This is a genomic window from Jiulongibacter sediminis (genome assembly GCF_001306455.1).
In the GTDB taxonomy this organism is placed as follows: Bacteria; Bacteroidota; Bacteroidia; order Cytophagales; family Spirosomataceae; genus Jiulongibacter; species Jiulongibacter sediminis.
This window is the reverse complement of sequence record NZ_LGTQ01000015.1, coordinates 1-57,671: the sequence shown is the minus strand read 5'-3', so window position 1 is coordinate 57,671 and position 57,671 is coordinate 1. Positions and strand designations below refer to the sequence as shown.

Below are 57,671 nucleotides of genomic sequence, written 5' to 3'. Positions count from 1 at the left end.
CAAATGATGTAGCAAAGGTAGTTTTTTTAGACGGATGAGGTCGGCCAAGCTGTAGTTTTAAATCTCAAATGAGCGAAATCCCAAAAATCAAAGGCCGCGGTGCACAATTCAATTCTTTGAACAAATTCAGAGAGCTGAGTATTGAGTATGACGAAGAATTCGCCTTTGGTGAAGAAGAAAATTTCAGATCTTCAAAAACCAAATATCTGGTAGAACACCCTAAAAAAGTGGTCAATACCATTACAAGTCCTGATCTGCGAAACGGAAAATCCGTCAACCCGTATCAGGGCTGCGAACATGGTTGTATTTACTGCTACGCCCGAAACACGCATGAGTATTTTGGCTACTCGGCTGGTCTGGAGTTTGAGCAGAATATCATCGTGAAAAAGAACGCCCCTGAGCTTCTGGAAAAGGAGTTTAATAGGAAGAATTGGAAGTCAACACCTATTCTTTTTTCGGGTAACACAGATTGCTATCAGCCAGCCGAAAAGAAGTTTGAGCTCACGCGAAGAATGCTTGAAATTTGTCTGAAGTACCAGAACCCGGTTGCTATTATTACAAAGAATGCTCTGGTTTTGAGGGATATTGACCTTTTACAAAGACTCTCAGAGAAACGATTGATTAAGGTTATTATCTCAATTACCAGCCTGAAGGAAGAGCTTCGCCGAAATCTGGAGCCCAGAACGGTTTCCGGTCAAAAGCGTTTGCAGATTTTACAAAAATTGAGCTCAGCAGGCATACCCAGCGGGGTCAATATTGCACCCATTATTCCCGGGTTAAATGATAACGAAATTCCGGCGATAGCAAAAGCCTCAGCTGAAAGCGGTGCCGGATGGATCGCCTACACCGTAGTTCGTCTGAACGGAAGCATAGGGCAGCTTTTTGAAGACTGGATTTTCAAGGCCTACCCTCATAAAGCCGAAAAAGTGCTTAATCAAATTAAAGAAATGCATGGGGGGAAGTTGAATGACAGCGACTTCGGAAGAAGAATGCGGGGTGAAGGCAAGTTTGCCCAGCACATCAAACAGCTTTTTGCCATCTCAAACGCCCGTTATTTCAAAGATAAAGAAGTACACGATTTTGATTTCAACGCTTTTCAAAAACCGGGGCAACTAAAATTGTTTTGAAGACAAAAGAAGAACTAGGCAGCCTTTTCTATCTACATACCCTTTTTTAGAGTGGTTTCTTCAACCTCGCCTCAAGAATAAATCAGGCACCCTACAGTTGAAAAATCCTTACAGGTCTCACTCTTATATGCCATAATCAAATCATTTATCGATTATCTCAATGTCTTTGGCACAAGAGCATAAAGAAGATGGAAACAACAGAGGAAGAACTTAAAAATCACCCTGTAGGGTGATTGACAGCAAGTGCTCTATTGATGAACTTTGAAAATAATTCGCAAAAATTATGACAAACATCTCTGCACCAAAGATTCTGAGAACCGGCAGCCATGAAAATATCTATTTGCTCGTGGCTTCATCCAATTATTCATTTCTAAACTTTAGTGAAGGCAAAAGGCAGCTTTCAGGTCTTCCCCGAGCTTTTTTGAGCACTTTGTTAATGAAGGCTTCCTAAGGATTACCGGTTTTATTTGATCAATAAATCCTAATAGGGGCGGGACTGAGATCGTAAGCTTTATTTCATACCGAAAAACAAAAAGTTAATCAGAATTTCCAGACATATGACCCTTCAGGTCGTGAAACACAATATTTCAAAACATCACTTTAGTTTATGAAGAGAAGATACTTCCACAAAAGCATTCAATTTTTTACTTTTTGCCTCTTTGTAAACTCCATGGCATACGGGGGTCAGTATGTGGTTGGAAATTCGGCAGATAGCGGAGCAGGTAGCCTCAGAGAGGCCATAAGTGCTGCTTCTGCAGGAGATACCATCAGGTTTGATACATCCACAGATGGAGCACCGATCATGCTTTCGTCAACCATCTCATTTTCAAAAACACTCACTTTTATAGGAAACGGGAAGGATCTGACTATTATCGATGGAAGCGGCTTTGACCTTAATTTATTTAGTGTTTCTGCCCGTTGTAACTTTTATAATCTTACCATGCAAAACGGTGGAAAACCGCTTGGTAACTCTCCTACAAACTGGGGTGGGGCTATTTTTTATGAATTCAGTTCTGATACCTTATTGATCGAAAACTGCAGATTTAAAAACAATTTGGCCTATCTGGGTGGAGCCATCCGGATTCAGGAGGGTGAAATGGTGTTAATGGGTTGTGAGTTTAACGGAAACCAAAGCATCAAATTCGGAGGAGCCATCAACGCCCGAAGTTCTTCGGGTAATAATGCCCTGTTGGTCAACTGTCTGTTCTATGATAATCATACCAATGAAGCAGGAGGAGCTATTTATGCTGAATCGAATAATCATTGGAAAATCATCAACAGTACTTTTGCCGGAAACAGCTCTGATACCAATGGTGGAGGTTTCAGGAATGCGGGAACTTCCAGCTTTTATTTATACAATTCTGTTTTCTTCAATAATACAGCCGTTAGCGGTGGTCCTGATATTCAATCTTCAACACCAACAGCTGCTTCGAATAATATCTTAAATGATTACTCAGGCTCAGGTTTCAGCTCTGGCTTTAACGGAAATCTTCAGGGAAACCCCGGGTTTGTGGATGCTGCTTCTGATGACTACCGACTGAATATAAACTCATTGGCAAAAGACGCCGGTAACCAGACCTTTCTACCTGCGGGTACTTTGAATGACTTGTTAGGCTCTGGTAGAATAGCCGGGTCAGAAACAGACATGGGGGCTTTTGAATTTCAGCCAATGCTTTATACCAAAACCAATGCCAATGGAAACAAAAATGGAAGCTCCTGGACTCACGCTTACACTGATCTGCAAAAAGCTCTGGCCGCAGCCACACAGGGAACCGTTATCTGGGTTTCAGCCGGCACCTACAAGCCTACCCCCGGAACAGACCGCGGCATTTCTTTTGAAATACCAGACAGCGTGAAAGTCTATGGTGGCTTTAATGGCGGGGAAGCCTCAAACTTTAATCTGGATAACCGGAATATCTCATTTTATAAGACTATTCTAAGCGGGGATATTGGCCAGACAGCTGATAGTTTAGACAACAGTTATAATGTGATTTATACCAAAAATGTATCTGCCTTTACAGAAGTCAATGGCTTTTCTATAATGCATGGCTATGGCACTATCAATGGGGGGAGGTCAGAAAGAGGGGGCGGATGGTATAATACAGCCACTACAGGGAATGAGTCTTCACCTACTGTTACCCAGTGCAAATTCTTAAACAATACTGCGAGATGGGGTGGTGCTTTTTATTGCGATGCTGATGAATCAGGTGCTGTGGCAAAACCTCAGATTTCGTTTTGTACGTTTAGCTTCAATACCGCCCTCCGTGACGGTGGAGCCATTTATGAAAATGGTAATTACGGAGTTTGCAGCCCTTCCATTTCAAACAGCATTTTTTCAAATAACACGGCTTCCGACTTTGGCGATGGAATTTTTATGTTTGGAGATTTTGGCGACATTTCAGCCTCCATTATCAACTGTTTATTTGACTCAAACGGGGAAGAACACATAGGATATGATGACGGGAACACTGATACCCAACCACATTTTATTAACTGTACCTTTTACGGGGCCACCTCCCGTGTTATAAATATCCAATACTTTGATTCCGGGCAAACGCCCATAGATTTTACAAATTGCCTTTTTGAGAATAATAATGTGGACATTGTGGGCACCTCAAATGGATCACATGCAGAATATAGTGCTAATTCCAATGTCAATATCCAGTACAGTATAGTAGAAGAAGCCAGCTTTGCCCCGCTGAATAATAACATTAATGCCGACCCACTTTTCAAAAATGGGGCGGGAGGTGATTTCCGGTTAAAATTTGGTTCACCTGCGATTAATTCAGGAAATAACGGGGTGGTGCCTCAAGAAATAAATACTGATCTGGCAGGCAAGGCCAGATTCAATGCCGACATAGTGGATAGAGGAGCCTACGAGTTTGCTTCACGGCTTTACGTAAATAAAACGGCCGGGGGTAATAATAACGGAGTAAACTGGATGGATGCCTTTACCAGTTTAACCAATGCTCTTGAAAACAGTCAAAAAGGAACAGAAGTATGGGTGGCGGCAAGTACCTATTCGCCGGAGAATTCTGCTTCAGCGGCATTTACTTTACCTGACAGTGTAAAAATTTATGGTGGCTTTGCCGGGTCTGAGAGTAATCTTGCCGAACGTGACTGGTTACAGCATAAAACTATTCTGGACGGGCAAGGCACGCGACATAATGTGGTCAGGGCTAAGAATGTAACATCAGAAACTCTTCTTGATGGGTTTCTGATTCAGGGAGGGAATGCAATTGCCTCTTTTCCGAATTCTCAAAAATATGGGGGAGGCTTACTCATACATGCGGATAATTCACAGGTCTCCTCTCCTACAATCAGAAACTGTACGTTCCGAAGTAATTATTCTTCCAATTCTGGCGGAGCCATTGCCGGATTCGGCGAATCCGGAGGTACCACAGGTGGAATTTTTGAGAATTGTGTAATTGATTTCAATACAACAGGGGGCTCAGGAGGTGGCCTTTATTTTAATAACCTTACTGAAAGTACACCAGTTTCCCTAACCAATTGTATTATCACCGGAAATGCCGGAGTAGGATTCGGATCAAGAGGTGGAGGAATCCACTTAGGGGCTGATAGTGGGAATCTGGATATTTCAATTATCAATTGCTCTATTATTGGGAATGAAGCCCGTTACGGTGGAGGAATTTACCTCAGCTCATCCGCCACTTCACTGACCACCCAAGTTTTAAATACTGTAATATGGAATAATAACGGCTGGTCAAATTCCGGAACTTTGTATAAGAACTCTGTTGAATCTGATACCGGTAATGATATTACTCCTTCTTTCTCTCTAGTTGAATATAGTTCTGTCACCGGTAGCGGAAATTTAGATGCCTCGCTCAATCCTTTGGTCATTACGTCTTTTGGCTATGCCGATGCACCAATTGAGGGCAATGACGTTAGGCTTACTAAGTGTTCTCCTCTGATTAATTCAGGAACTGGTACCGGTGCTCCCGCAGCGGATATTTTCGGAAATAGCCGTTCAGGTAACCCTGATATCGGGGCTGTTGAATTTCAGGGTGATCCTGGAAGCCATATTATTTATGTCAATGATGATGCTGCGGAAGGTGGAGACGGTTCTTCCTGGGCAAAAGCCTTTAAGAAAATTCAGGAGGCTCAGCAGCTTTTAAGTGTCTGCTCTTATGAAGACTCTGTCTGGGTGGCGGCAGGGTATTATTATCCCATTGATACCTTAAACAGGAATGTTTCTTTTCTTTTGGCAGATAGTACGAAGCTTTTTGGTGGCTTTGCTGGTACTGAGAATCCTTTGACCTTTGACCTGGCTAACAGGGATTTTGAGGCTAATGAATCCATTTTATCCGGGAATATCGGCAACCCTTCAGATAGCCTTGATAACTCATTTCATGTGGTGCGAACTATTGGTGCGGGTAGCCAAACTACAGTGGATGGTTTTGTGATAGAGCATGGTCATGCCACTGGAGAGCCTTTTACAGATCAACTGGACGGAGCCGGCTGGCATAATGAGGGCCAGAGCACTGTAGAGTCGAGCCCGGTAATCAGAAATACGGTATTCAGGTTAAACTATGCCCGTAATGGAGCCGGATTATACAATAATAGTAACAGCGGAGCAGCTTCACCTTTCATCAGTGCCTGCAGGTTTTATTTAAATACGGCGAGTTTTAATGGGGCTGGAATTTCCAGTTCAAGTTTTAATAATGGTTATGCCAGTGATCCGCTGGTAGAAAACAGTATTTTCTCCGGAAATGTGGCAAACAGGGCAGCAGGGATTTATTTTAATGGATATGATGAAGCCAACCCTTCGTACGCGAGGGTGACGAACTGCCTCTTCACAGGTAACGTAACCGCTCAGGATGGTACCGCCATTTACATGAATGGTAAGGTAGAAGCTACTATTATAAACAGTACGTTTTCAGGGAATTACTCCTCAGATTTCGGTTCAGCCATTTCCATTAATTCAATTGGATACAATCTCACTCCGGTCATTTTGAACTCTATTTTTTGGAATAATCTGGCAAACGGAACCAGAGGAAATGATATTTTACTCAATGATCCTGAAATTACGTTGTACACTTCGCACTCAATGCTTGATGCCCAAACCAGTACTGCCAATGGCAATGTACCTTCTGTAGATCCGGAGTTTGTCAAGGGTTTGGAACCCTCAGCTTCGCCTTCTACAGCTGGAGATTTCAGACTCAATAACTGTTCACCACTTGCCGATAAAGGCCTGAATGACTCTGTAAGTGTATCCACTGATCTCGCTGGTATACCCCGTATTTTCAATGACACCGGCTTGCCCACGGCCATAGTAGATTTAGGGGCTTATGAACATCAGGGTTTCGGTGCTGAGGTTGCATTGAGCGTAACTGATGATATTGGTGCCGATTCAAAAAACTACGCTTTGGAAACCATCAACGCCAACAGCACTGTGGCTTCACCGTCAAATGTTCTTTTCAGAGCCGGAAACTCCATTTCGTTAGCTCCCGGTTTTGAAGCTGAAAACAGTTCTGTATTTAAGGCCGAAATAGGGGCTGGATGTCCATAAAAATCATTCTTCAGTATAATTTTCATCTTTTGGTTTAATACTATCTTATTGGTTTATATTAATCAATGCGTTAAAGTTGTTTCAGGATAATCAGACATCTCTTTTCCAAAGTATTCTTATCTTGATGCAATTACAAATGAATCTTGGTCTTGAAACGGACATTGACTATCGCCTGCCTGCTGGCTCTGAAAAGTATTTTTGCTTTTGCTCAGGAAAAAAAAGGCACTCTTTATGACTTACCCGAAAATCAGAACATTCATGAATTACCATTAGATACCTTTTTAGTAAAGGTCTCTGATGCCATTAATGAAATGAAGGGTAAGACGGATAGCATGATCAGAGAAGATCTCGGTACTCTATTGAACAAAGTACAAAAAGGGGCTGACCCTTTGACACTGGCCAAGACCTATCAGGAATTTGCCAATTGGCATTTCTTAAGTGTTTACTCTGAGAATAACGACTCCATCTATCATTATGATGAGCTGGCACTTCAGTATCTGAAACAAACCGACGAAAAAGAGCTAATGGCCAAAGCCTATAAAACTGTCGGGTTTGACCTTTCTTTAATGCAACGATTTTCAGACGCCGAGGAGGCTTATTTTGAAGGCCTTTCCATAGCCGAGGAATTTGGTTTTGAAAAGCTCAAATTTTCCATTTACGCCAGCCTGAGTAATTTATATAGCAGTACCAAAGATTTTGAATCTGCTCTGAAGTATGGTGAAATGGTGGTGGATCAATACTCTAAAGACCAGAATACTCATCCGCTGATCAGGGCCCTTATTTCACTGAACGACCTTCACGTGAAAATGGGAGAACCTGAGAAGGCTCTAACGTTGATTTCCCGAGCTTTGGAATTGGTAAAAGAGCTGCCTGAGCGGTACCAGAATTCTGAAAAATATAATGTGTTGGCCTGGCGGGGCAAAACACTACGGGCTTTGAAAAGATATGATGAAGCCCTCGCCGATTTTCAATTCTCCTGGAATGGCATGAAAGAGATTTATGGAGAAGAAAGGGTAGACGGCTGGAAAGGTGACATTGGCAGTATCTACTTTCTAAAAAAGGAATATGCAAAGGCCATTCCCTTTCTAAAAGGTTATGTTGAGCATCTGAAAGGCAAAAAAGTCTACAATGCAGAGGAGCTAAAGAATCATTATCATTGGCTGGCGGAGTCATACTTGAAAACAAATCAGCCTGTTTTAGCCTACCAATACCTGAGTGAAGGAAATGAAATTGCTCTCAATGCTCTTGATCAGGAAGTTCAGGCCTTAAAAAATGAACTTCGGGTCAAATACGAAACTGAACAAAAAGACAAGACCATTGCCAGCCAGTCTGACCAGATCGCTCAACAAAAAAGAATACAGCTACTTGGTTTTTTAATTGGGGTTTTGCTACTAATCCTTGCCACAGTTTTATATCTGGCCTTCTCGAAAAACAGAAAAAAGAACCGGCAGCTGGAGGAGTTAAATGCAGACCTGGAAACCTCCAATGCCCAATTGGATAAACGAAACAAGGAGAATGAACTTCTTCTAAAGGAAATCCATCACAGGGTTAAAAATAACCTTGAGATCGTTTCCAGTTTACTTGAGCTACAGTCTTCTCATATTGATGACCCTTCGGTTCAAGAGGCGGTTAGTTCTAGCAAAAGCAGAGTTTATTCCATGGGGATTATTCATCAGAAACTTTATCAAAGAGACCAGCTTACTTCAGTAGAGATGAGAGATTACCTGATAAACCTTTCAGAGAATATTAGTAATTCATTCTCTCCCGATGGTAAGATTAAAATAGAATGCAATATGCCCGAACTGGTTTTAGACGTTGACACAGCGATGTCAGTAGGTCTGATTGCCAATGAGGTACTGACCAATGCCTTTAAATATGCATTTAAAGGAAAGAGTGACGGTAAAATTGAAATCAATATGAAACCTGAGGGGCCAGATAAAGGGAATATTGAGCTTCAAATAAAAGATAACGGGGTAGGTAGAGATAAAGATAAGCCCTCAAAAGGTACTGGCTTTGGAACAATGTTGATGGAACTACTGACCAAACAATTAGGTGGCACACTTACCTATAATGTGGATAATGGTACGATGGTTTCTCTTATTTTTAGTAGCAAACGCGATTTCTGATGACAAAACCCATTACCATTCTTGTAGTAGAAGATGAAATGATCATTGGGGCCAAAATTTCACTCCTTTTAACTAAGCTTGGCTACGAGGTGACGGGCATAGTGCCCAAAGGTGAGGAAGCGATTTTGTATATTCAGCAAAACGCACCCGACATCGTCCTGCTTGATATTCATTTAAGGGGCCAGATGGATGGTATTGATACAGCCAGAGAAATTCTCAAAGAAGGTCACAAAACCGTTTTGATCTACCTGACGGCCAATACGGATGAGGAAACCTTCAACAGAGCCAAACAAACACGCCCTTTTGCCTTTCTTTCAAAACCCATTCAACCTCAGGAACTTCAGCGAACCATCGAGCTCACCGTAGAACGCATATTGGTCCAGAGGGAGGTAAACCTTCAGGAAGACAAACCTTTGCCACAGGAAACTAATGAGGAATTAATGCTTCTTCAGGACAGGATTTTTGTTAGTTCGAAAAACAAACTTGTGAAAATTTTTATCAATGACATTTTGTATTTGGTGGCCGAAAGAAGCTATTGCCAAATCTTCACAAAAGATCAGCAGTTTATTTTGTCTGTTCCATTGAAGAGTGTTGAACATAAACTTCAAACTGCTCAATTTCTCAGAGTCCACAGATCATACCTCGTTAACATCAAGGCCATTGATGAAATCAGTCAAAATTATGTTTTCATTAATAAAAAGGCGATTCCGATGGTTGAGACGGCCAAAGAGGAACTCTTTAAACGCTTAAATAAAGTCTGATCATTTTTCGGGAAAAAAGAAGGGGCTTTCGGAAACTCAAATCTTGCATTCGGTAATTCGGCATTGATCCAGACGGGCTAAGGAGACTATCTTAACATCGTTTCTTTACCCCGATATAGCCATGAAAACCGAAATTCATTTAGGTGCAGGCACCACCAGACAAAGTCAGGAAATACTTCAACTCAAAGCCTCTGATAATTACACCTATATCTACTTTACCAATGGTGAGGAATTACTATCATCCACTAATTTGGGAAAACTGGAAAAGAGATTGAGTAAAGAAGACTTTTTCAGAGTTAACAGGTCTACCATCATAAATCGTCACTACCTGCACCTATTTGAGTTTGGAAACCTCAACCCAAAAGAAAGTAATGTAAGAGAGATTCACATACCAAGGAGAAAGAAGGCTGAGTTTTTAGCTCATTTCCCCAAATTCAAGGCTCTTTTTACACTGGTTTTTCTAATTCTTGCTCATAGCTCCTTTGGTCAATGGACGGCCAATACCGTGGGAGGAAGCTCAGGAGATTATGGAGTAAATGGACAGATAAAAGTAACCAGCACTGCCGGGAGTGTTGGTGGTGATAATAATTATCAGGGCCTGATTGTAAATAATGGTAATTTTTATGATGCCCCGACTTTCATCAATCAGGCATTTGACAATATTCCTACAGCTAAGTTGTTTAAGGCCAAGGCGGGGGTTCCCTTTACCATAACAATGGATGTCATTCATAAATATTTTCCTGATGGTTTCTTTGGACAAAATTGGTCAACAACCCATCAGGTTTTCCTTGATTATTTCCCCGGAGACTGCTGGGGGTGCCAACCTAGTGACTGGTATAATGGCACTATTCGAAGTCTGACTGGCAAAAACGAAACCCCTTGGTTATTCGATGAAGACATTCCTATGACCAAAAACGCACAATATGTAGATACTTTCGAAGTACCTGAATACTGGAAATCCAGAAAAAGCACCTTCAGCCAAACCTACACCTTTCCTGTCGGCAGAACCAGGGCTTGGATCGTAATTGGTTTCCGCGAGAAAAGTTATACAGTTTATAATCAAAACACTTACACAAATTTGATTATTCTTCCCATTGTGGTAGAAGGTCCTACAGTAGCTCAGGTAGACTCGGTTGGCGTAACTACCCAGCCCCAAATCCCCACTATGGTTATCCATAATCCTCCGGGGGATAATAGTTCTACCACCATAACCAATACAGGAACACAATGCAGGAGTTTTGAGGAAAAGCTTTCCGTTAGCGAGTCTAAAGAATTTGCCGGAGCATACAAATTAGGCTATAAAGGCTCAGTAGGTTTTATTGTCGCTTTAGAGTTGGAGACCTATGTCGAATTCTCAGCCAGCGGCACAGAGGGCAGCTTTGAGACTAAATATAATTCAAAAGAACACTGTGTTACCGTTAGTGAGAGTTTGACCGCTTTAAGCAATGGGAAAGGGGCCCAAAACAATGACCTTTTTGTTGGCTATGGCATTGATTTGGCCTACGGCTTTTCACGACGAGTCAATATTGAGAACGGACAGGTAAGTGTAGATACAGGCATAGTATATAGGCCGTTAATAGAAACGTACAAAGATTTCTTTCTTACAAAACAAGGTATTTTAGATGATATAGCCTCGAAACAAATCATTGTGGATGACTCCTTGAACTATACAGTTCCGCAAAGGGCAAATGCCCAATATCAAATCAATGTTTGGCAACAGGTTTTGGATAAAAACGATGCAAATATTGCTGCCGCGGCTCTGCAAACAGGAACACCGATAAATTTTAGTGGAGGATCCAGTCAAAGCTATAATACCTCAGTAGCATACAACAGCTCTCAAAGTATCGAAGTGGAGCATTACGTTGACACTCAATTTGGGATTGAAACAGGCGTCTATTTTGGAGGTTCTGGTTTTAAGTTGGGAGCTAAGTTCACGACAAACAAAAGTTTTGGTCAAACACAAACAAAAACCGGCGGCCAGGTTAGCGATGTCTCGGTAACAAGGTATGATGATGATTCAGGAGACTTTTTTGATGTCAGGATAGTAGAAGATCCTGTTTATGGAACGCCAATTTTTATTGTCGATTCTGCAAACTCGAGAACCTCCTGTCCATATGAAGGTGGCATTCAAAGAGATAAACCGAAATTAGAAATTAACGGGAGTGCATCACCCAATATAACGGTATCCAATGTTTCATTAGGCAATGCAGGCAACTTTAAAGTCAAAGTTTGTAATAACTCCGCTGAGACCAGAGATTACGGTTTTGGCTTTGTCAATGAATCTATTGGTAGTGATGTATTTATCTCAAGTACCGCTGGTACAGGCTCTTCACCTGTGGGAGAGTCTATCACAAAACTTGGTACGATAACGAGTATTCCTGCAGGTGGCTGTAAAACCACAATTTATGATGTCAATGTGGCACGACGGTTTGCCAACAGCCCTATGTCTTATCCAAACATGGAGTTTGTGACTTTTGCTGAATGCGAACCGGATATTAAGTCAAGTATTTTTGCTACCGTAAACTTTGCGACACCACCTCCGCCCACCAATGTTTCTGCGAGTACTAAAGAAATCTGTGCCGGTAACAGTATTCAATTAAGTGGAAATTGCCCGGTAGGTGTTCCTACCTGGTATAACGACCCCACAGGCGGCTTGGAGTTAGGCACAGGGTCAAGCCTAACAGTAAGCCCAACGTCTAATACCAGCTATTACCTGGGCTGTGTAGCGAACTTATATAATCGGGACAGAGTTGGGGTAGGCGAAATTTTTGTGACCACGCCCTTTCCTACTTTAAATCTAACTTCTGACTTAAGTTTTAACGCTTTGCAAATTGCAAACACAACCCTTACAGCAACGAACAAAATAAACGACCCGGCCAGAGTAAAATACAAGGCCGGTAATTCATTGACGTTCAACCCGGGCTTTGAAGCCAAAGGAGGAAGTATCTTCGAAGCAGAAATTGGCGGCTGCCCTAATTAAAAAGAACGAACTTTTACCACTCAATAAATTAATTTGGCTATGACATAGATTTAAAGTAGATTGATGTTACTAATCTGGCTATAAGTCACTTCTACGCAGTAACATCATTTTCAATAGTTGCTAAATCTGGTTTTCGAAATAATCTTTCGAAAAATATTTTTCAATATTCTCTACTACCACATAAGCTGACATTCTTGTTCTGACAAATAGTTTGAATGTCAGATTCAATTATTCTAAAGCCGTGCTTCAGTGAAAACTAAGACAATTAATAACCCAAAAACCGTGCGGAGTCAGCACTCAAAAAACAGACAAAAATCATGAAAAAAATAATAGCAATTCTATTGATGTTCTCTTCTGCAATGGTCTTCGGCCAGAAAAAAGAAAATGGGAAAATTTACATTGAACACCCGGCAATTAACGTTGTGGCAGACTTTACAAAAGCAATGGTGAATGGTGACACTACAGCCATGAAAAGCCTAATGACTGATGACTTCAGGGCCTTCAATGCAGTGACAGCCTCACCTTACACCAAAGGCACAGATAAAGCAGCGTATTTACGAAATGCCATGTTCTGGAAAGAAAACCTCGACTATTACTCCATAGAAACCATGAGGGGTTCTTATCCAGATGCCTTTGAATATGCTAAAGACCCCAGTGATAATAATGCAGTTACTGTAGAAAGCTGGGACATTTTAAAAGGTGTTCATAAAAAGACCGGTGTTAAAGCCGATATGTTATTGCATCGTTCTTTCACACTAACCAAAGGAAACAAAATAAGGAGAGTGATGAATTATATGAATCCTGAATTTGGGAGCGATGTACGGGCAGCTTTCTCAACCAGAAAGAATGGGACTATTTATAATGAACATGAACACATCAATACCCTCCGGCTGATAATGGCTGCTTTTGAGCATAATGACCTTGATAAATATTACTCCTTCTTTCATCCCAAAGCTTCATTTAATGACATCAATAACCCTGACTTTAAGGTGTATACGATGGAACAAAACAGAGAAAAATTAGAGGGGCTTTTTGAAGGCTATGAGGTTCACGGAATGGAGCAGGTGGGCTATCCGGATTATATGCATTATGAAATGGGAGATTCCGGAGTTTTGTATTCCTGGTGGAATTTACATGTGACCAGAAAGTCTGACAAAAAAGACATAAAGGTGCCCATGCATTTTCAACATAATGTAGATGATGAGGGTAAAATAGTCAATATCATAGCCTACTATAACGGAACGCTATTCAATTAATAAGTTTTTAAATAAACAGGCTCTGATTTTATCAGAGCCTGTTTCGTTTTTAAGGGACTTCTTTTTCTAAGTTATATCTGATTTGTAAATGCTTTGTGACCTAGCTTTCTTTGTTTTATCCCAAAATCAAAATCAACAAAACCTTCGTTTGGCAAAACGAATCGGTAGTCAATAAGTTCATAATGAGATATTCTTGCTTTTTTTAAAATCAGGACACTTTTGTACCATTTAGATTACAAATTTAAGTACATGAAAACCAATAGAATTGAGTCAATAGACTTGCTGAAGGGTTTAATAATGGTAATTATGGCTTTAGACCATACCCGTGATTATTTTCACCAGTCATCCAATATTTTAAGCCTCACTGACCCTTCTCATCCAAACTTACCGCTATATCTCACAAGATGGATTACCCATTTCTGTGCTCCCACTTTCTGTTTTTTAGCGGGCACTTCGGCCTTTTTTGTGGGTAAAAGAAAAAAGAAATGGACTCTCAGCTCTTTTTTGTTTAAAAGAGGCCTGTGGCTCGTCTTTCTTGAGATTACTGTCATAGGATTTGCCTGGACATTTGACATACATTATTCTCATATCTTCTTAATGGTAATTTGGTCTTTAGGAATGAGTATGATTGCCCTAGCCGGTATAATACACCTTCCAAGGCGGGCAATCTTAATTGTATCGCTCGTTCTTATAGGAGGTCATAACCTGCTTGATCAAATTCACTTTGAAGGCAATTTTCTTTGGGCGGCACTCCATGAGTTTAGTACTTTTTCAATTGGAACAAACAGGCAGATTACGGTGATTTATCCTATTTTGCCCTGGATAGGAGTCATGGCTCTAGGATATTATTTTGGGCAGTTTTACAACAAAGATTGGACGGCTCCTCAAAGAAAAAGGCTTTTCAACCGCATTGGTCTAGCGGCACTTATTGCGTTCATTATTATTCGTTTCTTAAACATTTATGGCGAGGTTCTGCCATGGGAGATTTACGAAACAAAAATGCAAACTGTTATGTCTTTCTTTAATTTAACTAAATATCCGCCCTCTCTTCTTTTTTTGTTAGCTACTCTTGGTGTAAGTATCCTTTTCCTGGCTAATTCAGAAAACTGGAAAGGAAGGTTATCGAATTTCTTCTCTGTTTTCGGCCGGGTACCATTCTTTTATTATGTGGTTCATATTTATTTGATCAGAATTTTGGCATCTATAGCTGCTGAACTCACTGGCTTTGGATGGGAGATGATGATTCAAAATACAATTGAGATACAACTCGGTAATTACGGATTTGGTTTACCTGTGGTTTACATGGTTTGGATAGGTATCATACTTGTACTCTATCCTCTATGCCGATGGTATGATAATTATAAAATGAATAATCGGGAGAAATGGTGGTTAAGTTATTTGTAAAGTCCTTCTAATGCTTTAATAGTGACTAACATCCTTATCTTCCCAAAGTCATTCATGTTAAATGCTGGCGTAGGCTGAATATTGGTGGCCATATAAAGCGTATCTTTCGGTGTTACAGCATAACCAACAAACCAACCAATATTAGTAGAGTCATTTGGTTGAGCCCAGCCGGTTTTGCCGTAGAAATCGTAGTCTTCGTTTTGATCAATCAGCATGATTTTTGACATAATGTCAACCGTTTTTTGACTTACAGGAAGCTCTTTATTGACCAGTCGTTTGAGAAATTCAATTTGCTGAAATTGAGAGATTCTTGAATCGCCTTCCAGCCAGAAATTGTCAATAGTAGAACTGTCAAAAACCATCCCAGGGTAACCAATTTTTTCTAAAGTTTGCCGCATTCTTTCCACTCCGGTTTCGCGGGCAATCTCCTGATAGCAAGGCACGCAGGAGCGTTGAAAAGCCTGATGAAAGGTTAAATCTTCTTCCCATGATTTGAGGTATCTCGGCTGGCCATCCCAGTAGAACATGGTGCTGTCGTTCTCTACAATTCCGTTTTCCAGGGCCTGAATGGAGTTGGCAATTTTGAAAGTGGAAGCAGGAAGAAAACCAGTTTCAGCCCAATCAAAATCATTGCAGAAAAACTCGTTTTTACTTTGGCTAAAAAGCAATACAGCTCCTTCTACTTTAGCAGAGTCCAGAAAACTTTGAATTTCTCCAGATTCATTTCGAGTCGGACTTGATTTGTTATGATCAATACTTTGATTGGTATCGCCACATGAAAATAACAATTCAGAAATGGTAAGAATTAAATAAATTTTGTATTGATTCATCTTATTTTTTAAGGGAAGATAAGCTCTTTCACTGACCCGCTGAACTGATCAATTCAATTGTTCTGAAATTGTCCTACGTTTTCTTTTCTACACAATAATTAAACCTGCTCAAAAACAGAAAAAAGGACAGCCTCCATCATGTTTTTTTTGTTGATGATCAACCTACTTTAATTTCATAAAAAAATGAGAACGATGAAAAAGATAAGTCTCCTATTAAGTATGGCTTTTTTAAGCCTTAGTTCTTGCGAATTGGTTGATAAGGTTAGCCCAGATGGGAAACTGGGCGGTGAACCGTCGCCGATGGGAGAGGTAGGAAATACTTTTTCATTGGGTTCCATTGCAGGGGTAGCCGACTTCAGCGGAGAGGTAACGGAGTTCACCGATGGAATCAGCACAGTTAAAGCCTCTATTACTATCACTGATCCTCAGATTTTAAACATGGCCAAGTCGGTCGCCGAGTTGAATTGGAATGGTAATACCGCTACTGTGAGTAAGAAATACAGAATTACCGATGAGGGAATTCAAAACGTGTATGATGAAGGCAACTATACATTAGTAAAATATGACGGGAAGGTAGGTGATGAGTACTCCATAAAGGTGGGTGGCAAGAAGTACACACGTACTATTGATTACAAGTCAACAGAAGACGAATATCAATATGCCTTTTGGAATATTAAGGTGATCAAAGTAGTGGAAACAGGCAGGCCTTTGATTGGTGTCAGTAAACTTGAATATCTCTTGAATCATAAATTTGGGATAGTGGGCTTCAAAGTCTATTTCGAAGACGGAAGTGAGAAAGAGGTAAGATTTTTCAGCAAAAACGATGTCTGATACTTTAAAAATAAGATTGGCCGCTTTTACGCTGATGGTTGTCGGAGGAGCTTTAATCCTACTTTATTTGAGTGGTCATAAACCGGCCTTTCTCCAAATCCCGGTTTTTGCTCTGGCCAGCACCTACAATGAGAACAGATTTGTGCAAATGGTACAAACCAATGCCATCGATGAAATTGGGTTTTTGCTGTTAACCGCGGGTTTGGCTCTGTTGGTTTTCAATACTTTCCGTGAGGAGGCCCGTGAGAAGAGGCTGGCGGCTTTTGAGTTTGCTCTTAAATACAGTTTGATTTTAGCAGTCATTGCCTATGTTCTGGTGTTTGGCTATGCCATTTTTGGGGTATTGATGGCCTTGTTTCCGGTGTTTGTGGTGCTCTATTTGATCAAATTTGAGTTGCTTAAAAAAGCCCGGAATTAAACCAAAAACCACACAGCCATAAAATGTGAAATGCTCCCACCGAGCACAAAAATATGCCAGATAAGGTGATTGAATTTCAGGTTTTTCCAGAGGTAAAAAGGTACTCCTATCAGGTAAGAAATACCACCTGTGGCCAGCCACAAGAGGCTTTGATCACTTAAATTTTCTCTCAAGGGAGTGATAATAAACACCGCCAAACCGCCCATCCCTACGTAGGCAAGCGTAGAAACCACATTGAATCTATGGGTGAAGAAATACTTAAACACACCTCCAATTAACACCATAAGCCAGATAGTGCCGAGCAAACTCCAGCCCAAAGTAGTCTGTATATGAGCCAGAATAAACGGGGTAAAACTCCCCGCAATAAGGAAATAGATACTGATATGATCAAAAACCCTAAGGCGACGTTTCAAATATAGTCTGTAAACGCTGTGGTAAATGGTAGATGAAAAATAAACCATCAGAAGAGATATGCTAAATATAGCCGAGCCGAGCAACAGCCAAGCATCTTCCTGAACCCTAATTAGGAGCAAGGGGATACCTACCAAAAAGAAAAGTACACCCAAACCATGTGAGACCATGTTTGCGATTTCTTCGGGGATACTCTTGATAAGAGGTTTGAGCTCTTCAGGCACTTCCTTGTGTATCATTGGCGAAGCACGTCTTGGATAGAGTCATCTTTATCAAAAACACTTTTAGCATATGGGCAAAGCGGAATAATTTTCAAAGACTCTTCCCGGGCCATATCCACAATTTTTTGCAAAAGTTGTCGCCCGGCACCCATACCACGCAGCTCATCTGAAACTTCAGTATGGTCAATGATCAGTTGTTTTGTACCGGCCATGCTGAAAGTCATTTCAGCCAGCGTTTTTCCATCTTTATCTATAAAGGCTTTCCCCTTCTTTTCGTTTTGTTCTAGTTGAACTTCCATTAGCTTTTGTTTTTTGGGTGAGGTACATAGGTGCTGTCGCCCGGCACTTCCGGGAATTCCCGATTATTCCATCTTTCTACGGCCTCTTCCAATTTTTCCTTGCTGCTTGAGACAAAATTCCAGTCAATATACCGCCTTTCAGGAAAGGGAGGACCACCAAAAAGCATGATTCGGCTGCCGCCGACAATTTGAAGGTTACACGCATCATCGGTTTTTGAAATCAACATATTTCCAGCGTCTACAGTATTGCCACAAGCTGTAATGCTTCCGGTTTCAATCAAAATGCCGATCTCACCTTTCAACTGTCCATTGATTTCAAGTAAGTAATCTTCAGTAGTTGAAATCTCCATCATAAAAAGCTCTGAATGCACCGGTACGGGCGATATTTTACCGAACCCTTCACCAGCAATCAGTTTGAAACTGGCACCACCATCTTCCCATGTGGGTAAGTCTTCTGCCGGAATATGATGAAAAGAAGGCTCCATTTCTTCAAGCTCTTTTGGCAGGGCCACCCAGATCTGAAAACCATTCATTTTGTAGCTTTTTCCCCGAAGGTCATCAGGGCTTCGCTCGGTGTGTGTCACACCTTTTCCGGCCGTCATCCAGTTCACTGAGCCCTGTTTAATTCGTTGTACTGTACCAATGCTGTCACGATGCATGATTTCACCATCCAGTAGATACGTCAAAGTTGAAAGCCCACAATGCGGATGCTGATCTACATCAAAAGGCCGATCAGGTTTCACGTCAACGGGACCCATGTGGTCAATGAATGAGAACGGTCCCACCATTTTTTTGTGAATAAAAGGGATGAAACGACCCACCAAAAAATCACCGATATCGCGGCTTCTTTGTGGGATGATCAGGTCGGTGTTTGACATGGCTTGATGAAATGTTATGGGTATAGAACAGATTGCCATGAATTTCTGTTCGGTACAATTTCTTCGGTATCTTTAGAGCTTCAATAACCCTTGACCTTTTGAAAAAATCAACCCTGCTCTTACTTCTGGTGGCCTCTCTGGGCTACTTTGTAGATACGTTTGACCTTATTCTGTTTGTGGTGATTGGCAAAAGCAGCCTGGCAGAAATGGGCTATTCCGGCCAAACACTTGATAATATGCGGCTCTTTCTTTTTGATGTTCAGATGGTCGGTCTTTTACTTGGGGGCATTTTCTTCGGGATTTTAGGCGATAAAAAAGGTAGACTCTCGGTGCTTTTCGGGTCAATTTTACTGTACTCGGTTTGTAATATTATCAATGGATTTATCAATGACATTTACTCGTATACAGCCCTACGTTTTCTGGCGGGTGTAGGCCTTGCCGGTGAGCTGGGCGTAGGTGTCACCATCGTGGCCGAAACTATGCCTCAGAAAATTCGTGGATACGGTACTTCCATTTTGGCAGCCACGGGCGTGCTGGGAGCAGTAGTGGCCGGCCTCATTGGCGATACACTTTACTGGCGAACAGCATTCTTTGTTGGAGGTGGACTCGGCATTTTATTGCTATTGATGCGAATCGGTACGTTTGAATCTGAAATGTTCCTACATGCCAAAGCCGACCAAAAACACGAGCGGGGTAATATTTGGAAATTGATCAGAATTCCAAAAAGTAGAAACACCTATATTCTTAGCTTGCTGGTTGGCATTCCTGTCTTTTTTGTGGTGACTATTTTAATGCAAATGGCTCCCTCACTTGCCACCGAACTGAATATCCAAGGAGAAATTACGACAGGGAGGGCCGTGGCCTTTATTTATACAGGCCTGGCATGCGGAGATGTCCTTTGTGGTGTAGTGAGTCAAAAACTTAAGAGCCGGAAAAAGGCTATTGGTATATTTCAAATACTGAGTCTTTTGATTTCAATCATTTATCTGAATCTCCATAATCAAAGCTCCACCACTTTCTACATTGTTTGTATTCTAATGGGAATTTCCACTGGCTACTGGATAGTCATGATTACCATGGGAGCCGAGCAGTTTGGCACAAACATCCGGGCCACGGTGGCCACCACCATCCCGAATTTTGTGCGGGGAATGGCCATTCCCATCAGCATGTTGTATGGCTTCCTAGGCTCATTTTCTTCCTTAAGCATTATTCAGGCGGCCCTAATCACTGGTATCACCTGTTTTGCTATCGCCATCTACGCGAACTATAAGCTGCCGGAGACTTTTCATAAGGATTTGGATTATTTGGAATGAAGAATTTTAGAAGCTTAACATCAATTGAAATTCCATCATCGGCTAAAACCATACTTACCGAAAACTTTAAATGTTCAATGGTGTTAATCTCATCTTTCGCGGTTTTAACATCTGAGATTAATTCGCTTACAAAAAAGGGCTGACCAACTGGTGATCAGCCCTTCAGGGCTATAAAATGGAGAAAAATCATTTCATATCAACTCCTAACTCTTTAAGGAGTTTAATAGAATTCTCTTTTACATTATCCGGTGGATTCATAGATAAAGATTTTTTAAAGCTTTTAATGGCCTTCTCTTTTTGACCGTTATTCATGTAGCCCTCTCCAAGGCTATCATGCACATTTGGATCATCCGGGTGTTTATTGGCGTTTAATTCAAAAATCTCCACAGCCTTCGCTGTATCTCCCCTTCTTAACATTTCGTATCCCAGCTGATTTAGTTCAGAATTATCAGCGATAGGAATGATCTCCTCTATGACGGCCAAAGCTTTGGTGCTGTCACCTTTGGCCTCCAGAATTCTACTTTTGAGGAAAAGAGAACGGAATGTTTTCTTAGCAAATCTTCTGTTACCTGATATAGGAACCTCAATCCACTCCAACGCCTTGTCATGATTACCAGCTCTCAAACTTGCATACCAGGCGGCATCTTCCCATGTTTCTCTGGAGAAGCCGCGGACAGTTTTCAATTCCTCCTCAATTTTCGCCATGACGACAGCATCGACATCTACCTCAATTTTAAAGGGAATAAGTTTATCTGACCATGATAAAGCAGCTGTTGTACTTGTTCTGTCCAGATCAATAAATTCATAAGTCAAAAATTCTTTGTGTTCCACCTTTTTAGTGGTTACCTCAACACGTAGAACATCCTGAGATTCATCGTAGAAAAAAGTATCCCATGCCGTGTGATTCTTATTGAAAATGACTGTGGCTTTCTGGTCTTCATGAATGATCATGTACAATCCGTACGTTCCGGCAGCAAGGTTTTTCCCTTCAATTTTTACATCATCAGAAAAGCTGATGCTTGTGGCTTCATTACCACCGGCTACCCATGGTCTTTTTTCTCCTTCGGGAAAGGGATTATTCATTAGTCCGAAAGGGACAAGATCTCCCCAAACAGTTCGTTTGTTAACGGCCGGGCGGGAATAAGAAATCATGATTTCGGTTACACCTACTGTCTGAGCCACTTTAGCGGGCTGAACGTTGTCTGGTAAGTACCAGATCTGAGAGAAGGCGGCGGAAATGCCAAACCCAAAAAGGGCGAGGATTAGAAATGCTCTTGTAATTTTAGTTTTCATATATCTGATTATTAACGGATTAGAAATATGAAACAAAGCTCAGAAATTAGCCCTGAGTCAGGCTAAGACTCATGTTGCAATTCTCAGTAGTCATGTTGCAAACAGATGAAATCAAGTATTTTTGAGGTCAGACGGATGATCCTGATAAACTTCTGAGAAAACTCTCGTAAAATAGCTGGGGTCGGTCCAGCCACATTCATAAGCGACTTGTGCAACGGTCTTATCTTCCTCCTTTAGCTTTCTCCTTGCTTCTGCTAAACGTACAGAGCGGATATACAACTGAATGGTAAGACCAGATAGAGCCTTTATTTTGCGGTAAACCTGTGATCGGCTTAAATGAAGCTTGTCGCACAATAATTCGGCGGAGAAGTCTTCATCCGCCAAATGTTCAAAAATGATACTGTTTACTTTTTTGAGGAACGGAGGAATAGCTTCTCTTTTTTCGTTAAGGTCTTCTTTAAATTTATTCTGAAGTTTTTGCTGAAGAGCCACCATATTTCTAATGGTAAGAAGCAATTCCTCTTTATCGAAGGGCTTACCGAGGAAAGCATCAGCCCCGGTTTCCAGTCCGGAGATTTTAGAATCCCGTCCAGAACGAGCCGTCAGCATAATGACGGGAATATGGTCTGTAATTGGGTTTGATTTCAAGGCTTTACAAAGTTGATAACCATCCATTTCAGGCATCATTACGTCAGTAATAATCAGGTCAGGGATAATTTCTTCAGCCAACTGAAGCCCGGCTTTTCCGTCTTTGGCCGTAATTTTCTGATAACTCTCGGGCAAAAGGTCAATCAGGAGTGCGAGAACATCTTGGTTATCTTCCACAAGAAGTATAGTTTCTTTTCCCGGAACCAAAGCACTTTCCGGATCTTTACGACTTTCCTCTGATTGCTCCTGCGGTAGAAAAGAAGTTTCATTTCCGACCTTTTCATACCTATGAACAGGTAATTCTAAGATAAAGCAAGCCCCCTGGCCCGGTTTACTTTCCACATTAATGGTGCCGCCCAAAAGTTCAGTTAACTCTTTGACCAGTGAAAGGCCAATCCCAGATCCTTCCTGGTCTGCAGAGGCTTGTTTTTCGGATTGATAAAATCGTTCAAAAATATGCTCTGCCTCCTGCCTGCTAATTCCACTTCCGGTATCGATAACCTCCAGACGTACCCTATTATTTTTCATGGCTATCTTACAAGTCACAGTACCCATTTCGGGAGTAAACTTTACTGCATTGCTAAGTAGATTGGAAATGATTTTATCCGTTTTATCTTCGTCATAATCCATGAAAATTTCATGCACTTCTTTGATGAGTTGGAGCCGAATCCCTTTTTGTTCGACCAATGAAAGATGTGTATTGACGAGGTAAGACACATATTTTACAAAATCGCCTTGCACCCAATGCACAGGTAAAGAGCCCGATTCGATTTTCGACATATCAAGCAGTTGATTCACCAGCTTCAGGAGCTTTTTACCATTTCGGGTAATTATTTTCTTCTCTTTTTCATTATCAATAGCCTCAGATAAGCCTAAAATAACAGTCAATGGTGTACGAAATTCATGGGTGATATTTGTATAAAACCGGGATTTAAACTCACTGATTTCCCGCAGTTTCTCAGCCTGAATTTTCTCTATTTTTAAAGTATTGAATCGCACGGCGGTGTTTATGGCCATCATTACCAAAGCAAAGGCAATTCCGGCCATGAGGGCATATTGTCCGTAAATAAGAAGATAAAGCAAAAACTGATTATAGGTTCCGCCTTGTAAAATCAACACCAGAGCCAGGACAAATCGAATGATAATTCCTAGCAATAATGGAACGAAGGCCAGAGTAAAGGCTCTTCCAAAAACATTTTTCTTTAAGATACTGTAGACCCCAACAGCCGTTACAAAGACATAATTGAGTAGCAGGCTAAGAATAATCAGTTGAAGATAGCTTGACCGTAACGGGTAAACACTGGCAAAGGATTGGAAATGAACCGCATAGTTAAAACAGATCATCGAATTCACTATCGCAAGAAACCAGAACACTTTTTTGAACGGGAACCGGTACTGGCCCAGAGACAAAAAGGTGTATTGGTAGGCATATATGAAGATAATAGCCAGACTCATGCCTATACTAGCTAGTGGGATGTTCCATTCAGTAAAGCGTGGCAGTGGTGTAAACTGAAGGTCTGTACTGAAAAAGCTAATCCATAAGCCCACACCTAATACAAAAAGAGAGAAATAAAGATGGAGTGGTTCTTTCTCCAGAAAATACCGAATGAAATAATAGAGAAACTGAACAAGTATAAGCCCGATAAAAAAGCCGAAGATGAATTTAACCCAGGAGGTGACTTTCCAAAAGCTTGATGGATTGAGGTGTGAAACCTGAAAATCAGGAATAAAGAACTTATTGAATCCTTTCAGTCTGATATAAATGGTTTTTTGTTCTCCTTTTTCCATTTGAACAGGAAATACATCATGCCAAACTCCGAAGGGTTTATTTTGAGCGGCTACTTTTCCTCCCAGGGAATAGCTCAGATACTCATCATTTTCTCCCGGTACATAGACTTCTGCTGAATCAAAATTCCAGAAACTTCCACTATTCAAGCCCATTAGATACTCTCGACTTTTCTCTGAAGAGTCAATGGTAAACCGCATCCAATAGGTGGCTTCCGGGTTTGGGCGAAGGTTATAGCTGGAAAAAGAGAGCTGATTCCACTGAGCTTGAACCTCGGGTAAGGTGGCCATACCACTACTGTCGCAATAAACTTGCACAGATCGCTTGATGAGGTTGAAATCATAAAGGTAACCACCGGCCCTAAAGTAACTTTCCGGAAATGTGTAGTTCAGAAAATCAAAATAATCTTTTTCCCGGAAGACATAAATATTCAAACCTGACAACGATTTGTCCTCAGATGGAATCTGATTTTTTAAATGAACGAGGTAAGAGAACCCCGCCTTCAGACGAAAAACATCAGCATTGGTTTTGAAGGTTTTGTCTTTTAATGAGGACCCTTTTCCACCTTTTGCTACCGATAGAAGTGTCTGAGCGTCAAAAATTTCAATTTTTTCCCAAGACGTTTCCTGCTCCATTCCAAAAGAGAGCAAAACACCGGACGACTCTAAAGAATCAACATACACGATAAACCAAAAGGAGGCCTCGGGAATTACTTTGTCAGACACCGGCAAAAGCTTTTGACTGAGAGCAGTATACGCATCTGAGGCCGTAAGCTCAGACCCATGGTTTGTGAGTATTTGAGAAGGTCTGCCTAATTCCTGAAAATGGTAACCAAAATAAGGGTGCTGCACCCAACGATCAGATCTGGTGTTTACCTCAAAAGATTCTTGTGCCAAAAGCCATTGAGGAATTAAAAAGCAGACAAAAAGAATGCTGTTCTTTAAAATAGTGGTCAAACGAATGGTTATTTGGAGTAATGCAATTTATTAAATGTTGTGGTTTTTTATGCATCTGTTTGGTAATGAGTAGGCTTAATTCTCTTTGAAAAGGAATAACGTTCTTTTTTTTCAATACAGAGAAGACTCTTGAAACCGGATGAATGGCTGCTTATTGAAAGAATTGCAATATCTTACCAACCCAAATTTGTAGTAACTGACCCTATTTTGATGATGAAGTCCGGCTTGAATCAATTTCTTTCTTTGCTATTATTGCTTATTCCAGCTCTATTGCGTGCCCAAACGGCGGTCATACCAGTCGAAACAAAAGATCATGTTTTACTGCTTCAGGAAGATCAGCAGGAGCGAATAAGAACGACTTATTTTGGAAGTGCATTCACCAATCAATCTGATTATCAATCGGTAGCTTCGCAGTTTCATTACGATGATGCCAATGACGGCATTTATAACGCCGCCTACACGCCCTCAGGCACCTGGAGCCTCACCGAGCCCGCCATTGAGGTAAAACATGCCGATGGTAACAGCTCGCTGGAGTTAAAATACCAAAGTCATACACAGCAGAAACAAAATGACGCCAGTACAGAAACGCGGATTGTGCTGAAAGACCCCAACTATAATTTTCAGGTAACATTGGTTTACAAGGCCTGGGCAGAGGAGAATGTTATAGAACAGTGGACAGAAATTCAGCACAAAGAAAACGGAGCGGTAATGTTGGAGAAATATGCTTCAGCCGATCTCTATTTCACGGGCGATAATTTCTACCTCACCAGCTACCACGGCCGCTGGGCGAAAGAAATGCAGGGCAAAGAAGAAAAGCTGGAGAATGGCAGAAAAATCATTGACTCTAAACTGGGCACAAGAGCCATGTTGCTGCAATCCCCCAATTTTATCTTATCCTTTGACCAGCCTGCTTCTGAAAATGAAGGGAAGGTGATTTTGGGTCAATTGGCCTGGAGTGGCAACTTCAAACTTGATTTTGAAGTAGATACTTATGATAACCTCAAATTTCTGGCAGGCATTAATCCGTATAACTCGGCCTATGCTCTGCCTGCCAATCAGGTTTTTAAAACACCTTCTCTCATCTATGCCATTTCAAACCATGGAACCGGGGAGGCCAGTCGAGGTCTGCATCGGTGGGCCAGAAAATACAGGGTTTTGGACGGTCAGGGAGAGCGATTGACACTTTTAAACAACTGGGAAGCTACCTATTTTGACTTTGATGAAGATAAAATCACCGGGCTTTTCAAAGACGCAAAAGAGCTGGGAGTAGATATGTTTTTGCTGGATGACGGCTGGTTTGCCAATAAATACCCCAGAAACAGCGACCGTTCAGGTTTGGGCGACTGGCAGGAAAACGTCAAAAAACTGCCCAGTGGCATTGGGCATTTGGTCAAAGAGGCAACTAAGGAAGGTATCAAGTTCGGCATCTGGATAGAACCAGAGATGGTAAACCCCAAAAGTGAACTGTATGAGCAGCACCTCGACTGGGTAATCAGACAGCCCGACAGGCCTGAGGTTTACTATAGAAATCAGTTGGTTTTAGACCTTTCAAATCCTGAAGTTCAGGACTTCGTTTTCGGGGTAGTGGATAAACTATTTACAGAGAACCCACAGCTGGCTTTTATCAAATGGGACTGTAATGCCGTTATTTATAATGCCTATTCAGTTTATCTGGCAGAGCAGGAAATGCCGCAGTCTCAGCTGTATGTAGATTATGTCAAAGGACTGTATGCGGTCTTGGAAAGAGTAAGAACCAAATACCCCAAAGTGCCTATTATGCTTTGCTCTGGCGGAGGTGGCCGTGGCGACTATGAGGCTTTGAAATACTTTACGGAGTTTTGGCCCAGCGACGACACAGACCCACTGGAAAGAATCTTTATGCAATGGGATTACTCCTACTTTTTCCCTAGCATAGTCACCTGTAACCATGTCACAGACTGGGGAAAACAGCCCATTAAATTCAGAGTGGATGTGGCCAGTATGGGGAAATTGGGTTTTGACATTGTGTTTAGTCACCTTTCTGAAGATGAAAAAGTTTTCTGTAAGCAGGCTGTCAAAAATTATGATCGTTTCAAAGAAATCATATGGCACGGTGATCAATACCGACTGGTAAACCCGCATGAGAATGACTTTTCAGCGGTAATGTATGTCAATGAAAGCAAGGAAAAGGCTGTATTCTTCGGTTATTTTATAAGCCAGAGACAAAGGCTAATTACCGATAAGGAACCCATTAAATTCAATGGCCTGAATCCTGAAAAACTGTACACCATCAAAGAAATCAATCTTTTCCCGGGCAAGAGAAGTCCGCTAGACTCAGAGAAAGTCTATTCCGGAGATTTCCTGATGAAAGCCGGTTATAATCCAATGATCAATGCGGGAAGAACGAGTGTGGTGTTGGAGATTGAGGAGAGAAAATAGCTGGTTCTACTTATCCTCAAGCATCATTTTAGGGGTTCGAGGCTTTGGTTTGTCGGATCGCTATTTCTGAATTCTAGAATTTAAGATTAGCTTTTGAGTCAAACTATTGGCCAGAGGCCGCTTATAACTACCAAAGAAACTCAGTCTTTACTGAGAGAATTATGAAACTAAACCTAGGCAAGGTTAAAAAAGGATTAATTCAAATAGCAATAGCTGCGGCGATTGTAATATTACTTGTATCAACTCAAAAAATAAGACGAGCAATATTAATTGGGAGAATTAACGATAATTTAAAACTAACTAAGGGTAAAATTATTTCCTACTCGAGGAAAAAAAATAGGCCTATTATAGAATATACCTTCAGTAGTAATAGTACTTCTTATTCTGGAACTGTTGGAGTTTTTGGATCTTCTTTGAATTATTTAGGCAAAACTTTTTGGGTAGCATACGATAGCCTAGATTCTAGAAATCACGCTTTAATACTTTATCATAGTAATCTGGAGGAATTTGGCTTTGATCTTTCCGACAGCATAAAGTTTAAAACACTTCCTAAAAACGCATATAGGGAGGACTGGTTAGGATTTTGATGGCAACTTTTCTACTTTCCGAGAATTACAGCTTCGGTGTGGTGATTTAAATACTCTAGTTTAAGTATTACTTGTCTTCCTTTAACAAACATTGAAACATCGACCAGAGGCGGTGTTGCACTATATCGAAGACCGAGCCTTCGCAGAGACCAGGTTTTAGAGATTGAGGAGAAAAAATAGAGTTTCTTTGGTTCAAATAATCCGGTATTTGTGCTCAGATAAAAAATAACCCCTGATCTGAATTCCAGACCAGGGGTTTAATAATTCGATAAGGTCTTTTGACTCCTACGCCACCTCACCACCGCAGCTACTCCCGGCACCGGCGGTACAGCCATAGCAATGTTGGTTGACGATGATATCTCTGTTTACTAATTCTGAGGCGTTAAACTCGCTAAGGTGTTTTGAGCCGCAGGCTACTTTTAAATCTAGCATTTGATTGAAATCACAATCAAAAATATAGCCGTCCCAGCCAATAGAAAGCGTATTTCTACACATCACATTTTTTGCGGCAGCAGGGTTATAAGCATTGACCAGCTTTTCCATGTAAGCCCCATAATTCCCACTTACTATCAGATAATCCAGATAACGACTGATAGGAATATTGGTGATGGCAAAAAGGTAGTTGAACTCAATGTCGAAATCTGCTTTTAGCTTCCTTTTGAAGTTCATTTCCAGACCGGCCTGTCCACTCGGTAAAAACGCTCCTGAAGGGTTGTAGACTAAATCAAGCGTAAGGCCTGTCCCCTCTTTTCCGTAGCCTACTTCATTCAGCATTTGCAGAGCTTTTATAGAGTCTTTGAACACGCCGTTGCCACGCTGAGCATCTGTTCTACTCTCTGTGTAAGCCGGCAGCGAGCTCACCACTTCTATATTGTGCGTTTTATAAAAATGGGGCAGATCGTGGTATTTCGGGTTGGCTCTGATGATGGTCAGATTACAACGAACGATGATCTTGATATCCTGAGAAATTTCTCTGATTTGCTCTACAAACCACCTGAAATTTGGGTTCATCTCCGGAGCACCGCCTGTAAGGTCTACTGTGTTGAAATTATTATTTCGGATAGCTTCAAGACATAACTCCATGGTTTCACGGGTCATGATTTCTTTTCGGTCTGGCCCGGCATCTACATGGCAGTGATTACATACCTGGTTGCACATTTTACCCATATTGATCTGGAGAATTTCCAGAGCGGTAGGTTTTAATGGAAATAGGTCTATCTCATCAAGTTTCTCTCTGAACTTTGGCATGGAGAATCCGATGCTCTCGGTATCATTCAAGACTTTGATCTGATACGCGGTTTCACCCAAAGCATGCTTCTGGGCTTTTAAAGATTTTACAGGATTCTTTACCATTACATTAAAAGTTCTTTGGTTTTATTCATCATTTGTACCCCATGTACGAGAGAAGCACCTCCACGGATCGCCCCTGCTACATGTACGGCCTCCATGAGCTCTTCTTCAGAGCAGCCTTGCTCCAGAGTATCAGAGGTATAAGCGTCTATACAATATGGACATTGAATTGCATGAGCCACCGCCAGAGCTATCAAGCCTTTTTCTCTTTTGGTAAGTGCCCCTTCCTGAAAAACTTCACCATACCAGTCAAAGAATTTTTTACCCAGCTCAGGGCTGTATTCTTTGATATTGCCAAACTTCTTCAAGTCCTTCGGGTCGTAATATTTATCCATTTCTATAGTTTAATAAGTTCTTGTATAATTGGTACAGCTCCACCGGGCTGGCCTCTTTTTTTAGCCATTTTCTCATGACGGTGTAGTTTGCTTTCAGTATTCTCCAGTAACTATTGGTTTCATATTTTCTGGCAGATACCGTCACATCTTTTTGTATGATTTTGAAGCGGTATCGGTCTTTACTACGCAATAAAATATCATAATCTTCCATGATCAGATGCTGCGGACAAAAGCCATTTAACTCCTCAAAAACCTCTTTCTTAATAAAAAGCGTCTGGTCACCTCCTCTGCACCAGATCATCGGGAAACGGGTAAAGTAGGAATTGATATACATCAAAGGATTGGGGTAGCGGTCAAATTTATATCGGTAACAACCCATCTCTGCTCCTTCTTCAATGGCGGTAATGATATCTGATTTAAAGTCTGAATGTACCAGCGTATCTGCATGCACAAAATACAGCACTTCACCTCTGGCAATGGCCGCACCTTCATTCATTTGATGATTTCTACCAGCGTTTTGACATTTCAAAAAGGTAAAACCAAAATCTTTTACCAATACTTCCAAGCTGTCGTTTGAACCAGGAGAATCGGCAAGAATAACTTCGATATTATTCCCGCAGAGCCTTTCAAGACAAGGCCTTATAGTAGTAGCTTCGTTATATGTTGGGATGATAATACTAAGCAAAGTGGTTTGATATTCTGATTTGCACCCTGACAGCCAATGTACGGATATTTAAGCCAATTGGATGAGCTATTTCAATATTCTGAAAACTCTTAAAGTCAGACTTATTGGAAAAAAGTCGCAGTATTTTTCTATCCCAGACAGCTTCAACTGACCTCAAGTGACTTGTCCAGTTGTAAAGCAATACCCGTTTCTTTTGTTTCCTGTTCAGGTAGAATCTCGGTATTATCCCATACGCCGGTCATCAGGGTTTCAGCATAGCTCCACGGGAGACTATGCTCCATCATGAGTTGATTAGCCTCGAAATTATCGTATTCGTATTTTCTGAATTGATACTCAAAACCGTTTTTATCATCCAGAATGAGATACCAAACAAAGGGTGTTCCGTCGTTGGCTGGCATACCAATAACACCGGCATTTAGCCAGGTTTTTCCATCTTTTTCATCGGCAAAAGGGATGCCGCAGTGACCCGCCAGAATCACCTCGGAATCGAGGACATCAAAATTATTTTGTTTGATTTTCCAGGAGGTGGATTTGAAGATGAATTCAGAAATGTAAGACTCGCTTCCATGAATCACCGAGACGCGTTTCCCGGCATAATTGAAATCAATCTGATTAGGCATTTTATCCAGAAATGCGAGATTTTGAGAAGTCACCTGATCTTTGGCGAAAGGGAACCAGCTGCGGGAAAACATTTCGCAGCGGCCGCCCTCCACGTAATTGCAGCCACAATCATCTGAGCCGCTTAAAATGTTTTCTTCCACATTGCCTTTGATGCAAAGAATGCCCCATTCCTCCACGATATCTGTACATTCTACAGGCGAGGCACAGTAACCAATCAGATCTCCGGTATGAATAATGTTTTCAGGAGAAATGCCCTCTTTTTCTGCCAGTTCTTTGAGTTTTATGAGTGATTGCAAATTGGAATAGCAGCCGCCAAAGACCAGCATCTTTCCTGTTTTCTCTCCAATATGTTTTATGTTTTTACTCATTCGTTTTATGCCAAATTAGTGGCAAAAGATACCCGGCAAATACGGCTATCGAACCATAGATATTTGCTGTCAACAAATCTGCATACTTACCCTGGCTAAGCCAAAGATGCTGTGGAATCCACCCGAAAACCAAGGCCAGACCACTTAATATTCCAGCTCCAATAGCCAGAAAAAAGGAGGCTACGGGCACTTTGACTTTCCACAGGACAAAAACCGGAGCCAAGCCCAAAACCATGGTGCCGCTGATCGTGGTAGCACTTAATATTTCAGGATTTAAGAATACGGGCAACGTGCCTGCCACAGCCACAAGAAACATCGTCAACCGGCCTGCCTGAATACTCAATTTACGTGATTGAAGCAGATCAAGATGTATGAGTTTGGTGGAGGAAGTAAAAGTGCTATCAATTGTGGAGGCGGCCGAGGTAATCATGATCAGGTTAATCACGAGTGTCATGCCCAAGCCAAAAAGCCCCGCCACAGCTGGAACCACTGGTTTGCCGAGATCATTGACCTTCCCGAAAATACCAACATAGCTGAAAAGTACAATACACGCGGCTCCAATGACACCTGCCCAAATAAATGCTTTGAGTGTTGACTTTGGTTCGGCTATAAATCCCCTATCCGTCATCACCGGGTCATGAAAAGGATAGCTTAAACATTGAAGAAAGGCCACCAGTAATAAGTTTAAGCCCTGATCAAGGCTCCAGGTACCGGTTTTTGTGAGTGTCAGAATTCCACCTTCGGTTTTCGGAAAAATATAGCCAAGGATCACCACCAGCAAAACCGCGAACAAGAGCATTTGAATCAGATCGGTAAGTAATGAACTTCTCATACCGCCTTTCATGGTGTAGAGCAGGGTAAGGCCCGTAAAAAGGAGTATTGCCAGATAATAAGGCCAACTTCCGCTTTCGCCAAAATAAGAGCCGATGACCATACTATTTGACCAAACTTCATTAAATAGGCGAAATGCGATGAGCAGTGTGAATAAAACCACTGCCTTTTGACCGAATTTGCCTCTCAAAAAGTGATGAATACTTTCAAATCCACCAATGGTTCTGAGTTGGTAAATAATGCCCCCTGCCACCAGAAAAGATACATAATAAGCCGCATAGGCTAACCCGCCCACAAAACCGAAAGCGTGACCCAAATCAGCCGCATTGGTAATAGATTTGGCAAAAAGCCAACTGATCACCAAACTACTGGTCAGAATCCAGAAGCCTGGCTGCTGTTCGTTTTTACTTCCTTTGAAAAAGTCATTGACCTTAACTGCCTTTGGTGAAAGCCAGAACATCCCTGCCGAAAGCAGAATCATGAGGAGCCATTGAAGGATGTTAAGGTTTGACATTTAAAGAGCCCAGGAAGAGGAAATAAAGTTTCTATTCCAGAATAACTATGTTTTTCCTCGAATAGATTCCGCAAATATCATTTATCAATTGACATCCCACCAAACCTTCGCATTCACACTGTTTCCATTCGTGGCTGAAGCCGCCGCTGAATAACTTTCGGGATTTAAGGCGGCCTCTCCGGCAGGGTAAGGCAGTCTGACAGGAATCTGGTTATTATTCAAACTGGCAGAAATAGTTTTCAAAGCCGGGTAGCCGGTTCTTCTCCACTCTATCCAGCCTTCGTAGCCGTTCACAATATTAGCCAGCCATTTTTGGGTAATAATTTGCTTGATTGGTTCGCTACCATAGGCTACCGCTTCATTGTCAAGATAACCTTCAGGAAGCTCTGTGTACCAGTAGACAAAAGCATCTTTTACTCCTTGTTCATAATGCATTTTGGCATCGGCAGAAAGGAAGCCTCTTTCGGCAGCTTCAGCAATTAGGAAATTCATCTCAAAACTGCTCATAAAATTAGCTTTCATCAGCCCTGCATCTTCTCTGAAAATAGTTCCGGTTAACGAATAATCATTGATAGAAATAGACAGTTGAGAAGCATCGGGACCATTGAGTAAGCCGTTATAGACCTCTGAATTTCCACCCGTTGGTCTGAAGTATCGGGCCTGACGTGGGTCATCCAGGTCGGTCAGTACTTCTTCCATGGTTTCAGACATGATAAAGAGTCCGAAATCACCAATACGGGCCGTTGACATTCTAAAGTTGTTCGGCTGTGATGTGGTAAACTGGTAAAAAGCATCATCAGAGGCATCCAGAATAAGGTTACCGCTACTATACAGATTTTGCAACTCTGAGGTGTAATCACCGGTTTGAGAAATCCGCATCAGATACTTAAATCGTAGTGAATTCGCCAATTTTACCCATTTTGATAAGTCGCCGCTATAAAGAATATCCCCTTGTAAAGAAATCGCGGAGCTGTAGGCCTGCATACTTGTCACTGCTTTTTCCAGATTTTTCAAAATACCATTTTCGCCCAGGTAGATATCCTGCTGGCTATCGTAAGCCGGTGTCAAAAAACCATTTTTGCCTTGTAAGGCTTCAGAGTAGGGTACATCTCCGTACAAATCTGTCAGTTGAGCCGTGAGTAGAGCCTTTAATACCAAGGCTGGCCCTTCATATACCTTAAAGGCAGAATTGTTTCTTGATTTCTCAAGAAGAATTTCATTATCTCTCAGGTTCTCATACAAAAACTCCCATGGATTTCCTCCGTATTGCGACTGCGTGAGGCTATGACGATCAAATAAATTGAAATCAATCGCTGTAAATAGCTGGCCAAGCAAATTGCCTGCTACAAAGCCTTCGTAACTCATCTTTTCTGAGTAATCAAAAAGAACTTTGCGAAGCAATAACTCTGGCTGAACATCCACCGGTGCTACCGGGTTAAGGTTAATCTCCTCAAAGTCATTGGTACATGAGGTGGCCAAAGTGAGTAGAAATCCTGTAAAAAGTATCGTTAAATTTTTCATTGTCAGTATTCCGGTTAAAAGTTGATGTTTAGTTTAATCCCCAGGCTGCGAGTAGTTGGGTAGGCCATGTCTTCTACACCACTGAGTACATTTTGACCTTGAAAAGCGACCTGCTCTGGGTCAAAATGCTTGATTTTGCTGATAGCAAAAAGATTTCGACCAATAAGCGAGATGCCGGCTCCGGCGATCTTTCGACCAACCCATTTTTCCGGGAATTGGAAGCCTAATTGCACCTCTCTTAACTTCAGATAAGATGCATCCAGGGTGTTATTCTCTTCATGGTTTCGGTCATAATAAAGGCGATAATATGATTCAGCAGATATAGCTCTGGTGTTTTCAGTGTATACCGGGTTTTCTACCGTGCCCGTATTGACTACGCCTTCGGCAATTATTCCGGCTTCAGGTCTGTCAGCAGTTTCAATCAGCTGACCTGCAACACCAGCTAGGGCCTGCGTTCTACTCACTATTTCGCCACCCTGACGCCAGTCTGCCACAAAGCTGAGGCTCCAGTTTTTATAGTTCAGATGATTGATAAAACCCATCATAAAATCAGGGTTGTAATTACCAAGTTTGATCAGTGAATTATCAACAATATAACGGCCATCACTACCAATGATAAACTCTCCCTCATCATTTTTGAGATAACCTGTTCCATACATATCTCCTAGCCTACCGCCTTCTTTGACCTGATACCAAACTGTCTGATTCACATTATCATAAATTCGGTTATAGGCCAGCGTGATGGTTTGACCCGGGATTGGTAGTGATTCTAAAATACTTTTGTAGGTACTGAAATTGACCCCGATGTTCCATCCGAAATCTTTCTGACGGGCAATGCTGTAATTGACAACAGCTTCAAAACCCGTGTTTCTGACTTCGCCACCATTAATATTTTGTTCTTTGTAACCGGTGGAAGAACTGATCGGTAGAGAGATGATTTGATTTTTACTCAATGAATTGAAATAAGTAAAATCAAGTTTCAGGCGATCATTAAAAGCTCTGATATCAGCACCAAACTCTCTTGAAGAAATCCTTTCCGGTAGAAGATTTGCATTTGCAATAGAAGCCTGATCACTAAAAGTTGGAAGGCCATTGACAGGTGTTCGACTCTCAAAGAAGCCTACAGTTTGGAATGGATTTGTATCATTTCCTACTTCAGCATAACTGGCTCTCAACTTCAAAAATGAGACATTGGGCGGCAACTTGAATAAATTGCTCATCACCAGTGCACCTGATACCGATGGGTAAAAGAAGGAAGAGTTTGCGGCCGAAGTAGGGGTAGCTAGTGCCGAACTCCAGTCGTTTCGACCGGTAATGTCAATAAATAAATAATCTCTGAAACTCAATTTGGCCAACCCGTAAACACTATTAATTCGCTTACGACCTACATTTTGAAAATACTGAAGCGGCGAGGCTGCATTATTTAGTGAAAAAACGCCGGGCTGTGCCAGAGAAAGCGTTTGCGATTGCTCCATATTGGCGAACTGATCCATGCGATTAGCACCAACAGATAGGTCAACCATCACATCATTAACCGGTCGCAGATAGTTGATTAAAACATCGCTGTTGAGCTCTCTGAAAAGAATGTCTTGCGTTGCAAAAGCCCCGGTTTTGTAGCGGTTTGAACTGTAAGCCCTTCTGAACTCCCGGTCTTCATTTTGGTAATCCATCCCCGTTCTGGCCTGAATAGAAAGCTCCGGAGTGATCTCATATCTGGCCAAAGCATGCCCAAAGAGACGGTCACGGCCAAAACTGTTTCGGTTTTCAAGAAGGGTAAAATAAGGATTGTCAAAGTAAGTATAGTTGTAAGAATAGTGTTGAACATTTTCCAAACCAGGCTGCCAGTAATTTTTCATCGGCTCCAGATCCGTTTGTCGACCCAGCCAGGCCACAAGGGCATAATTGATATTTTCTGAACCGTATTTGGTAGCCGGGCGATTTTGGCTACCGCTGTTCATGTAATGAAGGCTTGAAGAAACACTCAGCTTCTCAGTGGGATTAAAAGTAAAAGAGCCACTCAGGGTTTTTCTTTTCAAATCCACACCCGGAATCACCGATTTATTATTGAGATCTGTCAAAGAAAGCCTGAACATACTGTTTCGGGCATTTGAAGAAATCGAAAGATGATTGATAGCAGAATAACCCGTGTTATAAAAATTCTTGAGATTATCTGGCTGAGAAACAAAGGGTGTAGGAGTGATGGGCAGGCCGCCATGAATGGCCACATCACCTCCTCTTACCACACTACCGTCAGGCAAATTCACAGGACTATCGTATTGTGGAATCAGCAAACCAGCGTCAAGTTTGGGGCCGTAGCTGTAAGTGATATTATCGTTGATTCCTGCACCCAGACCATCTTTATATTCAAACTGACCTCCGTTACCTTGACCGTAAAGGTTTTGAAACTGGGGCAATTGAAATGGCGTTTCAGCCATCATCGACGTACTGAAAGAAACGCCAATTCCTTCCTTCTCAGCTCCGGTTTTGGTTTTGATCAAAATTACCCCGTTGCTGGCACGGGTTCCGTAAAGTGCGGCTGCTGACGGGCCTTTGAGTACACTTACACTTTCAATATCGTCAGGATTAATATCCATTCCTCCATTCCCGAAATCAACTTCCTGAAAACCTTCTGCGGCATCAGAGGTGATATTGACAACAGTGTTATTATTAACCGGAATACCGTCTACCACAAAAAGCGGATTATTATTTGTGAAAGAGCTTTCGCCCCGGATTGTGACTTTTGAAGTACTTCCCGGCCCTGTGGATCCCTGGTTTACAGTAAGCCCTGCTACACGACCACCTAGGTTATCAATGAAATTATTGCTTTTGACCTGGCTAACTTCCCGACCATCAATTTGCTGTACAGCATAGCCAATATTTCTAGAGTTTCTTTCCAGGCCGAGTGCTGTCACCACAACCTCTTCCAGATAAGCTCCTTCCCTGAGTTGAATGTTAAGTACATTCTGATTACCCAACAAAACTTCCTGTGTTTCGTAACCGATCATGGAGATGGTAAGACGGGAGGTTTCCTGTGGGATGAAAAGTTGGAAGCGGCCTTCGGCGTTTGTAATGGTTCCTTTTTGTGAGGAATTGTCAGATATGACAATACTGGCACCTGCTAAAGCCTCACCGTTAGCCTCGTCGGTAACAGTACCGCTTATTTGCCGGTTGATTTGAGCAAAACTTTCCTGTGAAAGAAAGACCACACAAATCAGTAAAAGAAGATAGAATTTTTTCATGCAATGGAGTTTGTCTTGAATAGTCAAAAAGAACCTACGAGATTGTGTTTCAAAAAGTTTAAGTGGTCCTTGATTATCTTTTTAGCTGAATAAACATCAGACAAAATGTCGGTTTTAAGACCGTACAGTTTACATTTGCGATTCAATAAAAATCAGCTTAAGAGAAGTGACTTACTGTTTGGGCATAAAATTAAGAAAAGGTTTGGTAGCAATCGCCGATACCAGAATTACATCTGGCTCTGAAACCACAACCGCCAAGAAGGTTTTTGTCCACAAATACGGCAAGTACCCTATTTTTATAATGACCTCAGGCCTGAGGTCGGTGAGAGATAAAGTGATAACCTACTTTCAGGAATTGCTTGATGAACAGGAGGGATACGACCGAATGTATAAGGCCGTCAATGCCCTAGGTGACCAAATAAAGAGAGTAAGTAGAGAAGACCGGGATATGCTGGCCCAAAGTGGAATTGTTTTTAACATTTTTACGATTGTAGGCGGGCAAATGGAGAAAGACGCTGAACCGAAGCTATATCTGCTTTACCCTGAAGGCAACTGGATTGAAGTAGGTGAAGGTACACCGTTTATGATCATTGGAAACTCCGGATACGGCAAGCCGGTCTTGAACCGTACCATTAACTATGATTCCAGTCTGGAGTTTGCACTGAAAACTGGCTTCTTATCTTTTGATTCAACCCGTGTAAGTGCTAATGACGTTGGCTTCCCGATCGATGTTTTGATTTTCAACCGGGAAACCTTTGAGCTGGAAGAGCACAGACTTGAAGAAAAAGATCTGAAAGAAATTACCGATTTCTGGGGAGAGCGTCTCAAAAACTCTGTCAATGAGATTCCGGATAACCTGGTAGAGCGGGTTCTTCACAAATCCCCTCTTTTTGACAAAGGTTAAGAGGGACGCTTTGCCGTTCTTAAATCCAAAGTATTGGCCAGTGATGAGCTTTTTTCTTCAACAGGTACATTGACAATTCTGGAATCATGCTTTTCTTCAAAGAAGCGACCAATGGCAGTATACTCCTGTACCGTTTTGACATTCCCCTGAGTATGCCCTTCACTGAAGAATCTTGTATGTCTTCTCGCTTCGGCTTCCATACTATTGACGGGTAAAGTCTCATAATTTCGTCCGCCCGGATGAGCCACATGGTAAGTAAAACCTCCAATAGATTTATTATTCCAGGTATCAATAACATCAAAAGTTAACGGGGTATCCACACCAACGGTCGGGTGTAAAGCCGAAGGCGGTGCCCAGGCTTTGTAGCGGATTCCAGCCACATACTGTCCCGCCTTTCCAGTCGCTTTCATCGGAATTTTCACTTCATTACAAGCCATAATATATCGGTCGTCGTTCCATCCGTTAATTTTGAGCTGAACCCGCTCTACAGAGGAATCAACATAGCGTGCGGTCCCTGTGGAAGTCACCTCCTCGCCAAGAACGTTCCATGGTTCAATGGCCCAGCGGAGCTCCAGCGTCATATCTCCCAATTGAGTTTTGCCTAAAACCGGGAAGCGGAACTCAATGAAGGCATCAAACCAGGACTTTTCAAAAGCATAGCCGGTTTCCTGTAATTCCGCTACAATCTCATTGATATCCTGACGTACATAATGCTCGAGCATAAAACGGTCATGAAGCTCTGTTCCCCAGCGAACCAGTCTTTTTTCATAAGGGGTTTTCCAGAAGCGAGATACCAAAGCTCTTATTAATAGGTTTTGGGCCAGACTCATCTGAGCATGGGGTGGCATATCAAAGCCTCGGAACTCCAGAATTCCCTGTCGGCCCGCCGTACCATAAGGAGAGTAAAGTTTATCTATACAGAGCTCTGCCCGGTGGGTATTTCCTGTAACGTCGATTAAAAGGTTTCTGAACAGCCGGTCGGCAATCCACAAAGGAGGATTCTCGTTTTTTGGAACCTGAAAAAAGGCAATTTCTAATTCATATAGCACATCATCACGGCCTTCATCTACCCGTGGAGCCTGCGAGGTAGGCCCTACAAAAGGCCCGCTAAAAAGATAAGACAAAGACGGGTGATGCTGCCAGTAGGTAATTAGGCTTTGCAATAATTTGGGTCGTCTTAAAAGCGGGCTGTCGGCTGGGGTGAAGCCACCAATAGTGATGTGATTACCTCCACCGGTTCCGGTGTGACGACCATCAATCATAAATTTTTCGGTACCCAATCTTGATTGTTTAGCTTGTTCATAAAGCTTTAGCGTCGTATTCACCAGCTCATCCCAGCTGGCCGAAGGATGAACATTTACTTCAATCACACCCGGATCTGGAGTAACGAAAAGTTTGTTGAGTTTCCCTTCGGAAGGTGGTTCATAACCTTCTAGCACTACCGGAGTTTTTGTTTTTTCAGACACCATATGAATGGCCGCTACCATTTCCAGGTAATGCTCCTGAAGCTCATGAGGCGGTAAAAAGAGATGTAATCTTCCTTCTACTACTTCAACACTAAGTGCCGTTTTGAAGCATGCTTTATCTGTAGGGTTTTTGAGTATTTCGGGAAGACTGTTAAGTTTTGCCTCAAAATCTTCAAGGTCTGGCAAAGGTGCAAAAGGGTCTCTTGGAAAATAATCCTGCTCCAGAATACTTTCCGGAAGTGAGTTTAATGGCAAACGGAAACCAATAGATGAATTGCCCGGCAACAAAAACAAATGTTTTCTTCTGAAAGGCCATTTGCAGCTTTCCCAACAATCCTCTTTTCGACTGTAACGTACTGGCAGTACATAACCTTTTGGCTTGCCAAGACCGTCAGAGAGTACTTCAGTCAGTGTTCTTCTTTCAATTGCATCTTTGAGATTGAGTTTCAGAGGATCGCGGTCTACAGGTAACTTGTTTTCTTCCCAGGCAAAGTAGAAGCTATCTTCATAAGCTGGAATTACTGCTGAATCGTCTATTCTCAAGGTATTTGCAACTTCTTTGAGAAAATCTGAAGCATCGTTTTCAGTATAATTCCCTTTTTTGGCCGGAGAGGCTATTAATTCTGAGTTCTTCCAAATGGGTTTCCCATCTTTTCGCCAGAGACAGCCATATTGCCAACGTGGCAGAGCTTCTCCCGGGTAAAGTTTACCTTGCCCAAAATGCAGCATTCCGTTCGGGGCAAAGCTTTCTCTGATTCTGAAAGTAAGTTCTTTTGCCAGTCTTCTTTTATGAGGTCCATCAGCCGCTGTATTCCATTCGGCGGCTTCCATATCGTCAATAGAAACAAAAGTAGGCTCTCCTCCCATAGTCAAGCGAACGTCGTTGGCTACAAGGTCAGCCTCTACAGCGACTCCTACTTTTAAAATATTTTGCCACTCTTCATCATTGTAGGGTTTGGTTACGCGAGGCTCTTCATGAATTCTGAAAACATCATTTGCGAAGTCAAACTTAGTCTCGCATTTGTCAATCATTCCGGTTATGGGTGCAGCACTCCCCGGTGAGGGCGTACAACTCAATGGAATATGGCCCTCGCCGGCAAAAAGTCCAGATGTAGGGTCAAGGCCTATCCAGCCTGCACCCGGCACAAAAACTTCACACCAGGCATGTAAATCAGTAAAATCAGCTTCAGGGCCTGAGGGCCCATCCAATGATTTTTCGTCAGCTGTTAGCTGGACCAGATAACCAGAAATAAATCTGGCGGCCAAGCCTAAATGCCTGAAAGCCTGCACGAGCACCCAGGAGCTATCACGGCATGAGCCCAGAGCTTTTCCTAGGGTTTCTTCGCAGGTTTGAACCCCCGGCTCCATTCGTATGGTATAGTTGACTCTTTTATATAGAGCTTGATTCACATGCACCAGAAAGTCCACTATTTGAGTAGGCTCTCTGGGTACCTGGGTTTCTAAAAAGTCTTTGAGCAGACTGCCATCCTCATTAATCTCAAAGTATGGCTGAAGCTCCTTTTGAAGTGCCGCCTCATATTTGAATGGGAATTGCTCGGCGTACTCATCCACAAAAAAATCGAATGGGTTAATCACCTTGAGATCAGCTATGACCTCAACATCAACATGCAGATGCTTTATTTTTTCAGGAAAAACTACTCTGGCCTGAAAATTCCCGAATGGGTCTTGCTGCCAGTTGATAAAGTGGTTTTCCGGAGATATTTTCAAAGAATATGATTGAATAGGCGTTCTGGAATGCACGGCAGGTTTCAGCCTGATAACCTGCGGAGAAACATTGATCATCCGATCATAGTCATAATGCATTTTATGACGAATAGCGACTCTTATTGACATACCTCTTCTTCTTCTGTTTTTGTTCTACTCTATCATTTTCATAACCGATTTTGACTATGAAAGTGGACTGCGGTTTGAAATGATTGTACAATTACCGTAAATATGAAACCATACACGAAATAAATAACTACATTTTTGATATTTCATGAAATAGTATCTTTGTTTATTCTTAATATGCAACATTAAATATTTTGTAATTAGATAAATTGCAGAATAATTGAGTACCAAAAGAAAAAGATTATGATAACACCTTATGTACCGGCCCGCCAGGTTTATGACGAGGTGTTTGACGCCGAAGGAAAAGTGAGGCCTCATTACAGGGCCATTTTGGAGCATTTTGCCAAATATGATCTTGAGAAATTTGGCAAGTTCTCAGAGGGGGTTAAACAAGTCTTAAACAATGAAGGCGTAACTTTTGCAGTATACTCTGACACCATGAAGGCGACGGAAAGAATTTTCCCGTTTGACCTGATTCCAAGATTAATCACCGGAAAAGAGTGGGAAAGCCTTGAGAAAGGTGTTTTGCAACGCAATGAAGCGATTAATAAATTTCTATACGATCTTTACCACGATCAGGAAATTCTCAAAGACGGTATAGTCCCCGAAAAACTGATCAAAAGTTCGGCTCATTATCTGGAAAGCATGAAGGGTTTTGAACCACCGGGTGGCGTTTATAATCATATCAGCGGTACAGATATCATTCGTCATAAAGACGGGGAGTTTTACGTGCTCGAAGATAACATTAGAAGCCCCTCTGGGGTGAGCTATGTTATTGCCAATCGTCGAACACTAAAAAAGACCTTTCCGGGGCTTTTTTACAGTTACAAAACAGCCAGGGTTGATAATTATTCATCAGATTTGCTGGACATGCTGCAATCTGTGGCTCCAGACCCCACGGAGGCCGACCCCCGGTGTGTTGTTTTGACACCCGGTGTATATAATTCAGCGTATTATGAACATACCTGGCTGGCCCAGAGTATGGGGATTGAGCTGGTTGAAGGACGTGATTTGAGCGTTAAAAATGGTTTTGTATTTCAGAAAACCATTAACGGCATGGAGAAAGTAGATGTCATTTATCGCCGTATTGATGATGCTTTTCTGGACCCTACAGCAAAAGGTTTCAGAAAAGACTCGATGCTGGGTGTGCCTAACTTAATGAAAGCTTACGCAGCCGGTAATGTGACGATCGTAAATGCACCGGGTACCGGTGTGGCCGATGATAAAGCCGTTTATACTTTTATGCCCGAAATCATCAAGTACTATCTGGGGGAAAATGTTGAAATGAACCTCAAAAATGTACCAACGTATAAGTGCGAAGAAGAAGATGATTTTCAGTACGTGATTAGCCATCTGGACCAGTTAGTAATTAAGCCCGTTGACGAATCTGGAGGTTATGGTATATCTATTGGAAATACGCTTAGCGAAGAACAGCTGGAAGAGGTCAAAAAAACGGTGACTACAAATCGTAGAAAGTATATTGCACAGCCTATAATGAGCCTTTCTATGCAGCCTACTTTCATTGAAGATGAGAACATCGTAGAGCCTCGATATCTCGATTTGCGTACTTTTTGCCTGAAGGGAGGTCATGGTTTTGAAAAAGTTTTACCCGGAGGACTGACACGTGTAGCATTGAAAAAAGGAAATTTAATTGTTAACTCATCTCAGGGTGGAGGTTCTAAAGACACCTGGGTAATAGAATAAGAAATTATGCTTTCCAGAATTGCGAATAATCTTTATTGGGCAGGCAGAAACCTGGAGAGAATTGAGCATATCGCTCGATTTGTACCGGTCAATTTCTTTGCCAGTTTAGATGGGCCAAAAGAAGCCGACGAGGCTTCTATGCTCAAGAAACTGAATGCTATGGCAGGCTCAGTCAGCCCTGAACTGGAACTGAATGAAGGCGATGTACTGGTAGATCTTGCTTTTGATTTAAAGAACCCTTCCTCAGTCAGTTCATGCATTACCCTGGCTCGTGAAAACTGCCGTGGAGCCCGTGATCTGCTCAGCACAGAATTATGGGAATCCGTCAATAAGCTGTTTCATTACACCCAAACCTTTGATCAGGATCTTTACAGGGAATCAAGCATGCATGAGTTCATGGTTAATGCCAAACAACTCGTAGCGGTCTGCAAATATCAGGCAGATAGTACGATGGTAAAGAATCAGGTATGGTCTACACTTAAACTGGGCCTGCTACTTGAGCGAGCTTTTCAGGTTAGCCGTATTATTAGCATCATACATACTGAGATGCAGCGGGAGACAGAAAACTGGGATTTATATGTTCAATATGAGTGCATTAATCTGCTGAAAAGCCTGGAAGCGTTTGATATGAACCGTAAGTTTTACCGAAAACCAGTCAACGCAGAGAGAGCCATGGAGTTTTTGGTTTTCAATGAGAACTTCCCAAGATCAATGGCCTTTTGTATGAAAGAGGTATGCATGTATTTGTCAAACCTTTCACTGGATGAAAAAGGGAAAAAGCTTTCGGTAAGAATGCACGCTGAAAACCTCAAAAATGAGCTCGTCTTTGGCAGTGTTGATGATTTTATGGGTGATATACCCGCCTACATAAATGATGTGCAATCGAAAATTGCCCTAATTCATAGGCTACTCAACGAGCATTACTTCGCTTGAAAAAAATTAAACTATAATATCTGGCTCACTCTACCTAGCGTGAGCCTTTTTTTGTTTCCCTATATTTGCAAAAAATCTAAGCATGCCAGACAGAACCCTCGCCCCGGCTTTTAAGCCCATTAAGTCTATCCAGCTTCCTGCTATTAAGAAAATTGACCTCCCAAATGGTGTACCTCTGTATCTGGCAGATTTTGCACAGCAGGATGTTCTCAAACTGGAAATATATTTTGAAGCTGGTCATGCCTACGCTGCGAAAACTGGTCTGAAGTCGGTTTTCTCAAAAATGCTTTTGGAAGGGACTTCACAAAAGAGCGGTTCTGAAATCATTGAAGAGTTTAGTCAATACGGCGGTTTTCCGGAAATAAGCCAACAGGTTACCAAACTCAATTTTACCATTTATGGCCTATCCAAATTCATAGGCCAGTATATGAATCTTACAAAAGAGATTCTCCAAAATGCCAATTTCCCGGAAGAGCAGCTTATAACTCAGAAAAGAATTTCTACTCAAAGTCTCCAGCTTAATTTGGAGAAAACCGCATATCTGGCCAAAAGAAAAATGGTTGAGGAGCTGTTTGGGGTGAATCACCCTTACGGACGTTCTCATGAGGCTGAAGATATTGAAGCTGTTAATCGCGAAGACCTTTCTGTATTTTATGAAAACAGAATCAAGGGAAAGTCTTTCAAAATCTTTGCTTCGGGTAAAATAACGGATGAAGAAATCAAAGTTATTTCCGATACCCTCGGCAGTTTACCGGTAGAAGAAACAAATGAAATTACAGTATCCTTTGACCAGCCCACTCCCGGTAAATATCTCATTCCAAAGCCTGAAAATATGCAGTCCACACTGAGAATTGCAAGATATACGGCTGGCAGAAAAGATCCTGATTTCTTCAAAATGATGGTAACCAACACCACTTTCGGGGGGTTCTTTGGTAGCAGACTTATGAAAAACATTCGGGAAGACAAAGGCTACACCTACGGCATCTCCTCGTCAATAAGCCCTGTAAAGGACAAAGCCTACATGACCATCGGCTCTGATGTTGTCAAGCAAAACACGCTTGACACCCTGGCCGAAATAGAAAAAGAGATGAAAATTATGCAGGATGAGTTGATTTCCTCTGATGAATTAGAGCTGGTTAAAAACTATTTGGCAGGCAGTTTCGCCGGTTCGGTGACCACCGCTTTTGAGGTAATGACACGTCACAAAAACATCATTCTTAATGATCTGGCAGATGATTACTACGACACCCTCATTGATAAAATCTCGGAGGTAGAACCTTTTGACATTCAACAAATGGCTCAAAAATATTTTAATCCTTCTGAAATGATCGAGGTTATTGTTGGAGAAAAAATTTAAAGCATATAAAACTGATCCCCACCCTCCTTTGGGTGAAAGCCCAAAACATGAGTAAGCACCAACAAAATGAGTGTTCTTGAGGCGTTTTTTCTAGGAATGTTAGCCAACTCACTAAACTGCTCAACGGTGACGTACTTCTTTTCACCGAGATATTTCATCAGCAGAGTTTCTTTCTCCCCGTAAGCGAACCTAAGGCTTTTGCCTTTTGTAAGACCTTTCAAAATTTCCTTAATTTCTTTGCTGGCCTGAATAGACTTATCTGCCACTCGAACGTACACTTTTTTGGCCTCAATATTCTCCGGATTCACTACCGAATAAGGCCTGTTTTCTCCAGTGGGAATGTTAAAAGCCAAAACCTCTTTTCCATCCTCCAGCCTAACCCTTTCGATCTCATAGGTTAGTGGTGGTTGAATGCTTTTGAGCATCTCTTTCTCCAACACGTATTCATCCTCATCTGCATATTTCAGCCCTATGATTTCTCTGTTGTCCGCCACCCCAACCAGAAGCTTACCGCCGTCAGAATTGGCAAAGGCCACCATTTCCCTAACAATTTTGTGCGGGTGGTTTGCTTTAAGTTTAAACTCAAGCTGCTGCCCTTCACCTTCACTTACCAGCCTGTAAAGATCCTTTAGATTCATAACGATAGCTCTTAGCCATTGGCTTAAAAGTAGACAAGATTAGCTGAAAAGAAAATGAGTAGTCGGAGATATAAATATCCAATTTACTATTTTTGAAAAAGCACATTTTCAATCTTCAACCCTTATGAACTCAATTAAAGTATTTCTGCTAATGATCAGTTTATCCGGAAACCTCTTTGCCCAGCACAAAACCATTGGTAAACTCATACCCGAAAGTGATGAGTTCTACGATCTTATTGACAAAAACGCTAAAGTAGAAGTTCTGGCTGAAGGCTTTAATTGGTCAGAGGGTCCTGTTTGGGTTAAAAATGGAGGTTATGTTCTTTTCTCCGATGTTCCTGAAAACACCATTTATAGATGGAAAGAAGGCGAAGGTCTCAGCATTTTCCTAAAACCTTCTGGATATACAGGTATTCATCCATACAGCCTGGAACCCGGTAGCAACGGCCTAATTGTGAATAATGATGGTGAGTTAGTGGCTTGTGAACATGGCGACAGAAGAGTTACCCGCATGCCAATCAGCGGTGGTGGAGGTAAATTTCCCATAGCTGATAACTGGAAGAGTAAGCGTTTTAACAGCCCTAACGATATAGTCCAAACCTCCGGTGGCACATACTATTTCACCGATCCACCCTACGGACTACCCGACCGTGAAAATGCTAAAACCCGGGAAATCGACCATTTCGGAGTGTACATGGTGAAACCGGGCAGTGAAGCTGAATTAGTCATCAAAGACCTTACCCGACCAAATGGCGTTGCTCTTTCTCCAGATGAGAAAACCCTTTATGTGGCTCAATCTGACCCTGAAAAGGCTTATGTGCTGTCTTACTCCATCAATGAAAACGGTACTTTAACAGATCAGAAAATACTTTTTGATGCTACTTCAATGGTCAAAGCCGGGTTAGCAGGTTTACCAGACGGCCTCAAGACCGACGTAAACGGAAATATTTTTACTACAGGTCCCGGTGGTATTCTGGTTTTAACTCCTGAAGGCCGTTTACTTGGAAGAATAGAAACTGGTGAGGCGACAGCCAACCTTAACTGGGGTGATGATGGAAGTACTCTTTACATCACTGCTGATATGTACCTTTGCCGTTTAATGACAAAAACTACAGGAAAAGGCTTTTAGGCTAGAGCTCCGAAACACCGTAGGAGGCCGTTTTTGAGAATCAAAAAACGACGAATACAAAAATTAGATTTCTTTGATAATCAGTAGGAATCTACCTATTTTTGCGGCTCATTTTTTGGGCATAGTGAGCCCGTGCAAACGCATTTAATTATATACACAATAAAAATGGCTTTAATTAACAAGATTAGAGAGAAATCAGGGATAGCAGTTGCGGTAATTGCTGTAGCACTTATGCTATTTGTAGTGGGTGGCGATTTCCTTAGCGGTAATTCAGCAGGTGGTGGACTTTTGGGTAGTGATGCTAACAAAGTTGGGACGATCAATGGAGTTGACGTTGATTATCAACAATTTGTAAAGCTTGTTGATGCTCAGCGTCAGCAACTTGAGCTTTCAACCGGTCGCTCAGCTACTGATGCAGATTTAAGAAATATCCGTGAGCAGGTTTGGGAGCAATTGATTCAGGACAATGCGTTTCAGCCGGAATATGAAGAGTTAGGAATTGACGTATCTGCAGAAGAATTACGTGAAATGATCCAGGGTACCAAAAACCTTCACCCTTATATTCGTCAGCAGTTTACTGACCCTAATACCGGTCAGTTTAATCAGGCTCAGCACAGAGAATTCATCAATGCTGCAGCGAACAAAACATTACCTGCCGAGCAGCAGTACATCTGGGATAACTTCAAATCAAGCCTTCTGCAAATCAGAAAGAGTGAGAAGTATCAAAACCTTGTGGCTGCATCAGAGTACATCACTACTGCTGAAGCAAAGAAAGAATACAAAGCAACAACTGATAAAGTGAGTGCCGAGTATCTTTATGTGCCGTTTTACAGTGTAAATGATACGCTTGCTACTGTATCTGAGAGTGATATCAACAGTTACTACTCAAATCACGAAGATGAGTTTACACCATTTGATAGCAGATCTTTCGACTATGTTGTTTATCAGGTAGTACCTTCTCCTGAAGATTCTACTGCTCTTCAATTGGAAATTAATCAGCTGGCCAGAGGGCTGGGTGGAGCTGAAAATGCTGAAGCCTTTGCTTCTGCAAATTCAGATGTTCGTAACCCATACTTATGGAACTCCGGTGAGCTTTCTGAAGAGGTGAAGGCACTTCTTTCAGAAACTATCGTTGGTGGCACTTTTGGCCCGGTAAAAGACGGTCAAAACTATACCATCTATAAATACCAAGGCACCGAGACTGATTCTCTTTATACGATGAGGGCCTCTCATATTCTCATCAGACCTGAAACTCAGGATGACGCAGGAAAAGCTGAAGCCCGTACAAAAGCTCAGGATTTGTTGAATCAAATCAAAAACGGTGCTGATTTTGCGACAATGGCCAGAATCAACGGAACTGACGGTACTGCTCAGCAAGGTGGTGACCTTGGTTATTTCAGCAATAACGGACAGATGGTGAAACCATTTGAAGATGCATTATTCGCTTTCAGAGGCGAAGGTCTCATGCCGAATTTGGTAGAAACAGACTTCGGCTACCACATCATTAAAGTGACTGAAGCGAAGAGCAATCTAAAATATAAGCTGGCCGCCATCACAAAAGTACTTCAGCCATCTGAGGCCACATTGAACATTGCTTATCAGGAAGCCGAAGATTTGAGAGCTTCAGTAGGGAGTGTGGAAGAATTGAAAGAGAAAGCAGATGCTGATCCTAATCTTACGCTTTTGACAGCACAAAGAGTTAATCCAGGAGCAAGCAGCTTTAATACCATTCAGGATGGCAGAGAAGTTGTACTTTGGGCCTTTGGCGAAGATGTTGAAACGGGTGATGTGGCTGATCGTGTCTTTGTGATCAATGATTCTTACATCGTTGCAGGTCTTACCGGTGCTACTGATGCTGAAGATCCAAAAGCTTCGGACTTCAAAACGGCCATTGAGACTAAAGTTAGAAATCAAAAGAAAGCTGAAATCATTATGGGTCAATTGGCTAATGCCAATGGTTCTGATTTTGAAGCCATGGCAAAAGCTTACGGTGCTGGTGCCTTGGTTGAAACTGTGGAAGACATTACTTTCCAAACTGGTATGTTAAACAGTGCCGGTATTGATGGTGTGGCTATCGGAAAAGCGTTTGGCTTAGCTGTAAACAAAGTCAGTGCTCCTTTCAAAGGTCAGAACGGTGTTTTTGTAATGAAGAAAACAAACGAGAGCATTGCTCCTGAAGTTGCTGATTACAGCCAATACAAAGAGAACATCAGACAAAGAAGAGGACTTTACAGCAGTGCTCAGTTAGCTGATCAGGCTGTTAGAGAAGCAGCTGAAATTACAGATAGAAGAGCTAAGATGTTCTAAGAAGAACTTTCTTATAATCAAAAAGGGACACCGTTGGTGTCCCTTTTTTTATGACCTTTACCCTATGAATAACTTATTCCCTGTTTTCTTAAAACTGGAGCAGATGCAACTGCTGATTGTTGGCGGAGGTTATGTTGGTCTTGAAAAGCTGGAGGCTGTTCTCAAAAACTCGCCTGATACCCAAATAACGCTTGTTGCTCCTGACATATCCTCTGAAATTCAGCAGTTGGCTCAAAAACATAAAATTGAATTACTTTTTGAGCCCTATCAAAGAAAGCATCTCGATGGTAAGAACCTCGTTATTGTAGGAACGGGTCTGATGGAAGTCAGCCAACAGGTCCAGAAAGATTGCCGCCAGGCCAATATTCTCGTCAACGTAGCTGATAAACCTTCGCTATGTGATTTCTATTTGAGCTCTACGGTCAAAAAAGGAGATCTGAAAATTGCCATTTCCACCAACGGTAAATCTCCCACTTTTGCTAAACGCTTCCGTGAGATACTGGAAGAAATACTTCCTGATTCATTGCAGCAAACTTTGGACAATCTTCAATCCATTCGTAACAGACTGAAAGGAGATTTTGAGTACAAGGTTGAGAAGCTCAATGAAATTACTAATGTGATGAAAAACGATAAAAACTAAATTCGACATGAAAAGGTATTGTCTCGCTCTTGACCTCAAAGATGACCCCGATTTAATCGCAGAGTATGAAGATTACCACAGGAGTATATGGCCCGAAATTGAAGCCTCAATCAAAGAATCCGGAATTCTGGACATGGAAATCTACCGCATAGCAAACAGGCTTTTCATGATTATGGAAACCGAGGATTCATTTTCTTTTGAGCGTAAAGCAAAAATGGATGAAGCCAACCCAAAAGTGCAGCAATGGGAGCAACTCATGTGGAAATATCAGCAAGCCTTGGCTGGAGCCAAGCCCGGAGAAAAGTGGCAGCTGATGGAAAAGATTTTTAAACTTTAGTCTTCAAGCTTATACCACTCGATATCCTCAAGATTCTTACGCCGTGAAGCCTGAGGCTCCGGTGAATAATACTTTTCAAGGTAATCTAAAACAGCAGGTTCGCTTTCACCTAAATCCCATAGGTTTTGTGTCTTCTGCATCCAGACTATTTTCTCTTTCCAGCCCGTTCGGGTAAAACGATTCATGGTAATCAGTTTCGCCGAGTGACAGGCCGTACACTGACTTTTGACCAGCATAAGGTTCTGATCAAGCATCAATCCACTTTCAGGATCTTTTTCGTCAGAAACATTCTGATTTGTGGAATTTTGGACTGTCTTACATTGAGAAAATAGCCAAATACCGATGGCAAAAAATAAGCTCAATCCCTTTTTCATGAGGCAGTAATTTTCACAGCGATTCTATGACAGGCGTTGTTCAAATAACCCTTCGGATTCCAGCCCGGAATAACCATAGGTTGAGAAACTCCTTTACTGTCTGTTGCCTTAGCCCAGATCTCGTAATAGCCTTCTTTAGGGAAAGACAATTCAGCGTTCCAATGCTGCCAGGCCAATCGGTTTACGGGAGACTCAAGATTGGCCTCATGCCAGGTGGCTCCAAAGTCAATGGACAATTGCAATTTACTCACTTCCAAATCTCCGGCCCAGGCATGACCTTTAACTTCTAAGTTTTTTCCTAAAGCCAGCATAGCACCCGATTTTGGCGAAGTAATCAGCGATTTCACAGGCATACTCTCAATGATCTCAAAATCCTCTTCAGGTACTTTTGTGCCAGGCTGAACCGGATACTTAGGCACTCTGTAGCTCGTTCCGGTCATTTTTTCTCCATCATGCACTTTATCACGAATCACGATTTTCTCCAGCCATTTTCCCGAACAAGACGCCGGCCAGCCACCAAAAACCAGTCGTAAAGGATACCCATTCATGATCGGAATGTCTTCGCCATTCAGCGACCAGGCGATCAAACTTTCATCCTCTAAAGCCTTTTCAATTGGTACACCACGTGATATCGGATTTTTCGAAGCATCTCCACTGATATGGGTATCTTTTCCATAATACCCGATATAAACCGCATTCTCCCCTATTCCGGCATCCATGAGAACATCTTTCAATCGAACGCCCGTCCACTCACCACAGCTTACAGCCCCTTCAGTCCATTGATTACCGGAGGCCGGAGGGTAAAAACCAGCCCGACCGTTGCCGCCGCATTCCAGTGACAATTGATAGGTATGATGCTCAAACTTTTCCTTCAGTTCTTTCAATGTATAGCTTTTTGAACTCAGGGCCGCTTCGCCTTCAATGGTGAGTGTCCATTGATTTATATCCACGCCTTCCGGCGGAATCCCGTTATTTCGGATAAACATTTTATCACCCGGAGTAACAGCGTCATTGAGTAAATGCGGAGGTGCTTCCACATTCCAAGGGCGATTGTTGAGAATAATCAGATCAGGGTGTTTGCCCGGCAAAATGTCTTCTGCCGGCTGAAAAGCAAGAGGTAAGGTTTTGGGCGGAAGGTTCTTCGCAAAAACAATTTCAGCACCTAACAGCGTTGCCATTGAACTCAAAACTGATTTCTTCAAAAAACCTCGTCTGTTCCACATAAATGAATTTTTTAGACAACCAATTTACGATTGATTGCCCACAATCAACAAACCATACGCGGGAATATGATAGGCATTAGCCAAAACAGAAGCCTGCTCAGTTTCAAAAATCAAATGATCAAAACCCTGAAGTTTATTCACTTTAAATGGCTTTGCACTGAGGTTTTGAACAACCAAAACATCGCCGGCTTCGTGTATCCGTTTGAAAATCAAAAGGTTTGTGTTTTCATTTTCAACTTCCTCAAGATTAGACCCGATGCATCGGCCCAGGGCCGGAATACTTTTCCGTAAGGCAATGAGTCGCTTGTACTGCTGAAATATCGAATCGGGATCAGCAGTAGCCTTTTTGAGGTCAAAACTTTTATTATGCCGTCGGTCTATCCAACGGGTTTGACTTCCATCTCCCCAAGGCATGGGCTCACGAATGTATTCATCGGGTTTAAGGCCCTTCAAACCCCATTCTTCTCCATAATAGAGATAGGGCAGTCCGGGTAAGGTGAAAAGCAAATTGGCGGCAACTTTGAGCTTATTTTCGTCTCCCTTTAGAACACTTGCAATTCTATCCTGATCATGGTTAGAAAGCAAAGTACAATCCATGAAGTTGGGATTGACTTCCTCGTATTGCAGGTGAGCCTGTTTTAGTTTTGAAATCAAACCGATAGTGTCTTTACCTTCTTTCAATATTGTCTTTAAGTCGTAGCTTAGGTCAATATTAAAATTGGCCTGTAAAGACTCAAAATAGGGAGCAACCACCTCCGGAGCATCCCACACTTCACCCACCAAATAAACCTCAGGGAAATCCGCTTTTAATGCATTTTTGAAGGTTGCCCAAAACTCCAGCGTTTTTGATTGAGGCTCCCAAAATGGAAATAAATGTTTGGCTGCATCCAACCTGAAACCGTCAACTCCTTTGGCCAGCCAAAATTTCGCAATGGTTATAAGCTCATTTTTTAAAGCTTCTGAATTCAGATTGAGATCAGGCATTTCTTTCCAGAACATCCCGAAATATTTCTCTTTTGAACGCTTCCTCGGCCAATGCCAGGGGAATTTGACACCACTGTCATCGGTAGCCCTTCTTTCTTCAATTCCTTTTTCCTGAATTTCCTTTGGAGTCAACCAGTAGTAATATTCCCGATATTTTGAAGCAGGGTTGGCGGCCGCTTCCTGAAACCAATGATGCGAAGAGCTGGTATGATTCAAAACCAGATCAAGAATAACCTTTATTCCTCGCTGATGAGCAGCTTCCAGTAATACCACCAGGTCTTCCGCGGTACCATAACTTCCGTTAATACGGTAATAGTCTTTAACATCATATTTATGATAAGACGGGGAATGAAAAATAGGCGTAAGCCAAAGGCCCTCAATACCAAGTTCCGCCAGGTAATCTAGTTTTGAGGTAATACCCTTCAGATCACCAATTCCATCACCGTTAGAATCGGCAAAAGAGCGAACAAAAATTTCGTAGAAAACGCGAGGCTGCATGGCCTCAAAGAAACAAGATTATTTCTTTTTGAAAGACTGAATGACCGTAATAATCAACCATATCCACGGAGCACCATGCATCGCTAAATCAAACCAGTCCATTACCTGCATTCCATTTGCTCCGCCTAATACCCACTTTATCTTGCCCCAAACGTGTGGTTCAGGCATAAAAGGAGCCAGACCAAGGGTCAATGAAACCATTAAAGGCATCAACCATTTCTTCTCCTGCATTACTTCAGACCTTTTTGAGCCAGCTGACCGTAGCCGGCACCGGTTAGATTATACACTTTGAATCCGGCCTTATTCAATACCTGAGCAGCTCTTGCACTTCGGCCACCCACGGCACAGTAGACAAAAACGGGCTTTGATTTATCCAGTTTCTCAATGTTCTTGGCAAAAGCCGGGTCATTATAATTGATCAAAGCCGAAGACTGAATCTTACCTGCATTCCACTCGCCGGGTGTTCTTACATCCAGTAGCTGAGCGTTTTCAGTGTTTTTGTAGGTTTCTACGAAGTCATTCAAGGCCAGATTATTGACCTGTGAACTTGCCTCCTGAGAGCAGGAAAAAAGAACAGAGAGAACAAGCAGGAACGATAGATATTTAAGATTTTTCATCGGTCAATTCGATTTTTTAAGTTCTTCAAACTCAAAAGAGGTTTCGGCTTCTGCACTGTCCAAAGTCTCTGAAGACGGTGGAGCTGCACAAGCTCCGCAACCTGTATTCGTAATAGCCTGATAAGCAAAGAAGCCACCGATCAAAGCCAGCAAATATTGCTGCTCCATAATGCTGGTGACTACTACATATGAGCCGAAAAGCAATCTGAACGCTCTCATGACGCTCCATGGTTGTTTCAGACTTTCAATCAGATAATTCATGCTACAATAATAACAATAAAGTTTGGGGGCTTATTGAACATATGTCACAGGAAAAAATCAGGAGTGAAAACGAAGAAGACCGGGAATAGGATCTTTCTCAAAGAGAACTTCATTGTCAAGGTATTGCCTCAGAACCTTGGTTAGCGTCTCCTGAAAATGAAAGGCAACAGAACCAATGAACCCTATTTTCTGACTAACATCCAGACTATATTTCATCAGGTTTTTTGAAACAAAAAGATCAAAACGATCATTAAGAATATCCTGCATGATTCTTTCTTGCTCAAATCGCTTTAGGAAAGGAGTAAATGAAGCAAACCAGGCGTTAGGTCTTGGTTGATTTAGCTTCTCGAAAACTGAATAGCGGTCAAAGACACCAAATTCCTTCTCAAACTCAACCTGCAATTCACCCAAATCACTTCGCAAATATGCCTTAACCAGCTCTTTCCCTAAATCTGACCCACTACCTTCATCTCCAAGCCAAAATCCTAAAGATGGCTGTTGTTCAATAATCTCTCCATGCTCAAACCTGGCTGAAGCCGCCCCTGTACCAAGAATACAGGCGACTCCTTTTTCCATACCAAGAAGTGAGAGACCGGCACCAATGATATCTGATTTGACCGTAATATTCTCTGAACCAAATTGAGTATTGAGCAAATGTTGAATTCTAAAAGATTTCTCTTCATCTGTTACTCCCGTTCCATAGAAACCAATGTAATCAGGTTTTGGTCCTTTTAAAGCCTCACAAACATTCTCAAGTTCTGAAGACATAAACTCATCGGTGACAAAATATGGGTTGAGCCCGGGGCCAATATACTCCATTACCTGATCCTTACTTTGAAGAATCCATTTGGTTTTTGTAGAACCGCTATCGGCTATCAGCAACATTGAAGTGAATAGTATTATTTGACTGCAATAATCCGTAATTTTGCGGACTCTTTCGAGCAGATTATGGCTGAATATCAAGTTTATACCTTAAAAAACGGAATCAGACTGGCACACCGCCAGGTTTCGCATACCAAAATTGTGCATTGCGGAATCATGCTTGATATCGGCAGCCGCGATGAGAAAAATAACGAGACCGGTCTGGCCCATTTTTGGGAACATATGGCTTTTAAGGGCACTAAAAAACGTAAGGCTTTTCATATCATAAACAGGCTGGAATCTGTGGGTGGTGAACTCAATGCCTACACTACCAAGGAGAAAATTTGCTTTTATGCTTCTGTGCTGGATAGTCATTTTGATAAGGCAGTCGATATTTTGAGCGATATCACGTTCAATTCGATTTTTCCTGAGAAACAGGTTGAGAAAGAACGTAGCGTAATTCTGGAAGAAATGTCAATGTATCTTGACAGCCCCGAAGACGCCATTCAAGATGAATTTGACGAACTCATTTACCCGAATCACCCCTTAGGTTATAATATTCTGGGAACCCGTGAAACAGTCAATTCTTTTCATAGGGATGATCTGGAGAGATTTGTCAAAGAAAATATCAATACCGAGAAAATCATTTTTTCGGTCGTCGGAAATATTACTTTAAAAAAGGCCATCAAAATGGCCGAAAAGTATCTCTCAGAAGTTCCTCACCTCACTCGGAAACATGAACGTTTGGGGCCACCAGATTACCAGCCAAGGCAACTTGTCTTTAAAAAGCCCATCAGTCAGGCACATGTGGCTATAGGGCTTCCGGCTTATTCCTTACATCATGAAAACCGGTTTTCATATTTTACATTGATTCATCTGTTAGGCGGACCAGGAATGAATAGCCGCCTAAACGTTGCCTTGAGAGAAAAAAACGGACTCGTCTATGGAATTGATGCCAGCTATACAGCTCTAACAGATACTGGTTATACTGGAATTTACTACGCTACCGACAAAAAGAATCTCAAAAGAGCCCACAACTTGGTTCAAAAAGAAATAGAGCTCCTCAAAACGAAACCTTTGGGAGGCCTTCAGCTCAAAAATCTTAAGGATCAACTTATGGGTCAACTTGCCATGTCGGACGAAAGTAATCAAGGCTATATGCTGATGATGGCTAAGAGCTTATTGGATATTGATCGAATAGATACTTTAGAATACGTTTTCGAGAAATTAAGTAATATTGAAGCCAACGATTTACTTGAAACGGCACAAGAAACTCTAAATTTAGAGGAGTTTAGTAGCCTTATCTATAAACCTCACTGATTCTATTATAATTTGTCTCAATGATGAATGAAATGTTTAAAGTAGAAGAAGAGTGTGAAATTTTACTCTTTCTAACTTTACCACCCGAGGCCGAATCTATCATCAAAGACCAAAAGAAAGAATTCCGTGACTTATTGGGCAATGAAGAATTTTCTCACTCCAAGCCACATATAACTCTCCTGACTTGGAAAGTCACAACTGATAGGTTGGTTAGTTGTTCAAAGAAACTTTCCACTACATTAGCATGTTGTCAGCCATTTTCGATAACGATCTCAGGAGTAGATGCCTTTGTTTCAAAGAAATCAAAGACGATGTATTCTATAATTAAGAACCCAGAACAGCTCGATAATGTATACAAGCAATTGTCTAGTCTGAAACAGCAACCCGGAAGTGGTTCATATTTCAAAATCTATGGCACTCCCCATATTACAATCGGACAGTCCAAAATAGAAAATAAAGGTTTCGATACACTTTTGACAATATTTCAGAAAGACCCGATTTCTTTTGATTGTCTTATATCTGAATATTCTGTTCGTATAAATTACTTCAAAAGAGGAAAATGGTCAACGTTTTATGAGGGGAAATTAGGTGTATAACATATTATTAGCTTCACTAAAATTGAATACTCTAAGCCATTATTTGAAAGCATTCTATTATTTATACTTTCCAATAATAAAGAATCCTATATAATACAAGATCAAAAGTCTTTTAAACGCAAAAAGACCTCAAC

The 57,671-nt window shown here is 41.8% G+C and carries 44 protein-coding genes; 22 read left to right on the top strand and 22 right to left on the bottom strand.

Annotated elements, in window-relative coordinates; all coding sequences use genetic code 11:
• Positions 1 to 68 precede the first annotated feature (68 nt).
• From AFM12_RS18075 to AFM12_RS18045, 7 genes are all read left to right on the top strand, one after another.
• A complete protein-coding gene (locus tag AFM12_RS18075; protein ID WP_055151394.1) occupies positions 69 to 1,127 on the top strand; it encodes a PA0069 family radical SAM protein in 1,059 nt (352 codons plus the stop codon).
• 607 nt (positions 1,128 to 1,734) lie between these two features.
• On the top strand, positions 1,735 to 6,657 hold the full coding sequence (locus tag AFM12_RS18070; protein WP_165492362.1) for a choice-of-anchor Q domain-containing protein: 4,923 nt from the start codon (positions 1,735 to 1,737) through the stop codon (positions 6,655 to 6,657).
• 149 nt (positions 6,658 to 6,806) lie between these two features.
• On the top strand, positions 6,807 to 8,783 hold the full coding sequence (locus tag AFM12_RS18065; protein WP_131458472.1) for a tetratricopeptide repeat-containing sensor histidine kinase: 1,977 nt from the start codon (positions 6,807 to 6,809) through the stop codon (positions 8,781 to 8,783).
• A complete protein-coding gene (locus AFM12_RS18060; protein ID WP_055151385.1) occupies positions 8,783 to 9,544 on the top strand; it encodes a LytR/AlgR family response regulator transcription factor in 762 nt (253 codons plus the stop codon). Before AFM12_RS18065 ends, AFM12_RS18060 begins: the two co-directional genes overlap by 1 nt.
• 121 nt (positions 9,545 to 9,665) lie before the next feature.
• Positions 9,666 to 12,524: a 3-coathanger stack domain-containing protein gene (locus tag AFM12_RS18055; RefSeq protein WP_055151382.1), complete on the top strand. Its 2,859-nt coding sequence runs from the start codon at positions 9,666 to 9,668 to the stop codon at positions 12,522 to 12,524.
• A 317-nt stretch (positions 12,525 to 12,841) separates the two neighbouring features.
• Complete coding sequence (locus AFM12_RS18050) at positions 12,842 to 13,780, top strand: nuclear transport factor 2-like protein (protein ID WP_131458470.1); 939 nt, start codon at positions 12,842 to 12,844, stop codon at positions 13,778 to 13,780.
• Positions 13,781 to 14,029: 249 nt separating this feature from the next.
• Positions 14,030 to 15,184, top strand: a complete 1,155-nt coding sequence (locus tag AFM12_RS18045) for an acetyltransferase domain-containing protein (protein ID WP_055151376.1) — start codon at positions 14,030 to 14,032, stop codon at positions 15,182 to 15,184.
• Here AFM12_RS18045 and AFM12_RS18040 read toward each other — a convergent pair.
• Positions 15,175 to 16,014, bottom strand: coding sequence for a penicillin-binding transpeptidase domain-containing protein (locus tag AFM12_RS18040; protein WP_055151373.1), 840 nt, complete (start codon positions 16,012 to 16,014; stop codon positions 15,175 to 15,177). The two genes, AFM12_RS18045 and AFM12_RS18040, sit on opposite strands and share 10 nt — an antisense overlap.
• A 192-nt stretch (positions 16,015 to 16,206) precedes the next feature.
• On the opposite strand from AFM12_RS18040, the gene AFM12_RS18035 reads away from it, so the two are divergent.
• On the top strand, positions 16,207 to 16,845 hold the full coding sequence (locus tag AFM12_RS18035; RefSeq protein WP_131458468.1) for a hypothetical protein: 639 nt from the start codon (positions 16,207 to 16,209) through the stop codon (positions 16,843 to 16,845).
• Entirely contained in the window at positions 16,838 to 17,263 is a 426-nt protein-coding gene (locus tag AFM12_RS18030) for a hypothetical protein (protein ID WP_055151367.1), read from the top strand. Before AFM12_RS18035 ends, AFM12_RS18030 begins: the two co-directional genes overlap by 8 nt.
• Here AFM12_RS18030 and trhA read toward each other — a convergent pair.
• The 3 genes from trhA to AFM12_RS18015 are packed head-to-tail and all read right to left on the bottom strand — an operon-like array spanning position 17,260 to position 19,072.
• Positions 17,260 to 17,913 carry a PAQR family membrane homeostasis protein TrhA gene (gene trhA / locus AFM12_RS18025; protein WP_055151364.1) on the bottom strand — a complete coding sequence of 218 codons (654 nt, stop codon included), beginning with the start codon at positions 17,911 to 17,913 and terminating at the stop codon, positions 17,260 to 17,262. The genes AFM12_RS18030 and trhA overlap by 4 nt on opposite strands.
• Positions 17,910 to 18,194, bottom strand: coding sequence for a GNAT family N-acetyltransferase (locus tag AFM12_RS18020; RefSeq protein WP_055151361.1), 285 nt, complete (start codon positions 18,192 to 18,194; stop codon positions 17,910 to 17,912). The genes trhA and AFM12_RS18020 overlap by 4 nt, the downstream gene beginning before the upstream one ends.
• On the bottom strand, positions 18,194 to 19,072 hold the full coding sequence (locus AFM12_RS18015; protein WP_055151358.1) for a pirin family protein: 879 nt from the start codon (positions 19,070 to 19,072) through the stop codon (positions 18,194 to 18,196). Before AFM12_RS18015 ends, AFM12_RS18020 begins: the two co-directional genes overlap by 1 nt.
• A 98-nt stretch (positions 19,073 to 19,170) precedes the next feature.
• Here AFM12_RS18015 and AFM12_RS18010 point away from each other — a divergent pair, with 98 nt between their 5' ends.
• Positions 19,171 to 20,385, top strand: coding sequence for an MFS transporter (locus AFM12_RS18010; protein WP_229308531.1), 1,215 nt, complete (start codon positions 19,171 to 19,173; stop codon positions 20,383 to 20,385).
• A 186-nt stretch (positions 20,386 to 20,571) separates the two neighbouring features.
• Here AFM12_RS18010 and AFM12_RS18005 read toward each other — a convergent pair whose 3' ends face one another.
• Together AFM12_RS18005 and AFM12_RS18000 are read right to left on the bottom strand one after the other, a co-directional pair.
• Positions 20,572 to 21,678: a DUF2911 domain-containing protein gene (locus AFM12_RS18005; RefSeq protein WP_055151352.1), complete on the bottom strand. Its 1,107-nt coding sequence runs from the start codon at positions 21,676 to 21,678 to the stop codon at positions 20,572 to 20,574.
• Positions 21,679 to 21,789: 111 nt separating this feature from the next.
• A complete protein-coding gene (locus AFM12_RS18000) occupies positions 21,790 to 25,068 on the bottom strand; it encodes an ATP-binding protein (RefSeq protein ID WP_055151348.1) in 3,279 nt (1,092 codons plus the stop codon).
• Positions 25,069 to 25,278: 210 nt separating this feature from the next.
• Here AFM12_RS18000 and AFM12_RS17995 point away from each other — a divergent pair, with 210 nt between their 5' ends.
• Positions 25,279 to 27,486 carry an alpha-galactosidase gene (locus AFM12_RS17995; protein ID WP_229308530.1) on the top strand — a complete coding sequence of 736 codons (2,208 nt, stop codon included), beginning with the start codon at positions 25,279 to 25,281 and terminating at the stop codon, positions 27,484 to 27,486.
• A gap of 161 nt (positions 27,487 to 27,647) precedes the next feature.
• A complete protein-coding gene (locus AFM12_RS17990; RefSeq protein WP_055151345.1) occupies positions 27,648 to 28,073 on the top strand; it encodes a hypothetical protein in 426 nt (141 codons plus the stop codon).
• Positions 28,074 to 28,358: 285 nt separating this feature from the next.
• Here AFM12_RS17990 and arsS read toward each other — a convergent pair whose 3' ends face one another.
• The 7 genes from arsS to AFM12_RS17955 all read right to left on the bottom strand — a co-directional run bounded on the left by arsS (position 28,359) and on the right by AFM12_RS17955 (position 37,537).
• Positions 28,359 to 29,426: an arsenosugar biosynthesis radical SAM (seleno)protein ArsS gene (arsS, locus tag AFM12_RS17985; protein WP_055151342.1), complete on the bottom strand. Its 1,068-nt coding sequence runs from the start codon at positions 29,424 to 29,426 to the stop codon at positions 28,359 to 28,361.
• Complete coding sequence (locus tag AFM12_RS17980; protein ID WP_055151339.1) at positions 29,426 to 29,758, bottom strand: arsenosugar biosynthesis-associated peroxidase-like protein; 333 nt, start codon at positions 29,756 to 29,758, stop codon at positions 29,426 to 29,428. Before AFM12_RS17980 ends, arsS begins: the two co-directional genes overlap by 1 nt.
• Positions 29,751 to 30,443, bottom strand: a complete 693-nt coding sequence (locus AFM12_RS17975) for a TIGR04283 family arsenosugar biosynthesis glycosyltransferase (protein ID WP_055151336.1) — start codon at positions 30,441 to 30,443, stop codon at positions 29,751 to 29,753. Before AFM12_RS17975 ends, AFM12_RS17980 begins: the two co-directional genes overlap by 8 nt.
• Before the next feature lie 143 nt (positions 30,444 to 30,586).
• The gene (locus tag AFM12_RS17970; protein ID WP_055151333.1) at positions 30,587 to 31,432 is read right to left on the bottom strand and encodes a metallophosphoesterase family protein; all 846 of its coding nucleotides are present in this window, start codon (positions 31,430 to 31,432) and stop codon (positions 30,587 to 30,589) included.
• Positions 31,425 to 32,777, bottom strand: coding sequence for a sodium:solute symporter family transporter (locus AFM12_RS17965; RefSeq protein WP_055151330.1), 1,353 nt, complete (start codon positions 32,775 to 32,777; stop codon positions 31,425 to 31,427). The genes AFM12_RS17970 and AFM12_RS17965 overlap by 8 nt, the downstream gene beginning before the upstream one ends.
• An 84-nt stretch (positions 32,778 to 32,861) precedes the next feature.
• Positions 32,862 to 34,298: a SusD/RagB family nutrient-binding outer membrane lipoprotein gene (locus AFM12_RS17960; RefSeq protein WP_055151327.1), complete on the bottom strand. Its 1,437-nt coding sequence runs from the start codon at positions 34,296 to 34,298 to the stop codon at positions 32,862 to 32,864.
• Between the two features lie 14 nt (positions 34,299 to 34,312).
• Positions 34,313 to 37,537, bottom strand: coding sequence for a SusC/RagA family TonB-linked outer membrane protein (locus AFM12_RS17955; protein ID WP_055151324.1), 3,225 nt, complete (start codon positions 37,535 to 37,537; stop codon positions 34,313 to 34,315).
• Positions 37,538 to 37,703: 166 nt separating this feature from the next.
• Between AFM12_RS17955 and AFM12_RS17950 the strand changes: the two genes are divergently transcribed.
• Positions 37,704 to 38,441 (top strand): proteasome-type protease, encoded by a 738-nt coding sequence (locus tag AFM12_RS17950; protein WP_055151321.1) that lies wholly within the window; start codon positions 37,704 to 37,706, stop codon positions 38,439 to 38,441.
• Here AFM12_RS17950 and AFM12_RS17945 read toward each other — a convergent pair.
• Positions 38,438 to 41,761, bottom strand: coding sequence for a transglutaminase family protein (locus AFM12_RS17945; protein ID WP_055151318.1), 3,324 nt, complete (start codon positions 41,759 to 41,761; stop codon positions 38,438 to 38,440). The genes AFM12_RS17950 and AFM12_RS17945 overlap by 4 nt on opposite strands.
• A 240-nt stretch (positions 41,762 to 42,001) precedes the next feature.
• Between AFM12_RS17945 and AFM12_RS17940 the strand changes: the two genes are divergently transcribed.
• The 3 genes from AFM12_RS17940 (at position 42,002) to AFM12_RS17930 (ending at position 45,752) form a co-directional block, all read left to right on the top strand.
• Positions 42,002 to 43,462 (top strand): circularly permuted type 2 ATP-grasp protein, encoded by a 1,461-nt coding sequence (locus AFM12_RS17940; protein WP_055151315.1) that lies wholly within the window; start codon positions 42,002 to 42,004, stop codon positions 43,460 to 43,462.
• Between the two features lie 6 nt (positions 43,463 to 43,468).
• Positions 43,469 to 44,395 carry an alpha-E domain-containing protein gene (locus AFM12_RS17935; protein ID WP_055151312.1) on the top strand — a complete coding sequence of 309 codons (927 nt, stop codon included), beginning with the start codon at positions 43,469 to 43,471 and terminating at the stop codon, positions 44,393 to 44,395.
• An 82-nt stretch (positions 44,396 to 44,477) separates the two neighbouring features.
• Positions 44,478 to 45,752 carry a M16 family metallopeptidase gene (locus AFM12_RS17930; RefSeq protein WP_055151309.1) on the top strand — a complete coding sequence of 425 codons (1,275 nt, stop codon included), beginning with the start codon at positions 44,478 to 44,480 and terminating at the stop codon, positions 45,750 to 45,752.
• Here the strand turns inward: AFM12_RS17930 and AFM12_RS17925 are convergent.
• Positions 45,749 to 46,390, bottom strand: a complete 642-nt coding sequence (locus tag AFM12_RS17925; RefSeq protein ID WP_055151306.1) for an AlbA family DNA-binding domain-containing protein — start codon at positions 46,388 to 46,390, stop codon at positions 45,749 to 45,751. The genes AFM12_RS17930 and AFM12_RS17925 overlap by 4 nt on opposite strands.
• Positions 46,391 to 46,514: 124 nt before the next feature.
• On the opposite strand from AFM12_RS17925, the gene AFM12_RS17920 reads away from it, so the two are divergent.
• From AFM12_RS17920 to AFM12_RS17905, 4 genes are all read left to right on the top strand, one after another.
• Positions 46,515 to 47,519 (top strand): SMP-30/gluconolactonase/LRE family protein, encoded by a 1,005-nt coding sequence (locus tag AFM12_RS17920; RefSeq protein ID WP_055151303.1) that lies wholly within the window; start codon positions 46,515 to 46,517, stop codon positions 47,517 to 47,519.
• Positions 47,520 to 47,684: 165 nt separating this feature from the next.
• Positions 47,685 to 49,826 carry a peptidylprolyl isomerase gene (locus AFM12_RS17915; protein WP_055151300.1) on the top strand — a complete coding sequence of 714 codons (2,142 nt, stop codon included), beginning with the start codon at positions 47,685 to 47,687 and terminating at the stop codon, positions 49,824 to 49,826.
• A 64-nt stretch (positions 49,827 to 49,890) separates the two neighbouring features.
• Positions 49,891 to 50,466 (top strand): precorrin-2 dehydrogenase/sirohydrochlorin ferrochelatase family protein, encoded by a 576-nt coding sequence (locus AFM12_RS17910; protein WP_055151297.1) that lies wholly within the window; start codon positions 49,891 to 49,893, stop codon positions 50,464 to 50,466.
• Positions 50,467 to 50,473: 7 nt separating this feature from the next.
• Positions 50,474 to 50,803 carry an L-rhamnose mutarotase gene (locus tag AFM12_RS17905; protein ID WP_055151294.1) on the top strand — a complete coding sequence of 110 codons (330 nt, stop codon included), beginning with the start codon at positions 50,474 to 50,476 and terminating at the stop codon, positions 50,801 to 50,803.
• On the opposite strand, the gene AFM12_RS17900 is transcribed toward AFM12_RS17905, so the two are convergent.
• The 7 genes from AFM12_RS17900 to AFM12_RS17870 all read right to left on the bottom strand — a co-directional run bounded on the left by AFM12_RS17900 (position 50,800) and on the right by AFM12_RS17870 (position 55,645).
• Positions 50,800 to 51,177, bottom strand: a complete 378-nt coding sequence (locus AFM12_RS17900) for a hypothetical protein (protein WP_055151291.1) — start codon at positions 51,175 to 51,177, stop codon at positions 50,800 to 50,802. The two genes, AFM12_RS17905 and AFM12_RS17900, sit on opposite strands and share 4 nt — an antisense overlap.
• Positions 51,174 to 52,355 (bottom strand): sulfite oxidase, encoded by a 1,182-nt coding sequence (locus AFM12_RS17895; RefSeq protein ID WP_082391418.1) that lies wholly within the window; start codon positions 52,353 to 52,355, stop codon positions 51,174 to 51,176. Before AFM12_RS17895 ends, AFM12_RS17900 begins: the two co-directional genes overlap by 4 nt.
• Before the next feature lie 69 nt (positions 52,356 to 52,424).
• Positions 52,425 to 53,882, bottom strand: a complete 1,458-nt coding sequence (locus AFM12_RS17890; RefSeq protein WP_055151285.1) for an alpha-amylase family glycosyl hydrolase — start codon at positions 53,880 to 53,882, stop codon at positions 52,425 to 52,427.
• A gap of 18 nt (positions 53,883 to 53,900) precedes the next feature.
• Entirely contained in the window at positions 53,901 to 54,113 is a 213-nt protein-coding gene (locus AFM12_RS17885; protein WP_055151282.1) for a hypothetical protein, read from the bottom strand.
• On the bottom strand, positions 54,113 to 54,499 hold the full coding sequence (locus tag AFM12_RS17880; RefSeq protein ID WP_055151279.1) for a rhodanese-like domain-containing protein: 387 nt from the start codon (positions 54,497 to 54,499) through the stop codon (positions 54,113 to 54,115). The genes AFM12_RS17885 and AFM12_RS17880 overlap by 1 nt, the downstream gene beginning before the upstream one ends.
• A 3-nt stretch (positions 54,500 to 54,502) precedes the next feature.
• Complete coding sequence (locus tag AFM12_RS17875) at positions 54,503 to 54,760, bottom strand: hypothetical protein (protein ID WP_055151275.1); 258 nt, start codon at positions 54,758 to 54,760, stop codon at positions 54,503 to 54,505.
• A gap of 57 nt (positions 54,761 to 54,817) precedes the next feature.
• The gene (locus tag AFM12_RS17870) at positions 54,818 to 55,645 is read right to left on the bottom strand and encodes a hypothetical protein (protein ID WP_055151272.1); all 828 of its coding nucleotides are present in this window, start codon (positions 55,643 to 55,645) and stop codon (positions 54,818 to 54,820) included.
• Positions 55,646 to 55,708: 63 nt separating this feature from the next.
• Here AFM12_RS17870 and AFM12_RS17865 point away from each other — a divergent pair, with 63 nt between their 5' ends.
• Both AFM12_RS17865 and AFM12_RS17860 read left to right on the top strand, forming a co-directional pair.
• On the top strand, positions 55,709 to 56,941 hold the full coding sequence (locus AFM12_RS17865) for a M16 family metallopeptidase (protein ID WP_055151268.1): 1,233 nt from the start codon (positions 55,709 to 55,711) through the stop codon (positions 56,939 to 56,941).
• Between the two features lie 32 nt (positions 56,942 to 56,973).
• Positions 56,974 to 57,537 (top strand): 2'-5' RNA ligase family protein, encoded by a 564-nt coding sequence (locus AFM12_RS17860; protein WP_157687464.1) that lies wholly within the window; start codon positions 56,974 to 56,976, stop codon positions 57,535 to 57,537.
• Positions 57,538 to 57,671: the final 134 nt, after the last annotated feature.

What these genes read in the sequence shown, in the direction of transcription:
- AFM12_RS18075 (WP_055151394.1), top strand. Translation starts at nt 69, where the DNA reads ATGAGCGAAATCCCAAAAATCAAAGGCCGCGGTGCACAATTCAATTCT.
- AFM12_RS18070 (WP_165492362.1), top strand. Translation starts at nt 1,735, where the DNA reads ATGAAGAGAAGATACTTCCACAAAAGCATTCAATTTTTTACTTTTTGC.
- AFM12_RS18060 (WP_055151385.1), top strand. Translation starts at nt 8,783, where the DNA reads ATGACAAAACCCATTACCATTCTTGTAGTAGAAGATGAAATGATCATT.
- AFM12_RS18055 (WP_055151382.1), top strand. Translation starts at nt 9,666, where the DNA reads ATGAAAACCGAAATTCATTTAGGTGCAGGCACCACCAGACAAAGTCAG.
- AFM12_RS18050 (WP_131458470.1), top strand. Translation starts at nt 12,842, where the DNA reads ATGAAAAAAATAATAGCAATTCTATTGATGTTCTCTTCTGCAATGGTC.
- AFM12_RS18045 (WP_055151376.1), top strand. Translation starts at nt 14,030, where the DNA reads ATGAAAACCAATAGAATTGAGTCAATAGACTTGCTGAAGGGTTTAATA.
- AFM12_RS18040 (WP_055151373.1), bottom strand. Translation starts at nt 16,014, where the DNA reads ATGAATCAATACAAAATTTATTTAATTCTTACCATTTCTGAATTGTTA.
- AFM12_RS18035 (WP_131458468.1), top strand. Translation starts at nt 16,207, where the DNA reads ATGAAAAAGATAAGTCTCCTATTAAGTATGGCTTTTTTAAGCCTTAGT.
- AFM12_RS18030 (WP_055151367.1), top strand. Translation starts at nt 16,838, where the DNA reads ATGTCTGATACTTTAAAAATAAGATTGGCCGCTTTTACGCTGATGGTT.
- trhA (WP_055151364.1), bottom strand. Translation starts at nt 17,913, where the DNA reads ATGATACACAAGGAAGTGCCTGAAGAGCTCAAACCTCTTATCAAGAGT.
- AFM12_RS18020 (WP_055151361.1), bottom strand. Translation starts at nt 18,194, where the DNA reads ATGGAAGTTCAACTAGAACAAAACGAAAAGAAGGGGAAAGCCTTTATA.
- AFM12_RS18015 (WP_055151358.1), bottom strand. Translation starts at nt 19,072, where the DNA reads ATGTCAAACACCGACCTGATCATCCCACAAAGAAGCCGCGATATCGGT.
- AFM12_RS18005 (WP_055151352.1), bottom strand. Translation starts at nt 21,678, where the DNA reads ATGAAAACTAAAATTACAAGAGCATTTCTAATCCTCGCCCTTTTTGGG.
- AFM12_RS17995 (WP_229308530.1), top strand. Translation starts at nt 25,279, where the DNA reads ATGATGAAGTCCGGCTTGAATCAATTTCTTTCTTTGCTATTATTGCTT.
- AFM12_RS17990 (WP_055151345.1), top strand. Translation starts at nt 27,648, where the DNA reads ATGAAACTAAACCTAGGCAAGGTTAAAAAAGGATTAATTCAAATAGCA.
- arsS (WP_055151342.1), bottom strand. Translation starts at nt 29,426, where the DNA reads ATGGTAAAGAATCCTGTAAAATCTTTAAAAGCCCAGAAGCATGCTTTG.
- AFM12_RS17980 (WP_055151339.1), bottom strand. Translation starts at nt 29,758, where the DNA reads ATGGATAAATATTACGACCCGAAGGACTTGAAGAAGTTTGGCAATATC.
- AFM12_RS17970 (WP_055151333.1), bottom strand. Translation starts at nt 31,432, where the DNA reads ATGAGTAAAAACATAAAACATATTGGAGAGAAAACAGGAAAGATGCTG.
- AFM12_RS17965 (WP_055151330.1), bottom strand. Translation starts at nt 32,777, where the DNA reads ATGTCAAACCTTAACATCCTTCAATGGCTCCTCATGATTCTGCTTTCG.
- AFM12_RS17960 (WP_055151327.1), bottom strand. Translation starts at nt 34,298, where the DNA reads ATGAAAAATTTAACGATACTTTTTACAGGATTTCTACTCACTTTGGCC.
- AFM12_RS17955 (WP_055151324.1), bottom strand. Translation starts at nt 37,537, where the DNA reads ATGAAAAAATTCTATCTTCTTTTACTGATTTGTGTGGTCTTTCTTTCA.
- AFM12_RS17945 (WP_055151318.1), bottom strand. Translation starts at nt 41,761, where the DNA reads ATGTCAATAAGAGTCGCTATTCGTCATAAAATGCATTATGACTATGAT.
- AFM12_RS17940 (WP_055151315.1), top strand. Translation starts at nt 42,002, where the DNA reads ATGATAACACCTTATGTACCGGCCCGCCAGGTTTATGACGAGGTGTTT.
- AFM12_RS17935 (WP_055151312.1), top strand. Translation starts at nt 43,469, where the DNA reads ATGCTTTCCAGAATTGCGAATAATCTTTATTGGGCAGGCAGAAACCTG.
- AFM12_RS17930 (WP_055151309.1), top strand. Translation starts at nt 44,478, where the DNA reads ATGCCAGACAGAACCCTCGCCCCGGCTTTTAAGCCCATTAAGTCTATC.
- AFM12_RS17925 (WP_055151306.1), bottom strand. Translation starts at nt 46,390, where the DNA reads ATGAATCTAAAGGATCTTTACAGGCTGGTAAGTGAAGGTGAAGGGCAG.
- AFM12_RS17920 (WP_055151303.1), top strand. Translation starts at nt 46,515, where the DNA reads ATGAACTCAATTAAAGTATTTCTGCTAATGATCAGTTTATCCGGAAAC.
- AFM12_RS17915 (WP_055151300.1), top strand. Translation starts at nt 47,685, where the DNA reads ATGGCTTTAATTAACAAGATTAGAGAGAAATCAGGGATAGCAGTTGCG.
- AFM12_RS17910 (WP_055151297.1), top strand. Translation starts at nt 49,891, where the DNA reads ATGAATAACTTATTCCCTGTTTTCTTAAAACTGGAGCAGATGCAACTG.
- AFM12_RS17905 (WP_055151294.1), top strand. Translation starts at nt 50,474, where the DNA reads ATGAAAAGGTATTGTCTCGCTCTTGACCTCAAAGATGACCCCGATTTA.
- AFM12_RS17900 (WP_055151291.1), bottom strand. Translation starts at nt 51,177, where the DNA reads ATGAAAAAGGGATTGAGCTTATTTTTTGCCATCGGTATTTGGCTATTT.
- AFM12_RS17895 (WP_082391418.1), bottom strand. Translation starts at nt 52,355, where the DNA reads ATGGCAACGCTGTTAGGTGCTGAAATTGTTTTTGCGAAGAACCTTCCG.
- AFM12_RS17890 (WP_055151285.1), bottom strand. Translation starts at nt 53,882, where the DNA reads ATGCAGCCTCGCGTTTTCTACGAAATTTTTGTTCGCTCTTTTGCCGAT.
- AFM12_RS17885 (WP_055151282.1), bottom strand. Translation starts at nt 54,113, where the DNA reads ATGCAGGAGAAGAAATGGTTGATGCCTTTAATGGTTTCATTGACCCTT.
- AFM12_RS17880 (WP_055151279.1), bottom strand. Translation starts at nt 54,499, where the DNA reads ATGAAAAATCTTAAATATCTATCGTTCCTGCTTGTTCTCTCTGTTCTT.
- AFM12_RS17875 (WP_055151275.1), bottom strand. Translation starts at nt 54,760, where the DNA reads ATGAATTATCTGATTGAAAGTCTGAAACAACCATGGAGCGTCATGAGA.
- AFM12_RS17870 (WP_055151272.1), bottom strand. Translation starts at nt 55,645, where the DNA reads ATGTTGCTGATAGCCGATAGCGGTTCTACAAAAACCAAATGGATTCTT.
- AFM12_RS17865 (WP_055151268.1), top strand. Translation starts at nt 55,709, where the DNA reads ATGGCTGAATATCAAGTTTATACCTTAAAAAACGGAATCAGACTGGCA.
- AFM12_RS17860 (WP_157687464.1), top strand. Translation starts at nt 56,974, where the DNA reads ATGTTTAAAGTAGAAGAAGAGTGTGAAATTTTACTCTTTCTAACTTTA.